The sequence below is a fragment of the Mycolicibacterium sp. XJ870 genome, from assembly GCF_053483975.1.
The window spans coordinates 1,588,363-1,644,228 of the sequence record NZ_JBEFTI010000001.1; the positions used below are offsets into that span (position 1 = coordinate 1,588,363).

The following is a 55,866-nucleotide window of genomic DNA, read 5'->3' on the forward strand; positions in this document are numbered from 1 at the left end:
CGCCGCTGGGGAGTGGGCTGGCGCCCGGCGTCGGGATCCGCGGGCGGTTGCGCGACACCGTGATGCGGGCGTTGACCGCGCGATCGTGGCGGGCCGGGCTGGCCCAGCGTTCGGCGGTGCGGGTGCAGATCGGCCTTCCCGCCGTCGACCCCGGCCCGCTGCGCCGGCTGATCGCGACACTGCCCGCCCTCGAGGTGGCGCGCCCGGACTGGCCGGCCGAGGCCATCGTGGTGGGTCCGCTGCATTTCGAGCCGACGACGGCGGTGCTCGAAGTACCGCCGGGGCCCGGTCCGGTGGTCGTGGTTGCGCCGTCCACAGCGGTCACCGGAGCTCAGGGAATGGCCGAGCTGGCCTTGGAGTCACTGCGGCCGGGGGACACGCTGCCCGAGGGTGCCCGCGTTGTGGTGTCGCGGCTTGCCGGTCCCGACGCGCAGGTGCCGCCGTGGGCGGTCGTCGGTCTGGGCCGCCAGGACGAACTGCTGTCCCACGCCGATCTGGTGATCTGCGGCGGCGGGCACGGCATGGTGTCCAAGACGCTGCTGGCCGGCGTGCCGATGGTCGTCGTGCCAGGTGGGGGTGACCAGTGGGAGATCGCCAATCGTGTTGTGCGCCAGGGCAGTGCGCAGCTCGTGCGGCCACTGACGGCTGAGGCGTTGACCGTGGCAGTCGGCATGGTGCTCGGCTCGCCGTCGTACCGCGAGGCCGCGGCGCGTGCCGGAGCCTCGGTGACCGAGGTGGTAGATCCGGTACGGGTGTGCCATGACGCGCTGTCGCGCGCTGGGTAAGTTGGGGCCGTGCGGTTGACGGAATTCCATGAACGTGTGGACGGCCAGTTCGGCTCCATGCGAGGGCACTCACTGCTCGTCGACCATGTGCTGGGCGGGTTGGGTGGACGTACGGCTGTGCGGGCCATCGAGGACGGCGTAGATCCGCGCGAGGTGTGGCGGGCCCTGTGCGCGGACTTCGACGTGCCACGCGATCAGTGGTGAGTCGACCGGCTTTTCCTGTTCGCATTTTCGGCGTATACCGGAGCTATGGGTCTCGGTGACCATCCGATGCGGACGCCGCTCTACGGCGTTCTGTTGGTGATTGGCGCTGTTCTGCTGGTGTGGCTGGTCGCGTCGGCTCTGACCGGATGGCAGGCGGCTGTCGGGTACTTCCTGGCTATAGCCGTTGGCGCATTCGGATTCGTCATGACGCTGCGGGATCTCGACGACTTCCCGCACTGGCGGCGCTGACCGTCGCGGACCGGCGGGATCCCGAGCGTCACACGGCGTGTCACCTTGAATCGAACAGGTGTTCGTCTACTCTGGGCGGTGTTGGACCGACTTGTCGGTGGCTTGCTTTAGCGTCACGGCCAACCGATCGGAACACCGGTCAACACGACTACTTGGAGAGGCACCCTCATGGCTCAGCAGGCCCCTGATCGCGAAAAGGCGCTCGAACTGGCGATGGCCCAGATCGACAAGAATTTCGGCAAAGGCTCGGTGATGCGCCTCGGCGAAGAGGTGCGCCAACCGATCTCTGTCATCCCCACCGGTTCGATCGCCCTGGATGTGGCACTCGGCATCGGCGGCCTCCCGCGCGGTCGGGTCGTCGAGATCTACGGTCCGGAATCGTCCGGTAAGACCACCGTCGCACTGCACGCGGTGGCCAATGCGCAAGCCGCCGGCGGTATCGCGGCGTTCATCGACGCCGAGCACGCGCTGGATCCCGACTACGCCCAGAAGCTCGGGGTGGATACCGACTCACTGCTGGTGTCCCAGCCCGACACCGGTGAACAGGCCCTCGAGATCGCCGACATGCTGGTGCGCTCCGGCGCACTGGACATCCTGGTGATCGACTCGGTGGCCGCCCTGGTGCCCCGCGCCGAGATCGAAGGCGAGATGGGCGACAGTCACGTCGGCCTGCAGGCCCGCCTGATGAGCCAGGCGCTGCGGAAGATGACCGGCGCGCTGAACAACTCCGGCACCACCGCGATTTTCATCAACCAGCTCCGCGAGAAGATCGGCGTCATGTTCGGCTCGCCCGAAACCACAACGGGCGGTAAGGCGTTGAAGTTCTACGCCTCGGTCCGCCTGGATGTCCGCCGTATCGAGACACTCAAGGACGGCACCGACGCGGTCGGTAACCGGACCCGCGTCAAGGTCGTCAAGAACAAGGTCTCCCCGCCGTTCAAGCAGGCCGAGTTCGACATCCTGTACGGCCACGGCATCAGCCGCGAGGGCTCACTCATCGACATGGGTGTCGAGCACGGCTTCATCCGCAAGTCCGGGTCCTGGTTCACCTATGAGGGTGAACAGCTGGGCCAGGGCAAGGAGAACGCCCGCAAGTTCCTGCTCGAGAACCTCGACGTCGCCAACGAGATCGAGAAGAAGATCAAAGAGAAGCTCGGTATCGGTGCCGTCGTGACCGCCGAGGTAACTGATGACGTCCTTCCCGCCCCGGTCGACTTCTGAGTCGTCCGGCAAGCCCGAGGATGAGCAGGCGCAGGACCCGCGGAAACGCGAGGAACAGGCGAAGAACGTGTGCCTGCGCCTGCTCACCGTGCGGGCGCGTACCCGCGCCGAACTCGAAGGGCAGCTGACCAAGCGCGGCTATCCCGATGAGGTCAGCGCGACGGTGCTTGACCGGCTCACCGACGTCGGGCTGATCGACGACGAGGACTTCGCCGAGCAATGGGTGCGCTCACGGCAGGCCAACGCCGGAAAAGGTAAGCGGGCGTTGGCGGTTGAACTTCGCAAGAAGGGTGTCGACAAAGAGGTGATCGACGCGGCGCTGGCGGATATCGACGCCGGAGCCGAGCGGGAGCGGGCCGAGCAGTTGGTGCGCGACAAGCTGCGCCGTGAGCGCCTCACCGATGACGACGAGTTGAGGGTGACGCGCCGGCTGGTCGGCATGCTGGCCCGCCGTGGTTACGGCCAGTCGATGGCACTCGACGTCGTCCGGGTCGAGCTGGCCAGTGAGCGGGAGCGGCGCCGCGTGTAGGCGCACCGTGGCCGGCGTTACGTTCGTGAGCATGAACGGCGAATTGATCATCCTGACCGGCCCGCCCGGTGCGGGGAAGACGACCATTGCCGAACTCGTCGCCAGTGCACCGGCCAAGCCGACCGTGCACCTGACGACCGACCAGTTCTACCGTGCCATCCGCGCCGGATACATCCCGCCGTATCTGCCTGAGGCACATGGTCAGAACGAAGTGGTCATCGATGCGATCGTGGGTGCGGTCGAGGCGTACACCCGCGGTGGGTTCGATGTGGTTGTCGACGGAATCGTCGGGCCGTGGTTCCTGGCGCCGTTCCAAAATCTTGCGGCGAAGGCCGGACTGGTGTTGTCGTACATCGTGTTGCGGCCGCCTGTAGAAACGGCGCTGCAACGCGCACAGGCTCGCAGTGGCGACGATCTGAAGGACCCCGACGCCATCACCGGCTTGCACCGTGCGTTCACCGAACTCGGTGAATTGGAGAGTCACGTCATCGACAACTGCAGCCTCGATGCGGCCGCGACTGCCGAGACGGTTCGGCGGGCGATCTCCTCGGGCCGCTACCGCCTGACCTGAGCGCGTTAAGCGTCTTGATCCCGCTGCGCGTGCAGCACTTGAGCGCCCGGCGCACCTTCCTGTTCGACGGCCTCGGCCTCCAGCGGTGCCGGCCCACGTTTGGATCGGCGCATCCTGCGTTCCAGCCAGGTGGCGAATGCGGACAGGGCGAAGTTGACGCTGATCATCAGGATCGCGATGACGATCAGGGCGGGCAGGAGGTTTCCGTACGCGGCGCCCAGCTGGACACCCTGTCGGACCATCTCGACGAACGTGATGATGTAGCCGATCGCGGAGTCTTTGAGGACCACCACCAGCTGCGATATCAGCACCGGCAACATCGATGTGATCGCCTGCGGCAGCAGGATCGACCGCATCGTCTGGCCCGAGCGCAAACCGAGCGCGGACGCCGCCTCCGACTGCCCGCGGGGCAGGGCATTGACTCCGGCCCGGACGATCTCGGCGATGACCGCACCGTTGTACAGCGTCAGACCAGTGATGACGCCGGCCAGCGCCAGATGTTTGGACGGGAAGACGTCGTAGATGGCGTACAGGGAGTACGCGAAGAGCATCATGATCAGCACTGGCACCGCACGGAAGAACTCGACGATGACCGAACAGACCCAGCGCACAATGGCATGCGTGGACATCCGTCCCACGCCGAGGACCAGGCCCAACGCCAGCGCCAGCACGATCGACACGGCGGCAGCGGTCAGCGTGCCCTGCACGCCGGGCAACACGTAGGTCGTCCACAGATTCGACGTCAGGAACGGTTCCCACTTCTCGGCGGTCAGCTGACCCTTTGCGTTCAGCCGGGAGTACACCACCCAGATCGCCAGCGCGATGAGCAGCGCGGCAACGAGATTGAAGACCCGGTTTCGGGCCCGCGCCCGCGGCCCCGGGGCGTCGTAGAGCACCGATGCAGAACTCACCTCGCCACCGCCAAACGCCTACCCAGCCACGCGAAGAACAACCCCGTTGGCAACGTCAGGACGACGAATCCGAGGGCGAATATCGTGCCGACCATCAGTATGGCCGCGGTGTTCTCGGTCATCTCCTTCATCAGCAGCGCCGCCTCGGCGACACCGATCGCCGAGGCGATCGTGGTGTTCTTCGTCAACGCGATGAGTACCGATCCGAGTGGAATGATCACTGAACGAAAAGCCTGCGGTAGCAGGATGATTCGTAGATTCTGCCCGAACGTCAGGCCCAGCGACCGCGCCGCTTCAGCCTGCCCTAGCGGCACCGTGTTCACCCCCGAGCGAACGGTCTCACACACGAATGCGGCGGTGTAGACGGTCAAACCCAGCACCGCCAACCGGAAGTTGCTGTCCTCGATCGACGTCACCGACTGTGGATCGACCAGCGTGATGCCCAGCGTCTGCGACAACCCGAACGAGCAGAACAGGATGATCAATGTGAGCGGGGTATTGCGCACCACGTTGACGTAGGTCGTCCCGATCCAGTTGAACATCGGTACCGGCGCCAGGCGCATTGCGCCCAGCGCCGTACCGAGGATGAGCGCTCCCACTGCGGAATACACCGTCAGTTGGACCGTCGTCCAGAATGCCGCGAAGATCTGGTCGCGGTACTCGTTGAAGATCTCCACGGCCGGAGCTATGCCTCCGACTCAGGAGCGGTCGATGGAGGGCGGCGTCGGTGCCTGGATTCCTGCCGGTCCGAGGTTCTTGTCGAACGCCTCTTTCCAGGCGCCGCTGGAGAACATTTTCTCAAGCGCATCGTTGACTTTGTTGAGCAGCTCGGTGTCGCCCTTCTTCAAGCCGATGCCGTACCTCTCTTCGGAGAAGGTTTCGCCAACGATCTTGAACGCGCCCGGGGTCTGCGCCGCGTAGCCGGCCAGAATCACCTCGTCGGTGGTCAGCGCGTCCACCGCGCCGTTCTTGAGTGCCTCAATGCACGCCGAGTACGTGTCGTACTGCTGCAGCTGCACACCGGGATACTCATCCTTGATGCGCTGCGCCGGTGTCGAACCGGACACCGAGCACAGTTTCTTGTTGTTCTGCAGCGAAGCCGCACCGGTGATGTCGGTGTTGTCCTGGCGGACCAGCAGGCTCTGACCGGTGACAAGGTACGGTCCGGCGAAGTCGACCTTCTCCTTGCGTGCATCGGTGATCGAGTACGTGGCGGCGATGAGCTCGACCTGATCGTTCTGAATCAATGTCTCGCGCTGGCCTGACGGAGCCTCTTTCCACTCGATGTTCTCGGGGGTGTAACCGAGCTCACCGGCGACGTAGGTCGCGACGTCGACATCGAAACCGGACATGGTGCCGTCGGGATTCTTCAACCCGAGCCCGGGCTGGTCGTACTTCGTACCGATGACGATCTTGTTGCCCTCGTCGCCACCACCACCCCCGCCGCCGCAGGCAATGGCAGTGAGCGGTAGTGCGATGGCGAGCGCGAGAGCGCCGACCACCCGCATCGGACGTAAAGGCTTGGACGCCATATTTTTGGTTCCTTTCACCGGAGCGTTAGTGATGGAGAATCTTGCCGAGAAAATCTTTGGCGCGATCGGATTTCGGGTTGTCGAAGAATTCGGCGGGTTCGGCATCCTCGACGATGGCGCCGTCGGACATGAAAACCACGCGGTCGGACGCCCGGCGGGCGAAGCCCATCTCGTGGGTGATCACGACCATCGTCATGCCTTCGCCGGCCAGCGAGGTCATCACTTCCAGTACCTCGTTGATCATCTCCGGGTCCAGTGCGCTGGTCGGCTCGTCGAACAGCATCACCTTGGGGTCCATGGCCAAGGACCGGGCGATCGCCACACGCTGCTGCTGACCACCCGAGAGCTGCGCCGGATACTTGTCGGCCTGGTTGGCGATGCCTACCCGCTCCAGCAGTTCCATGGCTCGTTTGCGGGCCTCGGCCCTGGATTTCCTGCGCACTTTCATCGGCGCGAGCGTGACGTTATCCAGGATCGTCTTGTGCGCGAACAGGTTGAAGGACTGGAACACCATCCCGACGTCGGAGCGCAACTGGGCCAGCTTGCGGCCCTCGGCCGGCAACACTTCGCCGTCAACCGAAATCGTGCCCGAGTCGATGGGTTCCAGCCGATTGATGGTGCGGCACAACGTCGATTTGCCCGAGCCCGACGGACCCAGCACCACGACCACCTGGCCACGACCTACGTCGAGATTGATGTCCTTGAGCACATGGAGGGATCCGAAGTGCTTGTCGACTCCCTTGAGTGAAATCATCGGCGCGTCCGTTGGCGCCGGATCCTCGACCTGCGGCTGCGCGCCGGGGCTTCCCATGGCTGCAGACCTTACCCAGGGAACGCTCAGCGTGCCCGCATCTTGTGAATCCGCCCGGTTAACGTCTGCCACGCGTCCGTACCATGGGTCCGTGACTTCGATGGTGACCCGGGACGTGGCGGCGCACGACGCCGCTGGTTTCGGCACACGCACCTATCAGGTCCGCACCTACGGCTGCCAGATGAACGTGCACGACTCCGAGCGCCTGTCCGGGCTGCTGGAGGCGGTCGGCTACCGGCGGGCCGCCGAGGGTGCGGACGCCGACATCGTGGTGTTCAACACCTGCGCCGTACGCGAGAACGCCGACAACAAGCTCTACGGCAACCTCAGCCACCTCGCGCCGCGCAAGCAGGCCGATCCGAACATGCAGATCGCCGTGGGCGGTTGCCTGGCGCAGAAGGATCGCGACGCGGTGTTGCGCCGCGCACCGTGGGTGGACGTGGTGTTCGGCACCCACAACATCGGCTCGCTGCCCACCCTGCTGGACCGTGCCCGCCACAACCGCGAAGCCCAGGTCGAGATCGTGGAGGCGCTTCAGGAGTTTCCCTCGACCCTGCCGGCATCGCGTGAATCATCCTATGCCGCATGGGTTTCCATCTCTGTGGGTTGCAACAACACCTGCACGTTCTGCATCGTCCCCGCGTTGCGCGGCAAGGAGGTCGACCGCAGGCCCGGCGACATCCTGGCGGAGGTGCAGACGCTGGTGGACCAGGGTGTGCTCGAGGTCACGCTGCTGGGGCAGAACGTCAACGCCTACGGCGTGTCCTTTTCGGACGAGCGCTTGCGCGAGGACCCGACAGCACCGCCCAACTTGCCCCGTGATCGCAGCGCCTTCGCCAAGCTTCTGCGCGCCTGCGGCGGCATCGACGGGCTCGAAAGGGTCCGGTTCACCTCACCGCACCCGGCCGAGTTCACCGACGATGTGATCGAGGCGATGGCCGCGACACCCAACGTGTGCCCGACACTGCACATGCCGCTGCAGTCAGGATCCGATCGCATCCTCAAGGCGATGCGGCGGTCCTACCGCGCCGACCGCTACCTCGGCATCATCGAGAAGGTCCGGGCCGCAATCCCGCACGCAGCCATCACCACCGACATCATCGTCGGATTCCCCGGTGAAACCGAGGAGGACTTCCAGGCAACCCTCGATGTCGTCGAGCAGTCGCGGTTCGCCAGCGCGTTCACCTTCCAGTACTCCAAGCGGCCCGGCACCCCCGCTGCCGACATGGCCGATCAATTGCCGAAAGCTGTTGTCTCCGAACGTTATCAGCGCCTCGTCGACCTGCAGGAACGCATCTCCCTAGAGGAGAACCAGGCTCAGGTGGGGCGTGTGGTCGAACTGCTCGTCGCCACCGGCGAGGGCCGCAAGGACGCGAGCACCGCCCGGATGTCCGGGCGGGCGCGGGACGGCCGGCTGGTGCACTTCAGCCCCGGCCCGGACGCGGAGCGCATCCGTCCAGGCGACATCGTCACGACGACCGTCACCGGTGCCGCACCGCACCATCTGATCGCCGACGCCGCAGTGGCACAGCATCGCCGCACCCGAGCCGGCGATGCACATGCGGCCGGACAGCGTCCGCGTACCGGCGTCGGCCTCGGGATGCCGCAGATCGGTGCGCCGATCCAGCCACCGTCGTCAGAAGGGTGTGGCTGTTGAGCACCGAAGGAGACTTCGACCAGTTCAAGGGTGATCTCGACGCCGTCGAGCGCAAAATGGCCCGAGAGTTCGACCCGGGGGCGCGCGCCATGGTGGTCGCGGCCCTGGTGTTCGTGATGCTGCTGACCTTCGTGTTGCCGCACACCGGCGCCAGCAAGGGTTTTGACGTGTTGGTCGGTGACGCCGCCGCGGTCCGTGACGGGGTGTCGCTGCCGTCACGGGTGTTCACCTGGCTGGCCCTGGTGTTCTCGGTCGGGTTCTCGACGCTCGCGCTGCTGACCCGCCGCTGGGCGGTTGCATGGGTGGCGCTGGCGGGGTCGGCGGTGGCCAGCGTGCTCGGCATGCTGGCGGTGTGGTCACGGCAGACCGCCCCGGCTCCGTATCCCGGCCCGGGGATCGGCCTGATCATCGCGTGGATCGCGGTGATCGTGCTGACCTTCCACTGGGCCCGGGTGGTGTGGTCGCGCACCGCGGTTCAGTTGGCAGCCGAGGAGCAACGCCGCCGGGCTGCCGCGCAGGATCAGCAGCGCGGCCTGCTCGACGACATCAACAAGAACACGACCGATAAGGATCCGGACCAACCGGATCAGCCTTAGCGGCGCTTACCCAACGACTCCGCGGCCGCGTCGGCCCACTGCCGCCACTGCTCAGCGCTGGCCTTGGCGGCCTCGGCATCCTTGGTCCGGCCCGCTGCGGCGGCCTTCTCGGCTTGGCGTTCGAACTGCTCGGCACGGGCCCGGAACTGATCGGCGCGGGCTTGGGCCTCGGGGTCGACGCCGGTCGTCGGGGCGTCGCGGATCTTCTTCTCCACGGTCCGCAGCCGGCGTTCCAGCTCGGCGGCGCGCTCGCGGGGCACCTTGCCGATCGCATCCCACTTGTCGCCGATGGCACGTAGTGCGGCGCGCGCCGTGTCGGGGTCGGACGGGTCGATCTTCTCGGCCTCGGCCAGCAGCGCTTCCTTGGCTTCGGCGTTCGCCTTGAACTCGGCGTCGCGTTCGGCGTGAGCGGCGTTGCGGGCCGAGAAGAACGTGTCCTGTGCAGCCTTGAACCGCTGCCACAGTGCGTCGTCGACGTCCTTGGCCGCCCGGCCCACTGCTTTCCACTCGGTCAGCAGGTCACGGAAGGCGGCGCCGGTGGCGCCCCAGTCGGTGGAACCGGCCAGTTCCTCGGCGCGCTCGCACAGCGTCTCCTTGGCCTGCCGGGCGCCGACCCGACTGCGGTCCAACTCGGCGAAATGGGAACCTCGGCGGCGGTTGAAGGTTTCGCGGGCCGCGGAGTAGCGCTTCCACAGCGCGTCGTCGACCTTGCGGTCCAGCCCGGTGATGGTGCGCCACTCGTCGAGAATCTCCCGCAGCCGGTCCCCGGCGGCTTTCCACTGGGTGGCGTTGGCGGCGAGATCTTCGGCCTCGGCGGCGAGCGCTTCCTTGCGCGCGGTCTGCGCGGCGCGGTGTTCCTCGCGCTGCGCACGTTCAGTCTTGGCTGCCTCGTCGGCGTGTTCCAGGATCGTCGACAGCCGCGCACCCAACGCATCGATATCACCGAGAACCGCTGCGGTGGGCAGGGTCTCAGCCAGCGCCGCGGCGGCTGCCTTGATCTTTCTGGCGTCGCCGGTGCCCGAGGTCAGCCGATGCTCCAGAAGCGCCACCTCGGTGTGCAGATCATCGAAACGGCGGCCGAAGTGTGCGTACGCGGATTCGGTGTCACCGGCCTGCCAGGAGCCGATGACGCGCTCGCCGGATCCGGTGATCAGCCATACCGTGCCGTCGGGGTCGACCCGGCCGAAGCGGTGCGGATCGCTGCTCGGCGCCACCGTAACCACCGGTGCGGCCGCCCGGCCGGGATGGGGAACGGGTCGGGGCGGCCCTGGCCTGGGGATTGGGCCGGGCGCGGGTCGGGGGGTTGGCTTGGGCGTGGTCGGGCCTGGCTCACTGGTTGTCATATCCGCTCCTCGTACTCCGCGCGGTTGACCCACGCATCTGCCGCGCGACGCGGCGCCCGATTGCTGTCAGCTTCGACCGCTATTCAAGCAGGTCGTGCTGAGCCGTGCGCATGGCTTTAGGCTCAATGGCTCCACAAACTCTGGAGGACACCGGTGGCCAAGGCCGATATCGCCGCCCTGCTCGCACTAGCCGCCGCATTGTTCATCGCGCTCGGTGACGTCATTCACCAGCGTTCCGCGCATGAGGTGACCGACGAGCCGGTCGGTCATCTGGGCCTCTTCGCGCGCCTGCTGCGGGACCGTCAGTGGTGGCTGGGCAGCCTGGTGGCAGCGGGTGGCTTCGCCCTGCAAGCCGCCGCCCTCGGCCTGGGATCGGTGTTGTTGGTCCAGGCCCTGATGGTCACCTCGCTGCTGTTCGCGCTCCCGATCAACGCCCGGCTGACGCATCGTCGGGTCACCCGCTGGGAGTGGCTCTGGGCGGCACTGCTGGCCGGGTCTGTCGCGGTCATCGTGACCGTCGGCAACCCGACCGAGGGCTATGCCCGGGCGCCGCTGGAGGCCTGGACGCTCGTGGTCGCGGTGCTGGGCCCGGCTCTGGTGCTCTGCCTCGTGGGCGCGCGCATCTTGTCCGGCCCGGTGAGCGCCGCGCTGCTCGCCGTGGTCTCGGGCGCTTTGTGGGGTGCGTTCGCGGTGTTGACGAAGGGTGTGGTGGACCGTCTGGACGCCGGGCTGTGGGCGCTGCTGGCCACTCCCGAGCTGTACGCGTGGGCTCTGGTTGGGATCGCAGGGACCGCTATGCAGCAGTCCTCGTTCCGGGCCGGTGCGCTGACCGCATCGCTGCCGACCATGACGGTCACCGAACCGATCGTCGCATCGGTGCTCGGCGTCGTGGTGCTCGGCGAAACCCTTCGGCCGGGCGCAGTCGGTGATGTGCTGCTGATCGTCGCCATCGCCGCGATGGTGGTGGCCGCCGTGGCTCTCGCGCGGGGCGAAGCCGTCAGCGAACAATCCGCATCGCCGGCCCACTAGTTTGGTGAAGTGCTCAGCGCCATCGCCATCGTCCCCGCGGCACCGCTCATCGTGCCCGAACTGATGGGCGCAGCCGCCGCGGAGATGTCCGAGCTGCGCGGTGCTGTGCTCGCGGCGGCAGATGTCATGCCGGCGCGCTGGCTTGCCGTCGGCGCCGGGAAAGCCGACGCGATGTTCGGCGCGGACCGGTCGGGCACGTTCGCCGGCTATGGCGTCGACGTTCCGGTCGCATTGGGCCCGCAGGCATCGGGCGCACGGACCGAACTGCCGTTGTGTGCGCTCATCGCGGGCTGGATCCGGGGACAGACCGATCCGGACGCCAGCGCCGAGGTTCGGATGTACGCCGACGCATGCCCAGTCGACACCGCAGTCGCCCACGGCCGGCAGTTGCGGGCCGAGATCGACGCATCGACCGAGGCCGTCGGCGTTCTCGTCGTCGCCGACGGCGCGAACACGCTCGCTCCAGCGGCCCCGGGTGGTTATGTCCCGGAGTCCGTCGCGGTACAGAAGGTCCTCGACGACGCCCTCGCCGCCGGCGACCCTGCGGCGCTGACCCGGCTGCCGGAGACGATCGTGGGGCGGGTGGCCTACCAGGTGCTGGCCGGGCTGGCCGAACCGGCTCCGCAGGCGGCCCGCGAGCTCTATCGGCATGCCCCGTACGGGGTCGGGTACTTCGTCGGGGTGTGGGTACCGGCGGGCAGGAGCGAAGCGACCGGGGGATCGACAGCGTGACACGGCCGTTGGCCGTGATCGGGCCCACCGGCACCGGCAAGTCCGCCTTGGCGCTGGCGTTCGCCGAACGCGTCGGTGGGGAGATCGTGAACGCCGACGCCATGCAGCTCTACCGCGGCATGGACATCGGCACCGCCAAGCTGACGGTGGCCGAGCGCCGTGGAATCCCGCATCACCAGCTCGACGTGCTCGAGGTCACCGAGACCGCCACGGTCGCGCGCTACCAGCACGCGGCAGCGGCCGACGTCGAGGCAATCGCCGCGCGCGGCGCAGTCCCCGTCATCGTCGGCGGCTCCATGCTCTACATCCAGTCGCTGCTCGACGAATGGTCGTTCCCCGCCACCGACGCGACGGTGCGGGCCCGATGGGAGGCGCGGCTGGCCGAGGTGGGGGTGGCCGCGCTGCACGCCGAGCTGACCCGGGTGGACCCGGCCGCCGGGGCATCGATCCTGCCCACCGACGGCAGGCGGGTGGTGCGGGCGCTCGAGGTGGTGGAGCTCACCGGGCAGCCGTTCGCGGCGTCGGCCCCCCGCATCGGAGCTCCCCGCTGGGATACCGCGATCATCGGATTAGATTGGGAGACACCAGTTCTCGATGTACGCCTGGCGCAACGGACGGACAAGATGTTCGATGACGGCTTGGTCGACGAGGTGCGGGGGCTGATCGGCCGCGGATTACGCGACGGCGTGACCGCCTCGCGCGCATTGGGTTATGCGCAGGTACTCGCCGACCTCGACGCCGGGGGAGCCCCGGATTTCCGGGAAGCTCGACACTCTACGTACGTCGGTACTCGCCGCTACGTGCGTAGGCAACGCTCGTGGTTTCGGCGCGATCACCGGGTGGTGTGGCTGGACGGATCGGCCGGCGGGCTGGTGGACGAAGCTCTGCGAGTATGGCGGGACGTATCCTGATCAGGTGATCTTCGCTAAAGGGCACGGCACGCAGAACGATTTCGTGGTGCTGCCCGATCTGGACGCGCGGTTGTCGCTGGGGCCGGCCGCAGTGGCCGCGCTGTGCGACCGCCGCCGCGGCCTTGGCGCTGACGGTGTACTGCGGGTGACGACGGCGGGCGCCGCGTTGTCCGCCGGTCTGTTCGACCGGCTGCCCGACGGCGTGGCGGCCGGCGACTGGTACATGGACTACCGCAACGCCGACGGGTCGATCGCCCAGATGTGCGGCAACGGGGTGCGCGTGTTCGCGCACTACCTGCGCACGTCCGGGCTGGAAACCGCCGACGAGTTCGTCGTCGGCTCACTGGCCGGGCCGCGCCCCGTCGTCCTCAATCGGGTCGATGCGACGACTGCCGACGTCACCGTCGACATGGGCAAGGCCAACCAGCTCGGCACGGGATCGGCGGTGGTCGGGGGCCACAGCTTCACCGGGATGGCCATCGACGTCGGCAACCCCCATTTGGCGTGTGTCGGAATCAGCGCCGCGGACCTCGCTGCCCTCGACGTCGCCGGGCCGGTGTCCTTCGACCCCGCCCAATTCCCGGAGGGCGTCAATATCGAGGTGTTGACTGTTCCTGTCAGCGGGGCGGTTTCAATGCGGGTACACGAACGCGGCGTCGGCGAAACCCGGTCGTGCGGGACCGGCACCGTCGCCGCCGCGCTGGCGGCCCTGGCACATGAGGGCGCTGACACCGGCACACTGCGGGTGCGAATCCCCGGTGGCGAGGTGGCGGTGACCGTCACCGAATCCACCAGCTACCTGCGCGGACCGTCGGTTCTCGTCGCTCGCGGCGAGCTGTCTGAGGAATGGTGGAACTCTGCCCAGAGCTAATTGGGGTGCGCGACGGGCCGACGACGTGCCAACCTGGAAGTACATATGACATATCCAGAACATCCTGTGGTCCCCAGCACCGGCGAGATGGCCCTCGAAGACCGCGCCTCGCTGCGCCGCGTCGCCGGGTTGTCCACCGAACTCGCCGATGTCTCCGAGGTCGAATACCGCCAGCTGCGACTGGAACGGGTCGTGCTCGTCGGGGTATGGACAGACGGCACCGCAGCCGACGCCGACGCCAGCCTCGCCGAGTTGGCAGCACTTGCCGAGACGGCCGGCTCCGAGGTGCTCGAAGGTCTCATCCAGCGCCGGGACAAGCCCGACCCGTCGACCTACATCGGCTCGGGCAAGGCCATCGAGCTGCGCGAGATTGTGCTGGCCACCGGCGCAGACACCGTGATCTGCGACGGTGAACTGTCACCGGCCCAGCTCAACTCACTGGAGAAAGTGGTCAAGGTCAAGGTCATCGACAGGACCGCACTGATCCTGGACATCTTCGCCCAGCACGCCACCAGCCGCGAGGGCAAGGCGCAGGTGTCGCTGGCCCAGATGGAGTACATGCTGCCCCGGCTGCGCGGCTGGGGTGAATCCATGTCGCGCCAGGCCGGCGGTCGCGCCGGTGGCGCCGGCGGCGGCGTGGGCACCCGTGGACCCGGCGAAACGAAGATCGAGACCGACCGTCGCCGCATCCGTGAGCGGATGGCCAAGCTGCGCCGCGAGATTCGCGACATGAAGAAGATTCGCGACACGCAGCGCGGCGGCAGGCGGCGCAGTGAGATCCCGTCGTTGGCGATCGTCGGCTACACCAACGCCGGCAAGTCCAGCCTGCTCAACGCCCTGACCGGAGCCGGTGTACTGGTCGAGAACGCATTGTTCGCGACGCTCGAACCGACAACGCGCCGTGGGGAATTCGATGACGGTCGGCCGTTCGTGCTGACCGACACCGTGGGGTTCGTCCGGCATCTGCCCACTCAGTTGGTGGAGGCATTCCGGTCCACCCTGGAAGAGGTGGTCGACGCCGATCTGCTGCTGCATGTGGTGGACGGCGCCGACGTCAACCCGCTGGCGCAGATCAACGCGGTTCGGACCGTCGTCAACGACGTCGTCGCCGAATACGACATCGCCCCGCCGCCGGAGTTGTTGGTGGTCAACAAGACTGACGCCGCAACCGGCATCGGTCTGGCTCAACTGCGGCGCGCGCTGCCCGACGCCGTGTTCGTCTCGGCGCGCACCGGAGACGGCCTGGACCGGCTGCGGTCCCGCATGGCTGAGTTGGTGGAGTCGACCGACACCACGGTCGACGTGACGATTCCCTACGACCGTGGAGATCTCGTGGCGCGTGTACACGCCGACGGCCGGGTGGACGCCACCGAGCACACTCCCGCCGGCACCCGGATCAAGGCAAAGGTGCCGGTCCCGCTGGCTGCGAGCCTGCGCGAGTACGCCACCTTCTAACCCCTCGCGCGTGAGACGGGCCGCCCGACCGAGTTAATTTCAGCGGCCGTCAATTTCCGGCGTTTTCCTTCGTGCGCCATTGTCCGGCGATACCCTCTGCCGAGAAACAAGGACGTCGCGAGGGGAAACCATGGGTGCCGCAAGGTATGTCGGTCGGATCGGGGGACTTGCGGTCGCCCTCGGAGTAGGCACGGCTGTCTTCATGGGACACGGCGTGGCGGCTGCTGACACCGGTTCCGGCGTGTCGTCCACCGCGCAGGACGGTTCACCGGCGGGCATGACCAACCCCGATTCGACGCAAGCCTCGCCCGGCGTTTCCACGGAGGCCAAGCCGCCTCGTCGGGCCAGAGTCCGGTCCCACCGCCGCGAGGTCGCCGAAGACCTGAAGTCGATGTTCGACAAAGCGTCAGGGCGAACGCCCGAACAACCGACCGCGCAGCGTGATACGCCCATGAAGGTCGATGCCACGACCGTGGTGAGACGGAAGGCGAAGAATCCCGAGGCTCCACCCGTCGCGACAAACGAGATCGTGGCGAAGGCGCGAGAACGGGCGGCCGCGTGGCTCTCGAGTCCGCGGGTGACGGCGGGACGCACCGCCAAGGAGACTTCGCCACCATCGCGATCACTGTGGACCCCACCGAAAGACGTCGTCACGCCTCGGCCGGACGAGCCGGTCACAGCGCCGGCGCCGAACCTCTTCGCGAACCTGGTCCACGCCACGCTGAATCCATTCGCGCGCACCGGACCGGAGGATGAGCCGGTCGACTCGCCTGCGTCGTGGGTGTTGTTGGCGGCGGCGCGTCGCGAACTCGGTGTTTCGAAAGCTCAGGTCCCCAGCTACACACCGGAACTCACGGTCGTTCAAGGCGTCATCACCGGAATGAACACGCCGGCCGTGTCGGAACGCGGGTATCCGCTGGTCTACACCGTGGTCAATGACCCGAGCGCGGGCGGCAAGATCCGTCTCGACGCTGCCACCGGAAACTTCACGTACCTGCCGTACGCCACAGTGGTCGACTCGGGATCTGAGACCTTCGACGTCATGGTTTCCGAGACCACACCGCTGATCGCGGCTTTGAAGCAGGTGCCGCTGCTGGGCACGTTCGTGCAGCCGGTCGTGATCGAGCTGCACCGGGTCCCGATCCTCGGTGATGTCCTGTCTCCGATCATCGGCTACGCGACCGTGGCGACGGTCACCGTCGACCCGTCGGCGGTCAACACCGAAGACGTTCCGATCGCCTACACGTACAAGGTGGAATCGTTCGACGGGACGCCCATCAGCGCCAATTTCTTCCCCGCGATCGACGGCGACTACCAGTCGGGGAAGCTGTACCCCACGATCCTGAGCGGTGCCGGTTTGTCCAGCGCGGGCGACACCGACCCGAATTCGGGGACGCTGCAACTGTTCCGGAGCAATGGGTACAACGTGGTCACCTGGGATTCCCGCGGCGAGCACGCATCCGGTGGCGTGTTGCAACTGAACAATCCGCAATTCGAGGGCCGGGACGTCTCGGCAATCATCGACTGGGTGGCCGATCAGGATGCGGTCCAGCTCGACGGCGCACTCGACCCGCGAGTCGGGATGGTGGGCCCGTCCTACGGTGGTGGAATCCAACTCGTCACTGCCGCAAACGATCACCGGATCGACGCGATCGCACCGTCGATCGCCTGGAACTCCCTCAACAGCTCGCTGTATCCCGACGGGGCATTCAAAACCGCCTACGCCGGGTTGCTCCTGCTGAGCCTGATCACCTCGGGCGCCGACATCAACCCGCAGCTCTACACCGGGATCCTGACCGGTGGCCTCCTGGGCTTTCTCACGCCTGACCAGCAGGCCCTGCTCGCCAGCAGCGGCCCGTCGATCACCGTCACCAACATCACCGCCCCCACCCTGCTGATCCAGGGCACGGTCGACGTGTTGTTCCCACTGCAGGAAGCCATCGCCAACGCGGCCATCCTGACAGCCGACACGCCGACGCATGAGCCGGTTCCCGTCAAGATGATCTGGTTCTGCGGTGGCCACGGCAATTGCTTGACTGACCCCGGGGATCCGTCTGTCGTGCCGACCGCGACCCTGGCGTGGATGGATCGCTGGGTCAAGGGCGAAGACGTCGATACCGGCCCGGCATTCGAGTGGGTCGACCAGAACGGCGTGATGCACTCCTCCGACACGCTGCCGTCCGATCCCGCGTTCTACGGGACCCCTGTTCATACGTCGCAGGCCACTGGCGGTGTCCTGCCGATCATTCCGTTCATCGGTGGCTCGGGACCGTCACCCGCAGTGGGCTTCCCGTTTTCGCTCGGCGACGGCGCCGAGGCCGACAATGCGATCAATGTTCCGTTGACCGCGCCTGATTCGACCACCGATGTGGTGGGGCGGCCCACGCTGACGATGACCTACTCGGGTATCGGCACCAGTCGCCACGTCTACGCCCAGATCGTCGACAACAAAACCGGGTTGGTGGTCGGAAACCTCGTCACGCCCGTCCCGGTGACGCTCGACGGTTCGGAACATACGGTGACGGTTCCACTGTCGGCCATCGCTTACCAGATGGACGAAGATTCCGACCTGTCGCTGCAGATCGTCGGCTCGGCAACACCGTTCCTGAACTTCACCCAGTTCGGCGTGATCAACGTGTCCGGGGTGGAGGTCGACCTACCGACGGCCGCACCCGCACCTGTCACCGCGTCGCCCTCGGAGTCTGCGGACGAGTTGGTCACCAACTAATCCGCTAGCAGACGCAAAAGTACCCAAAATCAACGGGTTGCGGGTACCCGCGCGTCTGCTCGCCGGTCATTCTGGTCCAGTGCTCTACGTACCGTGCGGTCGATCGACTCGGCGAAGTCGCGGCCCGGATGGACCTTGATACCCAAGGCTTTTCGTAACGATGGGCGCTCGGGATCTCCTGTGCTGTCATCAGGGGTGTCCAGGTCTTCACCAGGCCTGGCGATCACGCTGAGCCGGGTCAACGGCTTGCGGTCGGGCTTGGCGGCCACCTTCTTGGAGACCGCGACTTCCGTGGTGTCCGCACTTTCCGGGCCCTCCGACTGCAAGGCGGGCTCAGTGGGATCGGTCCAGCCGGGAAGTGGATCCAGGCCCGGGCGCAGTGCCGCGTTGATCCCCTCCGGGATGTCATTGGCCAGGTCCGAGACGAGCTTCACCGGGTCGATTCTCGGAATCAACCGGAACGGCGTCGGCGTGCCGTAATCCGTCCGGTCGTATCCGGTTTCGATGAGCGTCTGCGCCATCGGAGAGACCAGGTCGACGATCGGGATCACCAGCGCCGAGGTGCCCGTCGACGCGCCGAGGTCGAGGAACGGTTGCATGATCGGCAAGGTCTTGGCGGGCAGGGTGATGTAGCGGGTGTCGCCATGCTGCTGGCAATGGGTCGCCGCGGTGCAGTTCGCCTGGGCATTGGCGATCGCGGCCTGTACCTGTTGTGGTGTGTAGCCGTACGGAGTTTCGGTCGGAAGGTCGTCGCCGTCGGGCGCCAGATAGGTGGGATGGGTGTACTCGAAACCCGCGAGAGCGTTCGCCAATGCCAGCGGGTTGAGCAGCCAGCTGGGGGCGTCGGCGACGCCGTCGTACTGCAGTGCGATGTCGGTGGTGTTCACGACACCTTCGCCTGCCGTGTCAGTCCGCGTGGGTTCGCCGAACGTCGCATCGAGAATCGGGACGGTGCCCAGCGCCGCCAGTCGCTCGAACAGCCCGCCGTTCGGGCGGTTCGGGTTGCCGATCAGGACGAAGTTGATCCAATCCGGGATCACCCCGCCGTGCTCGTCTGCAAGCTGGCTCTTCACGATGCTGGTGACGGTGGCGCCCTGCGAGTAGCCGAGGATGGCGACAGGACTGCCAGGTTCCAACAGGTCTAGTTGTTCATTGAGGCTGGTGACGCCGCTGCCCACCGAGACATTCCATTTCGCGCCTTGGAGGCCGCCCCAACCCTCGAACGGGAACGGCCAGAACTCGGCGATGTAGGGGACCGGGACCGGGGAGCTACACTCCTCGCCACAACTACCGGTGGTCTCGACGTAATAAGCGACCGCGTTCTCCATGTAATTCTGTGACTCTGCCGGGTTTTTCGTCCCGGTTCCGGGCACGATCAGCGGGGTCGTCGCCACCACGAGCGCGACGGCCGCGGTCAGGGCCGTCGCCGCCCCGAGCGCAATCGTGGAGGCCAGCACAAGGATGGCGACGAATAGTGGTCGGACTGCCGCACGCATAGCTCGCACAGGAAGATCTCCCTTCGCCGACGCCGACGTCAGCACCCAACGGATCTTCGCACCGCGGTGCAGAGCTCAGGCGAAAACGCGGAGATCAGCGTTGGGTGTGGATCACCGGAGGCTCGTGGGCCCGCACCGGCGGCAGCGGGCCGTCGAACTTCTCGACCTGTACAAGCACGTGCGCACCGGTGCAGCCGCGGGCCAGTGACGAGGTTCCGACGTCGTCGGTGAGCACGTTGGGATTGCCGTGCACGCACATCGAATCGGGGTCGGTCGGATCGGCCGGGTCGAACCACGCTCCGGTCGCCAGCTGGACCACTTGCGGACGCAACCGGTCGTCGACGATCAGTCCGGCCAGGCAGGCCCCGCGGTCGTTGAACACCCGGACCACGTCGCCGTCGGCCAGCCCGCGTGCTGACGCGTCGTCCGGGTGCATCCGGATCGGCTCGCGCCCTTGCACTTTCGAGCTCTGGCTGACTGCGCCGCTGTCGAGTTGACTGTGCAGCCGGGAGGCGGGCTGGTTGGCCAGCAGGTGCAGCGGGTAGAGCCTGGCGCGGTCTCCGCCCAGCCATTCGGCCGGTTCGTACCACCGGGGGTGGCCGGCGCAGTCTTCATAGCCGAAGCTGTCGATGTCTTCGGAGAAGATTTCGATGAGGCCGCTCGGCGTGCCGAGGCGGTGGGTCTGTGGGTCGGCGCGGAAATCACCGAATAGTGTCAGGCCGGGTTCGGTCGGTAACCGTACGTGGCCGGTGGCCCAGAACTCGTCGAACCCGGGAACCTCGAAATCCAGCCCGGCAGCCCATTTCTCGTACATGTGGACCAGCCACTGCCGGGCCGTGCGACCCTCGGTGAACCGGTCGCCGAAGCCGAGCCGGTCGGCCAGGGCCGCGAACGTGGTGTAGTCGTCGCGGGACTGCGCGTACGGTTCGGCGAGCGCGCGCATGGCGATCAGCAGCGGGTCGTTGCGGGATCCGGAGAAATCCTCGCGTTCGTACGCGGTGGTCGACGGCACCACGATGTCGGCGTGCTTGGCCATCGCGGTCCAATACGGGTCGTGGACGACGATGGTGTCGACCCGCGCCAATGCGCGACGCAACCGGGGCAGGTTCTGGTGGTGATGGAACGGATTTCCGCCGGCCCAGTACACGCACTTGATGTCGGGGTAGGTCAGCCGCAGGCCGTTGTAGTCGAACTGCCCGCCGGGATGCAGCAGCATGTCCGAGATCGCCGCGACCGGGATGAACGTCTGCACCGGGTTGAGGCCCTGCGGGAGGGCGGGCAACCGGCAGCGCAGCGGCGGCAGGCCGGGTTCGTTCATCGACCCGTAGCCGTGACCGAAACCGCCTCCGGGCAAACCGATCTGGCCCAGCATCGCGGCCAATGTCAGTCCCATCCAGGGAGCCTGCTCGCCGTGCCGGATTCGCTGCAGCGACCAGCTGACGGTGACGATCGTGCGGGATGCCGCCATCCGGCGTGCCAGTGCCGTCAGGTCGTCGGCCGCCAGCCCGCTGATCTGTGCCGCCCACTGCGGCGTCTTCGCGACACCGTCGTCACGGCCCAGCAGATAGTGCTCGAACTGTTCGTAACCGGTGCAGTAGGCGTTCAGGAAGTCCAGATCGGCCAATCCCTCGGTGGCCAGCACGTAGGCCAGCGCGAGCATCACCGCGACGTCGGTGCCCGGAACCGGTGCCCGCCATTCACATTCGCCGTCGATGTCGTCGCGCAGCGGACTGAACGACACGATCTGCCCGCCGCGGTCACCGAACCGTCGCAGCGCATCGCGGGTCGGGTGTGCGGTGGTGCCGCCGTGGTTGATTCCGGTGTTCTTCAGCGCGATCCCGCCGAAACACACCAGCAGATCGGTGTGTTCGACGATGACGTCCCACTGGGTGGACCGCTTGAACAGGTCGTCATGGGTTCCGACCACGCGTGGCATGATCGCGCCGGTGGCGCCGAGACTGTACGAGTGGCGGGAAAAGGTATATCCGCCAAGCATTTTCAGGAAGCGATGCACCTGGCTCTGGGCGTGATGGAAGCGCCCTGCACTGGCCCAGCCATAGGACCCGCCGTAGATCGCCTCGTTGCCATAGGTGTCGACGACACGCCGCAGTTCGGTCGCCAGCAATTCGGTCAGCTCATCCCATGACACCGCGACGTACTCGTCGGCGCCGCGATCGGCACTGGGGCCGGGTCCGTCGCGCAGCCAACCGCGCCGAACCGCAGGACCTGTGATGCGTGAGCGGTGCCGGATCGAGCCCGGCAGATTACCCAACAGCGGCGACGGATCGGCATCGCCGGCGAGCGGGGTGACCGAGGCGATGTCGCCTGCGGCCACATCCGCGCTGAAGGCTCCCCAATGCGCGAGGCTAGTGGGGAACTGAGGCACATGGGCAGTTTACGGTCGCGGCGCTGGGCGCACCTTCGGTGTGACCAACCATCCGGTTGGTATAGGTTGGCCCCAATCCAGAAACCCAGTACCGGAGGTCACACCATGGGCGGTGCCGTGAAGTACCAACGCACCCTTTTCGACGCTGAGCACGAACTGTTCCGCGAGTCCTACCGTGCGTTCCTGGAACGCCATGTGGCGCCGGACCACGAGCAGTGGGAAAAGGACAAGATCGTCGATCGTGGCGTCTGGCTCGAGGCAGGCAAGCAGGGCTTCCTCGGCATGGCAGTCCCCGAGGAGTACGGCGGCGGCGGAAATCCCGACTTCCGCTACAACACCATCCTCGGCGAGGAGACGGCGGCAGGCCGCTACAGCGGCCTCGGCTTCAGCTTGCACAACGATGTCGTCGCGCCTTATCTGCTGCGCCTGGCCAACGAGGAGCAGAAGCAGCGCTGGCTGCCGAAGTTCTGTACCGGGGAATTGATCACGGCGATCGCCATGACCGAGCCGGGTACCGGTAGCGACCTGCAGGGCATCAAGACCCGCGCGGTCCAAGACGGCGATCACTACATCCTCAACGGTTCGAAGACATTCATTACCAACGGCATCCACGCCGACCTGGTGATCGTGGTAGCCCAGACCGACGTCGAGAAGGGTGCGCTGGGGTTCAGTCTCTTGGTCGTCGAGCGCGGGATGGAGGGCTTCGAACGCGGCCGCCACCTCGACAAGATCGGGCTGGAAGCCCAAGACACCGCGGAGCTGTCCTTCACCGATGTCAAGGTGCCGGTCGAGAATCTGCTCGGCGAGGAGGGGCAGGGTTTCGTCTACCTGATGCAGAATCTGCCGCAGGAACGGATCTCGATCGCCATCATGGCGGCCGCGGCGATGGAGGCTGTGCTGGAGCAGACGCTGCAGTACGCCAAGGAACGCAAGGCCTTCGGCAAGCCCATCGGCAGCTTCCAGAACAGCAGGTTCGTGCTGGCCGAATTGGCGACCGAGGCCACGGTGGTGCGGATGATGGTTGACGAGTTCATCCGGCTCCACCTGACCGAAGAACTGACCGTCGAGCAGGCAGCGATGGCTAAGTGGTACTCCACCGAAAAGCAGGTCGAACTGATCGATCGCTGCCTGCAACTCCATGGCGGATACGGCTATATGCGCGAGTATCCGGTCGCGCGGGCCTATCTGGACTCCCGCGTGCAGACCATTTACGGCGGAACCACCGAAATAATGAAGGAGATCATCGGCCGCAGCTTGGGCGTTTAGCGGCCAGAATCGGTCGGGATCACCGATCCAGGGGCCTCAGGACGCCTTATTTGCGGGTTTTTTCGCGATGATCGGCGTGTTCCTTGGTTATCGTCGCCTACTGACGCAAAGTTGTCGGGCGAGATGTTTTCAGGGGAACTTTGCCGAAAAAGCGGGAGGGCGCATGACGAGGCCGGGAGCGAGGCTGTACGCGGCCGTTCGGCGAATGACGGTCGGCCTGCTTGCGGTCGCGGTGGCCTGTCTGTTGGCGCCCCTGGCGTCGGCGAGTCCGGAATCCGACGCCGACGGTGCCATCACGTCGGCCTGGAACAGCACCGGCGGCGACGGCGGTCCGCTCGGCCCACGCCAGGGCGGCGTTTACGCCGTAGGCCCTGGCTTCGGGCAGAACTTCGCCGGCGGCAAGATGTTCTTCACTCCCGCCACCGGTGCCCACTATGCCCAGGGCGCGATCCTGGAAAAATATGAGTCCCTGGGCGGACCGGCCGACGGCGACCTCGGATTCCCGACCATCGACGAGGGCCCGGGGCGTGCGCCGAACAGCCGGAACTCAACGTTCAGTGCCCCCGACAAGCCGGTGATCTTCTGGACGCCGGATACCGGCGCGAGGGTGGTGCGAGGTGCCATCAACGCGGCGTGGGACAAAGTCGGTGGATCCGCGGGTGTGCTCGGCGTGCCGTCCGAGGATGAGTCATACGACGGCGACGTGATCTCGCAGAAGTTCACCGGCGGTGAACTGTCCTGGAACCGCAAGACGAAGGCGTTCACCACAGTTCCGCCGGAACTCGTCGATCAGCTGGCCGGACTGCAACTCCCGGAGGATCCGGCGTCGGCCATCGACGCGGCGCGCCGTTCCGCCGGGGGACCGTTGGGTCCGCTCGGGGCCAAGGAGGGCGATCAGTACCCGATCGGTAACGCGGGTGGCCTCGGCCAGAACTTCGCCGGCGGCAAGATCTTCTACAGTCCGGAAACCGGGGCGAACGTCGTGACGGGCCAGGTGCTCGAAAAGTACGAGAGCGTTGGCGGTCCAGAGGGCGACTTGGGCTTCCCGACCACCAGCGAAACCGAGGGTGGGCTGGGGCCGAACAGCCGGATCAGCACCTTCGCCGCTCCGGACAAGCCGGTGATCTTCTGGACGCCCGACTATGGCGCGGTGATCGTCCGCGGCGCCATGAACGCCGCCTGGGACAAGCTCGGCGGAGCCAATGGCACGCTCGGCGCACCGATGGCGGATCAGACCGAGGACGGAAGCGTCGTCACCCAGCGGTTCAGTGGGGGAGCGATCTCGTGGGACCGCTCGGACAACACGTTCACCACCGAGCCACCGAGCCTTGCCACCGAGCTGTCGGGGCTGCAGATTCCGGGGTTGGAGCAGACACCGGCACCCGCTGGTCCGCCGGCTTCCCAGAGCGACGAGGCAAAGCCGTTCTCGTGGCACTGGAACTGGTGGTGGCTACTGGCGCTGGTCCCCGTGCTGTTGATCGCGGCGCTGATAATCGGTGCGGCGCTGTGGCATCGGCGTCGCGGCCGCGATGGATTCGACCACGATCCATTTGACGAGCGCTATGACGACGAAACGCCCGACGATCGGTTGGAGGGCGATCGGTATCCCGAACGCGAATACGGCGAGGGCCGCTATGAGCAGGGCCGGTACGAGGCGGGCCGCTACCAGGACGACGCGTACGCCGAGGAAGCCACGACGCGTTTCACCGAGCCGTACTCCGAACCCGCCGCCACCGGCGGATCACCGTTCGACGGGCCCACGGATGCCGCCATGCCGGTGAGTCGCTGGGCCGCGCCGGGTGGTTTCGACAGGCCGACCGACGATGAGGACGAACCCTCCGAAGAGGCTTCCGAGCTCGCCGTCAGGGATGACGAGGACTTCGACAGCTACGACGAGGCGGACGACCTCGACGATGCAGACGTCGAAGACATCGGTGAGCTCGACGATGACGGCGTTCGCGACGACCAGGATCGACTCGACGACGAGGCAGATCTCGATGAAGACGACCTCGAGGAGGGCCAGGAGCAGGAGCTACTGACCGCTCCCACCACAGCGGTCGGCTTCGGTGGGCAGTACAACCCTGACAACGTCGACACCGCGCCAACTCGCGTGGTGACCGAAGCGGACCTTCGCAACAGTGAAGCCCACAGCGGTCGGCACGCGGCGATCGAGATGGATGAGGTGCCCAGCACCACCGCGATCCACCTACCTCTGGACGACCCGCAACGTGCTCCGCAGGGGTACCCGATCAAAGCCGATACGAAGTCCGGTCTGTACTGGTCGCCGGACAGCAGCCAGTACGACGACGCAATCGCCGAGATCTGGTTTGCCAGTGAAGAATTCGCCCGGACGAACGGATTTGTGCGCGCGGACTGAGTTCTCAGATCTTGCGTATGACGGTCACGACCTTGCCGAGCACTGCGGCGTCATTGCCAGGAATGGGGTCGTACACGGGATTGTGCGGCATGAGCCACACTTGACCGCGCGTGCGCTTGAACGTTTTGACGGTCGCTTCACCGTCGATCATCGCCGCGACGATGTCGCCGTTGTCGGCCACATTCTGCTGACGCACCACGACCCAGTCGCCATCGCAGATGGCTGCGTCGACCATCGAGTCGCCGACGACCTTGAGCAGGAACAGCGAACCCTCTCCGACGAGTTCGCGGGGCAACGGAAAGACGTCCTCGACAGCCTCCTCGGCCAGGATCGGCCCGCCGGCGGCGATGCGGCCCAGGACCGGGACGAACGTGGGCTCGGGCAGCGCGTCGGACCCCGCCACGTCGGTGGACACCAGTGGCGCGACTGCCGGATCGTCGGCGGTCCGCACATCGACGGCACGCGGTCGGTTCGGATCCCGGCGCAGGTAGCCCTTGCGCTCGAGCGTGCGCAACTGATGGGCCACCGATGACGTCGAGGTCAGCCCGACAGCATCACCGATCTCCCGGATGCTCGGCGGGTAGCCGCGACTGGAAACTGACGCGCGGATGACGTCGAGAATCGTGCGCTGACGCTCGGTGAGGCCGCTGTCGGGTGCGCGGCTCCGACCAGCGCCCGCCGTCTCGGCCGGGCTGTCGGTACCGCCGTCCGTGATGTCGCTGCTGTCGTCGCTCATGTCGCCGAATCTAGTCGCCGAATCGGCAATAATCAAACATGTGTTCGACATGCGTGTCGCGCGTGTCGGTGGGGCGGCAGTGCGTCGGAGCGCGGAATGAAGCGGGGCCGGAGTTTGTCGGTACCCCGTTCTATCGTTTGCAACAGTTCGATCACACGTTCTATTAATCGAACATGTGAGCGACTATATTCGAACACAGGAGCGAACACGTCGGACTGAAAGGCAGTCACATGGCCACCCTCGACATCCCCACCGAACGCCGTTACCGCAGCGTCAGGACCACCCCGCAACGGGAAAGCCTGCCGGCTCGCCGAGCGCGGCCGATCCACCGGCCGGGCGGTCCGGTGCGGCCGGCCGGAGGCGCCGTCCGCCATCACGGAACCGGGGTGCTGATGTCTCGTGCGTCGCATCGCCGCCGTCCCATCACGCCCGCCACCACGGTGATGTTGGCCCTGGTTGCCGCCGCGATCACGGTGTGGCTCGGGCTCGTTGCGCAGTTCGGCGGCGTGATGGGTTCCGCGGAGCAGATGCCGACCGAGCTCGCCGTGGTGCAGGTCCAGTCGGGGGAAACTTTGCAGCAGGTGGCCCGGCGGGTAGCGCCTGATGCTCCCGTCGCCCAGGTGGTGCAGCAGATCCGTGACCTCAACCAGCTCGAGTCCGCGGCCGTGGACGCCGGCCAGACGCTGGTCGCTCCGGTCGGCTGACGGGCGACATGGCCGATGAAACACCCTCGCGGGCAGCGCGACTCGATGGAGGCGTGGTGACGTATGCGTCACCGGACCCGGCGGTGAGTCGGCCGGGGGCCGCGCGGGTACGCTCAAGGGCGCTCGAACTAGTTGTCTGGCGGCGTGACGAAGGAGCGGTGATGCACTGTCCGTTCTGCCGCCATCCCGACTCCCGGGTGGTCGATTCCAGGGAGACCGACGAGGGCCAGGCGATCCGCCGGCGGCGCTCGTGCCCGGAATGCGGCAGGCGATTCACCACTGTGGAAACGGCGGTGCTGGCAGTCGTCAAGCGCAGCGGGGTCACCGAGCCGTTCAGCCGGGAGAAGGTGATTCGCGGCGTGCGGCGTGCCTGTCAGGGCCGGCAGGTCGACGACGATGCCTTGAACATGCTGGCGCAGAAGGTCGAAGACGCCGTGCGCGGGCTTGGGACGCCAGAGATTCCGAGCCATGAGGTCGGCCTGGCGATTCTGGGGCCCCTACGCGAACTGGACGAGGTCGCTTACCTGCGCTTCGCGTCGGTCTATCGGTCGTTTTCGTCGGCAGAGGACTTCGAACGCGAGATCGAGGCGCTCCGGGCGCACCGCGGCTAGCGCCCTCCTGGCGTCCGAGCCCGGGACTCACTCGATCTGCGTGGTGCCGTCGCTGACCACGCGGCCTGCGACTCGAACCCAGCCTTCCGCGCTCCATTGCGTGTGGATCACCGACCCCTCGCCCTGGATGACCGTCAGGTCACGACTCAGGTAGTCGGTCATCCGGACAGCAGCGGAGCCTGTGGCCTCGTCCTCAGCGATGCCCAGGTTCGCGGCGAACACCCGGGACCGCAGCACTCCCTTGTCCTGATCGATCCACGCCCATAGGTAGGTCTCGACGTCTTCGTCATAGTCATTGAGCTCGGCTGCCAGCACATCCTCGGCAGAGTCCAGTCGGTGGATCTGCAGTTCCGGCGCCCACTCCGATCGGGCGCTGATCGTGGTGAGATCACCGTCGTAGGAGACCTGCACGATTCCGGCGGGCACCTGCAGCGTCTTGACCGGCAGGCCGGTCTCGCGCAGCCACCACGATGCGCCGACCGTGGGATGCCCGGCGAACGGAAGTTCGGTTGCCGGGGTGAAGATGTGGGCGTGCGCGGTGGTGCCACCCGGCTGTGGCAGATCGATGAATATGGTTTCGCTGTAACCTAATTCAGCGGCGATCCGCTGCCGATCGGTGGGCGCCACCGTGCCGGCGTCGACTACGCCGAGTGGATTGCCGAACTTGCCGTCGGAATCGGTGAAAACACGCAACACGGTCACATCGATGGCCATAGACCGATGCTACGTCGTGGTGGCGTGGCGCCACGGTCAAGCGTGCAGGTTTGGTGCGCCGTCAGGTGGCGCTGCGCTCGTCGCCGCCCATCGCTTCGAGTACGGCAACCTGGGTGTCGAGTGGGCCTGTCATCGTGGAATCCCTGATCCCGCTGCGCAGCAGGTCGCGGAGGAGGTCCTGATCGTAGACCGCGGGCTCGGTGGAGTCGATGAACCGCTCCACCACCTCGACGAAGCGGTCCGGGTCGTCATGGAACGGGAAATGCCCGGATCCCTCGAAGATCTCCAACTGGGAACCGGGCATTGCCGAGTGTGCCATCCTGGCGTGGCCGACTGGGATCACTGAATCTGATGCGCCCCAGATCAATTGCACGGGAACGGATTCGGTCAGGTAACAGCGGTCCAGCATGGTCACCACCTGGCCGCGCCAGTCGACCACAGCCCGCAGGGTGCGGGCGAACGCCGACGACGCGGTCGGCTCCGGCAAGTCGGCCAGGATGCGCAGCATGTCGGGAATGTCGCGACCGACGCCGGTCGACCCGAACAAGGTGCCCGCGGCGCGGCCGAGCACTTGCATCGCGGGCAACAGCAGAGGCAATCGCAGCAGGGCGAGCGCCTCACTGCCCATGGGCAGTGAGGCAATGCGCAGTGCGACGTTGACGTCTTTGGTGACACCGCCCGCGCCGACGAGAATCAGCCGGTCGACGAGTTGGGGGAACTGGTAGGCGAATTGCATCGCCACTCCGCCGCCGAGCGAATGACCGATCACGGTCACCCGGTCGATGTCGAGAACGCTGAGCAGATCACGCATACCGTTTGCGTAGGCGGCGACGGAATAGTCCGCCCGCGGCTTGTCCGAGCGGCCATGACCGAGCAGGTCGGGGGCGATCACGGTGAACCGCTGCGCCAGCGCGGACTGCACGGTGTGCCAGGTGGTCGAGTTGTCGCCGATACCGTGGATCAGCAGAATCGCCGGACCCGATCCCGCCATGCGAAAGGCGCGGCGGTACCCGTGGATCGTGCGGAACTGGAGTACCGGGGCGAGTTCCCGCACGGATCGCAGATTCGGTTTCCGCTCGGTCATGCTCGTCAACCTCGCCCTCAGCCCAGCTTCGGGCTCCTATGAATGGTTGTCGCCATTGGGGAATCCATCCCCAAACCCATCCCCGTGTCCGTCCTTGTACCTGTCGTCCTTGAATTTCTCACCAGTCTGCTGGGCGAGGAACCGTTCGAACTCCGCACCCAGTTCGTCGCCGCTGGGCAGGTCCTCGTCCCGCGCGAGCAGAGACCGATTCTCCTGTGCGGCAACGAAAGCATCGTACTGTCGCTCGAGCGCGGTCACCACTTGTGCGACTTCGGCGCTCGCCTCCACCTGCTCGTTGATCTTGGCGTACACCTCGGCTCCGGCCTCGGACAGTGCGGCCAGGGGCAGTTGCAGCGAACCGGTCCTTGCCACCTCGCCCAGCAGCGCCTCTGCGGCCGGCGGATACGCCGTCTGCGCCAGGTAATGCGGCACGTGAACGGTGAAGCCGACCACCTCGTGACCGTGTTGCGCCATCCGGAATTCGAGCAGGTTGGACACGCTGGCCGGAACCTGAACCTCGCCGACCCACGGTGTGTGCTCGGTGATGAGTTCCTTGTTGTTCGCGTGCGCGGTCAACGTGATCGGTCGAGTGTGCGGCACCGCCATCGGGATGGTGCCGAGACCGATCACCTGGCGTACCGCGAGTTGCTCGGCAAGCAGCCGTACCGCGGTGATGAACCGTTCCCACCGCAGATCCGGTTCCAGTCCGGCGAGTAGCAAAAACGGCGTGCCGACGCTGTCATGCAACGCGTACAAGTTGAGCTCGGGTTCGTCGTAGCCGGTGAAGTGATCGGTCTTGAAGGTCATCAATGGCCGGCGCGAGCGGTAGTCGAGCAGTTCGTCGATCGCGAACGACGCCACCAGTTCCGTGTCGAGGGTGTCCTTGAGGTGCTCGGCGGCGAGCCGGATCGCGTGGCCGGCGTCGGAGAAACCCTCCAACGCGTGGATGAGCACCGGACCGCGGCCATCCGTCGACGTCAACTGCGGTGCGGGGAACTCAAGCTCGTACATGCCGCTCTGGTCGGGTTGGTAGCGCTGTTCCGGGTTTTCGTTGCTGTCGGCCATTCACTCCGTCTCCTCGTCACGGCGGCCGGGTCCGTGCACCGCTGGAACCTCGTACCGTCCGTACCACCTAGTGTCGCGCATTCGCGTTGCGCGGGCTCGCGCCGCCCCGCATGTCGTTCGAACGCGGTAGCCGGCATGCGGCATTCCGGCGGACCGTGTCCGCGCTCGCGTGCTGTTCCTGCTGACCGGATCGCACACGACCAGTTATCCCCAATCCGCAATTCGTCCACAGGCGCCCGAGTTCGGGTGGTCCGGCCGGCCGGCGGCGACGGAGCCGGCTGCCACGGTCAGGCCATGACACCTTCACCGCACATACCCGATTACCCCGTCGGTCATCCAGGTTCGTTGATCGCCGCGCTGCCCGCGGTCCTGGGCTTCGTCCCCGAGGAATCCCTGGTCTTGGTGACCTTCGATGCCGGGCATCTGGGGTGCGTTATGCGCGTTGACCTTTCATTGGCGATGGTCGAGGGGGTTGATCACCTTGCCGAGGTTGCCGCCGCCGCGGCGCCACACTCGGCGGTCGCGGTCATCGTCGACGAGAATGGCGCAGACTGCCTGCAGTGCCAGGACGACTACGCGGACCTGGCCGCCGCCGTGGCCGATGCGCTGGCGGCTCACGGCATCGAACTGTCGGCTGCACACGTGGTGGACAGGGTGGCCGCCGGTGGGCGCTGGCACTGCGCTGACGGGTGTGGCAACCACGGCACGGTCGAGGATCCCACCGCCTCACCGTTGGCTGTGGCGGCGGTGCTCGACGGCCGTCGGCTCTACCGGCGGCGCGCCGAACTGCAGCAGATCGTCGAGGCCGACGAGATCCGCGGTGAGCAGATCGCGGCGGTGATCGCCGGCCTGCCGTCGTCGTCCGGACCGCGTCGGAAGGCGCAGGCCCGTGCGGATGTCGAGATGGCGATCACGGCGGCTGCGCAGCTGGCCGCCGGCGAGGTGCCGACAGATATCCAGTTGGCGAAACTGGCGGTCGCCCTGACCGATCCACGGGTTCGCGACACGCTGTACGCACTGGCCGTCGGGGACGGGGCCGGCCCGGCCGAGTCCCTGTGGGTCGCAGTCGCGCGCGCCTTGCCGCCACCCTGGCGGGCAGAGGCGCTCGCACTGTTGGCATTCTCGGCGTACGTCCGCGGTGACGGGCCGCTGGCCGGGATATCGCTGGACGCGGCGCTGCGCTGCGATCCGGAACATCGGATGGCAGGCATGCTCGATCAGGCCCTGCAGTCGGGGATGCGGCCGGATCAGATCCGCGAACTCGCCCTCAGCGGGTACCGGCAGGCTGAACGGCTCGGGGTGCGGTTACCACCGAGACAGACGTTCGGGGGCGGCGCGCGCAAGGCCGGCGCGTAGCGCCGGCCCCCCGTCTCAGACCTTCTCGACCTTGACGGCGTGGGCCATGTGGTGCGGCAGCTCGACCTGCTCGTGACCGGGGATCAGGATCATGACGCCACCGTGGTCGTTGGCCTCCACGGTGACCCTCGCATTGGGGACCACACCGGCATCCTTGAGCCGACCGATGAGTTCGGTGTCGCCCTGGACATGCTCGGTGAGCTGGCGAACCACCACGGCGACAGGCATGCCGACCGGCAATTCGGTGAGCCGGACCAGACTGACTTGATCAGATCCGAAGCCCGCGGCACCGAAGCCGAGCTCGGATAGGCCGGGGATGGGGTTTCCGAACGGGGAGGTGGTGGGGTTGTTGAGCACCTGCACCAGGCGGCGCTCGACATCCTCGCTCATCACGTGTTCCCAACGGCACGCCTCGGCGTGGACGTCCTCCCAGGGCAGGCCGATCACGTCGACCAACAGCCGCTCGGCCAGCCGGTGCTTGCGCATCACTGCGACGGCCAGTGTGCGGCCCTTGTCGGTCAGTTCGAGGTGGCGGTCACCGGCGACGTGCAGCAGGCCGTCACGTTCCATTCGGGATACCGTCTGGCTGACCGTGGGCCCGCTCTGGTCGAGCCGCTCGGCAATGCGGGCACGCAGCGGCACCACGCCCTCTTCCTCGAGGTCGTAGATGGTCCGCAGGTACATCTCAGTGGTGTCGACCAGATCGTTCATTCGCGCCTTCCCAGCCCAAACGTCACCCCACAGTCTACCGTTCCCACGGCTCGAACCGCGGTCCTACATCGCCGGGCCTGTCCCGCCCGCCGAACGTCGATTCACGCTGCTCGTCGCACGAAAATCCGGTACAGACACGAATGTGCCCGCCGGTGACCGGCGGGCACATTCGTGGGATTCGCTCAGCTGGCGTAGGACCGCAGCCGATCGGCACGATCGCCGTTGCGCAGCTTGGCCATCACTTCGCGTTCGATCTGGCGGACCCGCTCACGGGACAGGCCGAACAGCTTGCCGATCTGATCGAGCGTGCGCGGCTGACCGTCGTCGAGGCCGAACCGAAGCCGGATCACCTGCTGCTCGCGCTCGTCGAGGGTGGCCAGGACGTGGCGGATATCAGTGTGCAGCAGCTCGGAGATCACCGCATTCTCCGCCGACATCGCCTCGGAATCCTCGATGAAGTCGCCCAGCGGGGCTTCCTCGTCGGTTCCGACCGGCATGTCGAGGCTCACGGGATCCCGGCTGTGCTCGAGGAGGTCGTTGATCTTTTCCACCGGGATGCCGGACTCGGCAGCCAACTCTTCGTCGGTGGCCTCGCGCCCGAGATTCTGGTGCATCTCGCGCTTGATCCGGGCGAGCTTGTTGACCTGCTCGACCAGATGGACCGGCAGCCTGATCGTGCGGCTCTGGTCGGCCATTCCGCGGGTGATGGCCTGGCGGATCCACCAGGTGGCGTACGTCGAGAACTTGAAGCCCTTGGAATAGTCGAACTTCTCCATCGCCCGGATCAGCCCCAGGTTCCCCTCCTGGATGAGGTCCAACAGCGGCATTCCGCGGCCGGTGTAGCGCTTCGCCAGCGACACCACCAGCCGCAGGTTCGCCTCCAGCAGGTGCCGCCGGGCCGCCTCGCCGTCGCGGACAACGATCGCCAGATCGCGTTTGCGGTTCTCGCCAAGACGCTTCTTGGTTTCCAGCAGGTGTCGTGCGTAAAGACCCGCCTCGATGCGCTTTGCGAGCTCAACTTCATCGGCGGCATTGAGCAGGGCTGTTTTGCCGATGCCGTTCAGATATACGCGCACGAGGTCGGCTGCCGGGCTCTGGCTGTCCAGATCGCTATCAACGCGGCTTGTGGTGGCATTTGCCATGACGGCCTCCTGATCGGCTCGAACTGTCATGACTTACAACGTGTCATGCCCCAGAAGAGTTCCCACTCTCGCTGGGTTTCATGCCCGTTGACCTGCAGTTTTTTGCCGACGACCTGAGATTCTCCTGAGAAACGCTAGAGAAGGCCCTCAGTCGGCGACGTCATCGCGGGAATCCGCAGTGCCGGGTTGCGGTGGCACCGAGGGACCACCCTCCAGCGCGGGCCGCTCAGCAGTCGGGAACAGCGGGATGCGATGGCCGTTGCCCGCATATCGCCGTGGTTCCTCGGCGCGCCGGGGCGGGCGGTCATTGGCGATGAGCACCGCCATCCACGGCAGCGGCACGGACACCAGAATGATGGCCAGCGAGATGAGCCCGTTCTCCCAGATGTTGTAGGCCAGGGCGGCCAGCAGCAGTGCGGGAATCCGGAATGCCATCAACGTCAGATACTTGCGGACGCGCTGGCGGTGCTGCTCCTCGTATGCGGGTGCGGCACGGGTGATGAGGACCGGGCGGGCTTCACGATCGAAATCGTCGTCGAAACTCAGCTCGTGGCTTTGTTTCATGACCTCTACTGTTCCACACCTCGGCGGGGCTGGGACAGCTGGATTTCCCCCGGCCCGGTGGCCGGGCACAATATATAAACATGGAGACCCAGACGATCGAGCGCACCGACGCCGATGAACAAGTCGATGACGGGACTGATGGCGATCGACCGAAGTTCTTCCATTACGTCAAGAAGGACAAGATCGCCGAAAGTGCTGTCATGGGTACGCACGTGGTCGCACTGTGCGGCGAGGTGTTCCCCGTGACCAAGTCGGCCAAGCCCGGTTCTCCGGTGTGCCCGGACTGCAAGCGGATCTACGAATCCCTCAAGAAGTAGACGGTTGGTCGGCGGCGTCAGGCATCGGTCGCTCCGGTGCCTGCGCGCGGTTGTTGAGGGCGCGGTTGTTGAGTGCCTTGTCCCCGAGCCATTCCCGCAGCCGCCTGGCATGGGTGTCTGATGCCGGCCATTCCTCTTGGATGGCGGCGTTCAGCTCGGCGCCCAGCATCACGGCGAATCCCAGGAAGAACGCGAACAGCAGGAACGCGATCGGTGTCGCGAGTGCACCGTACGTGTAGCCGGTGCTCGTGATCCAACCCAGATAGCCGCGCAAGCCGACGGTCGCGACCAGGAACACCACCGTCGCCAGCACCGAGCCCAGTAGCAGCCGATGCGAGGGCAGCGGTCTCGGCAACGAGACCCGGTACAGCAGCGTCACTCCGAAGATGACCGCGAAGAACAATGCCGGGAAGTAGCCGTAGCGCAGGACGTTGTCCCAACTGTCCGGCAGGTGCTCGGCGATCGTGCGGGGGCCAAGCGCGACCAACGGCGCCATGGCGATCGCCGACACGAGCATGATCACGTACAGGCCCAACGCATAGAACCGCTGGCGCACCGGATGCCGTAGCGGCGTCTGGTCGTGGGCTTCCACAATCGAGTCAACGAATGCCGAGACTGCCGAGGATCCTGCCCACAGCGAGATCACGAAGCCGACCGAGACCACCTCGCCGCGGGCGCCCTTCACGATGTCGAGAATCGTCGGTTCGATGATCTCGTCGACGACATTGGGGGAGAAGAAGCTGTTCGCAGCATTGATCAGCTGGTGCTGAATAGTCGGCAGAGTGTCCGGCCCGAACAGCGGTGCGATGTAGGCCAGGCTGCCGAGCATCCCGAGCAGGAGCGGCGGTAACGACAGCGCACACCAAAACGCCGCCTGCGCCGATTCCGAGAAAATCGAATCGTCCCAGCTCTTCGCCAACGTACGTCGCGCGATATGCCGGATGTGGTGGCGTGATGGTGGTCTTGGAAGAGGCTGGCCCGTCATGACCAGACCAGCATTACTGACGAAACGTGCTCCTGCCCAGGCGGGTGGTGCTCAGCTGGCGTTATGCCTCGACCGGGCTGATTTCCAGCACAGCGGCGAGTTCGACAAGCTTGGCTTCGTGCTCGTTCGCATGGTGACGGCAGAAGAGCAGCTCGGCGCCCGAGGGCAGCTTCGCGCGTACTTGCGCGGCCGCTCCGCATCGATCGCAGCGGTCAGCTCTGGTTAGCTCGGGGCTTGTCAGAGTTGCGTTCATGGCTCCTCCGTCTTCTGCTCTGCGCAACGTCGGCAAAGTGCCGCGTGTGCGTATCTCTACTCTGTCAGACGTTTTCGGTTCCGGCCTTGTTCCCTAGGGGTTTACCGGTGTGTCGTGTCTCACTTCCGCGCCGTGTTGCTCACGGGCAAGCTGGCCCTATGAATCCGTCGCCGGAAGTCTTGGTCCACTTGTGCAGCGCCGACGACTGGCGGCGCGCCCAAGAGGCCGGTGAGCACCGGCCCGACTCGCTGCGGGCGCAAGGCTTCGTCCACCTTTCCACACCCGAGCAGGTGCACCTGCCGGCCAACCGGCTCTATGCGGGCCGCAGCGATCTGCTGCTGCTCCACATCGATCCGGCAAAGCTGTCCGACCCGGTGCGTTGGGAACCTGGAGTACCAACGGATCCGCGGTCGATGAGGTTCCCGCATCTGTACGGATCGTTGCCCGTTGCGGCTGTGATAAGCACCACTGCCTATGTGCCGGGCACTGACGGCCGGTTCGCGCCGGCATCCGCGCAGGGTTGCGACACGCCGTAGCGGCAATGACTGGACTATCGCGTCGGGCGTGGCGTGACATGCTCAGCGGGTGTCCGAGGCAGCCCAGAATCGGCAGGGCGCGGCCACCCGCCAACGCCTGGTGAAGGCCGCTGAGCGACTGTTCGCCGCGCATGGCGTCGACGCGGTGTCGGTACGCGCGGTGAATGTCGCCGCTGGTCTGGGCGCCGCCTCGGTGCATTACCACTTCGGGTCCAAGGACGCTCTGCTGCGTGCGGTTCTGACGGATGTCGGCGCACCCGTGCGCGACGAGATCGCCGCGAACGTCGCGACGCTGGCTGACGGCGCGACGGCACCGACAGCGGAAGCGCTTGTCCGAGCCGTCACTGAGCCGTACCTCAAACTTCTTCTGCGGCAGCGTGTCAGGGGGATGCGCTGGATCAAGATCATCGCGCAGATCTCCCAGGAGAATCACCCTGCCCTGCTGGCGACGGAGCAGCGGCTGCCCGATGAGTTGTTCGCTCAGGTTCAGCGCGCTTTTCCCGATTCTGATCCGGATCGACTCGAACTGCGGTGGGCCATCTCGATCATGAACTTCATCCAGGCGCTGAGTCGGGCTGACGAATGGAAGCGTGACGGCGCCCGGTTGGCCGAGCCCGAGTTGACGGCGTTCTACGAGGATTTGGTGACGTTCGTCGTCGGCGGGGTCCAGCGGCTGCTCGGCGGCTGATCACCAGTGCCTCATCCGGGACATTCGACAATCTCATTTTCTGGATCAGTTGATCCAATCAGATGTTCCAAGTAGCGTCCCTGTCATGTGGACAACCGCCTCGATCAAGTTCGGGGCCTTCCTGGCTCCCTACCATCCGCTGAACGCCGATCCCGCGCTGCAGTTGCGGCGCGACATCGACCTGATGCAGCATCTCGACCATCTCGGCTTCGACGAGGCCTGGATGGGCGAGCATCACTCAACAGGGTCTGAAATCGTTCCTGCCCCAGACGTGTTCATCGCTGCGGCGGCTGAGCGCACCGAGCGAATCCGTTTCGGAACCGGCGTGACGTCGCTGCCGTACCACCACCCGCTGGTCACCGCCGACCGCATCACCCAGCTCGATCTGCAGACCCGCGGACGGCTGATCGTCGGAACCGGGCCGGGCAAGATCCCGCTCGACGCACACATGATGGGGATCAACCCGATCGACCAGCGGCGCATGCAGGGCGAGGCGCTCGAGGCGGTTCTGCGCCTGCTGCGCGGTGAGGTCGTCAACATGGAGACCGACTGGTTCACCCTGCGCGATGCGCGGGCCCAGCTGCCCACCTACGATCCGGCAGGCATCGAGGTCGCGACTGCCTCGACCATCTCGCCCAACGGCTCGGTGCTCGCCGGAACACATGGGCTCTCGCTGCTGTCGCTGGCCGCCAGCTCGCCGAGCGGATTCGAGGTACTCGACCGGAACTGGGGCGTGTACGAAAAAGTTTCGGCCGAGAACGGGTATCGGGCCGACCACTCGACCTGGCGACTGGTCAATCCGATTTTCATCGCGGAGACCCGGGCCGACGCCGAGCGGGCTGTCAGCCGCCGAATTCACGCAATCGCTGAGTACGTCAACCGCCAGCAGCGCATCAACCCGGACTGGGCGCAGACACCCGAGGGCATCATCAAACAGTGGCGTACCGACAACCTGGGCGAGTTCGGCCAGGTCATCATCGGTACCCCCGAGGACGCGATCGCCCAGATCGATCGCCTCATCGAGAAGACCGGTGGATTCGGCACGCTGTTGATCATGCACGTGGACATGGCCGGCTGGGAGGACACCAAACGCAGCTACGAGCTGTTCGCCTCGGAGGTCATCCCGCACTTCAAGAACCGCAACGCGGGCAGGCAGGCCAGCCTGCAGTTCGCCGAGGACAACGGTGAATACCTCCTCGGCGGCCTCATCGGGGCAATCACCAAGGCACACACCGACTATTACGGCCAGCTCGAATCCAAGGGGGCATGATGCGCGCTACCGAGTACTTCGAGGGTCAGTTCACCGTGACCGAGGTCGACGAACCACCGGCTACCGGCCCCTGCCAACTGCGTATCAAGGTCGCGGCCTGTGGCATCTGCGGCAGCGATCTGAGCATGTCGAAGGATCCATGCCGATTCGTCGAGGTGGCGGCGGCCGCCGGCTACCCATTCGCGGTGTTCGACCACAGCAAGCCGGTCGTGCTCGGACACGAGTACGCCGGAACGGTCATCGAATGCGGTTCGGATGTAACCGGTTTCGCGTTGGGTGACCGGGTCGCCGGTATCGGGGTGGCCACCGAGGCCAACGGCATGCCGACCATCATCGGTTACTCCAACGACTACCACGGAGCCTTCGGGGAAACGATCGTGGTCGACGCGTTCTGGGTCCGCAAGGTACCCGACGGGTTGTCCCTCGAGCACGCAACGCTCGCCGAACCGCTCCACGTGGGCGAGATGCACGTCCAGCAGTCGGGCCTGACCGAGGCCGATGCTGCCCTCGTCATCGGTTGTGGCTCGATCGGTCTCGGCACGATTCTGGCCGCCAAGGCGCACGGCGCGCACACGGTGATCGCGTCCGAGCCGTCGCCCAAGCGTCGGGAACTGGCGCTCAAGATGGGCGCCGACATCGTGGTCGACCCCAGCGAGCAGGATCCGATCGAGCTGTGGAACTCGATGCTCATGGAAGGGCGTGGGGGGAGCGGAATTCTCATCGCCTATGAGTGCAGCGGGCGGGTCGGCACCCTCAACAACTTGACCCACACCCTGCCCTTCGGCTCCCGGATACAGGTCGTCGCTTCACCTTTCGGCGAGGAAACGATTATCCCGGTGGTTGCGCAGTTCCGGCAGATCGCCATCAACTTCGGTAACGGTCCCTACCACGAGGCCTACGAGACGGTGCTGAAGCGACTCGCCGACGGCGACATCGACGCCGAGGCGATCATCACCGGCCGGGTCGGCCTGGACGGGTTGGGTGACGCCTTCCAGGCGCTGCGCGATCCAGAAGCCCACGTCAAGATTCTGGTGCTGCCGCAGGGTTGAGCCGGCGCCGTCAGCCGGCGTGGATGTCGAATCCCTTGTACCCGGCTGCGGCGACGTCGGCGATGATCTGCCCGTAGACTCCGAACCCGCCGACGAACGGCATGAACACTCGCGGCTTGCCCGCGATGTTGGCCCCGAGGTACCACGAGTTGGCTTGTGGCATAAGGGTGCCCGCGGCCCGGCGGGCGCATTCGTCTACCCAGTCGACGGCGGCCTCGGCGCGTGCCTCCAGCGCGACGCTGCCATGGGCATCCAGATGTGCGATGGCATCGGCCACCCAGTTCACGTGAAGTTCGGAGTGCAGCACCATGTTGGCCAGCACCGAGGGGCTGCCCGGCCCGGTCAGGTTGAACAGGTTCGGGAACCCGGGTATGCCCAGGCCGAGATAGGTCACCGGGCCTGCGGCCCACGCCTGGTTCAGGGTTGTTCCGCCGCGGCCCGTGATGTTGAGCTTGTCGACCGACCCGGTCATCGCATCGAATCCGGTGGCGAAAACCAGGATGTCGAGCTCATAGTGTGCATCGGTGGTGTGCACGCCTGTCGCGTCGATCCGTTCGATCGGGGTGGCCCGCAGGTTCACCAGATGCACGCTGTCGCGGTTGAACGTCTGAAAGTAGTTGTCGTCGGTGCAGATTCGTTTCGCCCCGATGGGGTAGTCGCCGGGAATGAGGAGATCGGCAGTCGCCGGATCGTCGATCACGGCGCGGACCTTCTCCTCCCAGAACTCGCGCGCGGTGCTGTTGGCGTCGAGGTTGAGCAGCTGGTCCGGAAAGGTCTTGCTGAACAGCACACCGCCCAGTTCCCAACGCTTCTCGTAAGCGGCGCGGCGTTCCTCATCGGAGACCTCGAGCGCAGACTGCGGATGCGGTTGGTGCGGTGAGCCGCCGCCGCTGGCCATCGACAGTGCTCGGCGCTGCGAATAGTTCGCCTTCTGCTCGCGCCGGGCCGCGTCGTCGAGCGGGATATTGCCCGCAGGCACACTGAAGTTCGGGGTGCGCTGGAAGACATGCAGTTGCGCGGCCGCCTCGGCGATCCGCGGAATCGCCTGGATCCCTGAGGATCCGGTGCCGATCACTCCGACCCGCGTGCCGGTGAAATCCACGCCGTCATGCGGCCACCGGGCCGTGTGGTACACCTCGCCGGCGAACGACTCGAGGCCGTCGATATGGGGCAGGTTGGCGTTCGACAGCGGACCGACGGCCAGCACCACGAACCGGGATGAGACGACCTCTCCACGGTCGGTGCGAACCTCCCATCGAAGTGTCTCCTCGTCCAGCACGACGTCGGTGACACGGGTGCCGAAGGTGATATCGCGACGCAGATCGAACCGGTCGGCGACATGGTTGAGGTAACGCAGGATCTCGGGTTGGGTGGCGTACTTCTCCGACCAGTCCCACTCCTGCTCCAGGTCGGGGTCGAAGGAGTACGAATAGTCCACGCTTTCGACGTCGCATCGAGCACCCGGATAGCGATTCCAGTACCAGACGCCGCCCACCCCGTCGGCCGCCTCGAACACCCGCACCGACAGCCCGTCAGAGCGGAATCGGTGCAGCGCATACAGGCCGGCGAAACCGGCGCCGACTACCACTACATCGACGGTTTGGCTCATGGACACCGACGCTACGGGTGGGGCCGCCCGGCTCCCAGCGGCTGTCCCGTTGTGCGGGACTGTGCGCCGGCGGCACGCGCAGCCCTGTTTTTCTGCCGGTATGACAGCAGATTCGAACGGATTGTCCGGTGTCGTCGCAGTGGTGACCGGAGGGGCGCGGGGCCTGGGCGAAGCCTTCGCCCGTCACATCGTCGAGCGCGGTGGCAAGGTCGTGGTGGCCGACGTGCTCGACGACGAAGGCACCCGCCTGGCCGCCGCGCTCGGCACCTCGGCACGGTACGCGCATCTCGACGTCACCGACCCTGCGCAATGGGCGGCCGCCGTGCGATACACGCTCGACGAGTTCGGTGTGCTCAACGGGCTGGTCAACAACGCGGGGGTATCCACGGGCCAGTTCATCGAACACGAACCGGTCGAGCACTTCCGCGCCGTGCTCGAGGTCAATCTGGTCGGAGTGTTCAACGGGATGCAGGCGGTGATCGCCCCGATGCGCGCCGCAGGCGGCGGCTCCATCGTCAACATCTCCTCGGCGGCAGGTCTTTTCGGCCTCGCCCTGACGGCCGGCTACGGGGCTTCCAAGTGGGGAGTGCGGGGTCTGTCGAAGATCGCCGCGGTGGAACTCGGCGGCGAGCGAATCAGGGTCAACTCGGTTCATCCCGGCATGACGTACACCCCGATGACCGCGCAGGTGGGAATCGAACTCGGCGAGGGTAATTACCCGAATACGCCGATGGGGCGGGTTGGCGTGCCGGACGAGATCGCCGGTGCGGTCGGCTACCTGCTGTCGGATGCGGCGGCGTATGTCACCGGTTCGGAGATCGCGGTCGACGGCGGTTGGACCGCGGGACCGACCGTGAAATACGTGATGGGTCAGTGAACCGCGATCGCTGCCGTGACGGTGTCGAGCACCGCAGGCAGCAGGGCGTCCTCCGGCATGGAGGTGGCCAGCGCCAAGCCCATGTGCGCATCGCGCCAGAACCGTTGCAGAGGATGATGCCGACGGAGGGCGTCACCGGTTGCGCGGCAGACGATCTCGTCCACAGTGCGAACCGCACGCCGGACCGCCTGGAGCTGATCGCGCCGGCTGCGGGCCCGCATGGCAAGCCCGACCGGCCCGTCCAGCGCGCGGTGGTAGAGCTCCGAGACGCTGTCGAGCACTGCGAGCCGTGACGCGCGCAGGTCGGCGGCCGATTCAGCTGTGCACGCCTCCTGCTCGCCGAGATGATCGAGCGCGCCTTCGGCCATGCCGAGCACCGCGGCGGTGATACCCAGCGGAAGCATGGTGCTGAATGGGATGTGGTACATCGGGTTTCGTAACCCCGCGAGCTCGGCGGCCGTTCCGTCGACCACCTGGGCGCAGTCCAGCACCCGGTGACCCGGTACCTCGGCGTCGATGACGACGATGTCCTTGCCGCCGATGCCGCTGAGCCCGACCACATCCCATGAGCCGTCGACGATCGAGACGTCCGTTCGGGGCACCACCGCATGCAGAACGTGGCCGCCGTCAGCCGACCGGGTCGCCAGCAGCGCCCAATCGCAGTGGTCGATCGCCGCGACGAACTGCCAGCGCCCGCTGAGGAGATAACCGTCGTCGACGGGCGTCAGCGTTCCGCTCGGCACATAGGCCGACGCCACCCACGCGCCCGGATCAGCCTCCCAGACCTCGTCACGGACCCGGCGGTCGGCCATCGCCAGCTCCCACGGCGGTAGCCCCAGCGCGCCCGCCACCCAGCCTGCCGACCCGTCCCGCCGCGCGATGTCGACCACGGTTTCGGCGAAGTCCCGCGGATGCGTTGCGAGGCCGCCGTGCTCGGTCGGCTGGAGCATCCGGGTCACCCCGCTGTCCCGCAGTATTGTCGCCACGCGAGCATCCAGCCTGCCCAATGCCTCGCTCGTCGGGCCGAGGGCCGCGATCTGTGCCGCCTGCTCACGCACGTTGTCCGTAACATCCCAGGTCATGGTGGCAATGGTCAGGTACGGACACCCGGGGTTGCGGCGAAGTCTCGCCCAGTGGGATCGTTTGTGAGCGTGACCGCCGACCGTGCCGCCCAGCCCGACGCCGCGGTGTCGATGGTGGCCCGCGTGGCGCTGATCATGAACGCATTCGACCAGCCTGGCACGAGTCTTCGCCCCGATCAGGTCGTCACCCGCACCGGGCTCCCACGGTCCTCCGTACACCGGATCCTCAAACAGCTCCACGACGCCGGTCTGCTGCAACACCGCGCGGACGGATACCGCGTTGCCGCGTCGCCGTTGCCGGTGACCGGAATGGTCGACCATTCCCAGCTGCGCGGAGTGGCCTCGCGCATCCTGGAGCGACTACACGCCGACACGGGGCTGGTGGTGCACCTCGGCGTGCTGCTCGGCGGCGACGTGGTTTACCTGGACAAACTGGCCGGGCGTGCCGCGGTTGCCGTGCCGACCAGGGTGGCCGGTCACACTCCGGCACACGCCAGCGCACTGGGCAAGGCCATGCTCGCCCAGCTGCCCGCCGAAGAGGTGGACGCGATCGTCGGGCAACGGCTGCGCACACGCACGCAGGCCACCATCGCCGATCTGCCGACCCTGCACCAGGAACTGACCCGCATCCGGTCCCGGCACGGGTTGGCCTATGACAACGGCGAACTCGCGGTCGGGTTGGCCAGCGTGGCCGCGCCGATCCGCACCGCCGACGGTGAACTCGCGGGCCTGTCGCTGACCGGGGCGGTGCCGATGCACCGGTTGCAGCGCACAGCCCCATTCGTCATGCGAGCCGCCGGCGTGGTCACCGAGCAGTTGGGCAGCCCGGCCACGCGCACCGAGGATGCCGTTGCGACCGACGGCATGCTGTCGCGGGTGCTGCGCACGCTGTCCTCGGACGCCTGGGCGTGATCACCACATCACATCGTCGACGTTGAGGCCGTAGGCGAAGCGGCCGACAACGGACAGCACCTGCTCGACATTGCTGGCCACGTGGATCCTGGCGGTCTGCGCGTCGCGCCAGAGGCGATCCAACAACGTCATGTCGATGCCGGGCGGAGAATTGCGGACGACGGCCCGGATGGCATCGGCGGCCCGCTCGGAGGCAACCACCTGATCACGGCGGGAACGCAGGATCAGCTCGGCGTCCGGGCCGGCCGCGGATCTGGCACTGTCCATCAGGTCGTTGAGATTGCGCCGGATCTGCAGAACCGAGAGCTCCACGCCGGACCTGGCCATCTCGATCGGATCCAATGGTGAGCCCGCCGGCACGTCGGCGAGCAGGCGCAGCGCGGCGCCTTGCAGCGGCACACTGCCGGTATGGGTGTACATGGTCGGTTGGGGCAGCCGGTACAACCGGGGCATGGTGGCCAGCTGCCCGGTGCTGGCGAAGCCGAACGTGCGGTAGGCCGGCACCACCGCTCCGGACACCACCGCGTCGTCGGCGCCTATTCCCCGCAGTCCCAGACTGTTCCAGCTCGGTACCACCTCGTAGTCGCTGCGCGGGACGAGAGCTACCAGGAAATCCTGCGCTGATCCGTCCGGACCGACCACGAGGGCCGCGGCCATCAGCCAGGACGCGTGGCCGATGCCGGTGCAGTGGTTCCACCGACCCGACAACCGAAAACCGCCCGCCACCCGCTCCAGTCGCCCGGTCGGCGCATAGGAGGTGGCCACCAGCGCTCGTGGATCGTCACCCCAGACTTCCTGCTGCGCCTGCTCGTCGAACAGGGCCAGGTGCCAGCCGTTGGTGCCGAGCCACCCCGCCAGCCACCCGGTCGACGTGCATGCCGCCGACAATTCCCGGGTGACCGTCAAGAAGCTGTCGGGCTCGGCTTCCAGGCCACCGAACCGGCCGGGCTGCAACATCGCCAAGTAGCCGGCATCGTGCAGCGCGCCCAGGACAGCGGCATCCACCGCGGCGTCACGGTCGACATCGGCGGCCGCGTCGGCGATCGCCGGCAACGATGCGCGGACCGAATCGAGTACACGGTCCGCGGCGGTCACTCCGATGGACATCGGCCCATTGTGCGCGCTCGGTGTGCGAGCATCGTGGAATATCACGTTCTCGCCGACGAAGGAGCCTCCGATGGCAGAGCGGCCAGTTGCCCCCGGCGCGGTGGACCCGGCGGCTACTTCTACTGAAACTATTGCGGCGCTGCTGGATTCACCTTCCATGCGGATACTGCAGCCGGCCATGCACGGCGGCCGGTCCGGAACCGTCGAGGACTTCCTCGCGGCGGTCGGCGCGCTGGCCAAACGGGACGGCCCCGCCGGTTGGCTGGCCGCGGCGGTCAATGTCGCCGCGCACGAGGTGGGCGGTGCACCGGCCGGGACCGCCGGGCGGATCTGGGGTCGCACGCCGGACGCGCTGGTTGTCGGCTCGCATACGGGCGGGGGACTGCTGACCGGCTCAGGCAGCACACGGAAACTGACCGGGCACTGGCCGTCAGTGCTGGCGGCCCGCCACGCCGACTGGCTGGTGTTGCCCGCCGACGACAGTGCGGGCGGCGGATACCGCGTGCTCGTGCCGCGCAGCGCTGCAGACATCACGCCGGTGAGCGGTCCCGCCGCACTACAGCGAACCGGTGCCGCCGACGTCGAGGTCATCGGCGTCGCGGTGGAATCGCCGTGCATCCTGGAAAGTCACAGCGCCGCAAGCATATCCGCGCAGGTGCTGCTGAGTGCGGGCCTCGCGGCGGCGGTTGCGGGCTCTGCCGATGGTGCCTGGCATGCCCATATCGCCGAGATGAAGGAGCGGTTGGCCACCTCCTACGGCGGCGAGGAGGTGGCCGACCAGACGCCGTCCACCGTGCGGGTGGCACGCACGGCGAGTGAAATCGACGCAGCGGTACTGCAGATCACCGAGGCGGCACACCATGCCGAGGACCTGGCCGCCGCGGTGCGCGCACACCGGCAGGCAGTCGCGCGGGCCCGCGACGCCGCCGATACGCTGCTGGCCAGTAGCCGCCGCCACGCCCTGAATGCGGCAGACCCGGTCACCCGGCTATGGGGTGACGTCCACTCCGGCGCCCGGTTGGCGGTCGCGTTGTTCGACCGCCTCGACGGCCGATGACGGTGCCCGAGAGGACAATTCATCGAGCATCGCCGGTAGGGCCTCGGCGATCTGGAACGGGTCTGGAACCTGCTCGCCGCACGTGAGCACGCTGATCGCCATCTCGTCGAGGTAGCTCCACCCGGTGAAGTTCAGTCCCATCGGAAACACGAGTGGACCGCTGGAGATCAGCTTCTCGATCGGCGCTCCGTCCCAATGCAACCTGCGTTGAGGGCCACGCATGTTCGAAGCGATCAGGCTGAACATCGGCCGACGTTTGATCCGTGCGCCCAGGATCGGCAGCACCCGCGAGTACACCCAGAACAGCGGCCAATACTCCATCCAGTCGTGCTGCAGCCAGGCGTCGCGTTCGGCCTGTACTTCTCGCGCGGTCCGGGTCGCCGCGGCGATCGTCGTCAGCCGTTGCACCGGATCGGCGATGTCGGTGGCGAAGCCGACGTTCCACCGAGCCACCTGATTTCCCCAATCGGCCTCGGACCCAGGCGGTCTCATCGACACCGGCACCACCGCCGTCAGCGGCTCGCCCGGCAGCACGCCTTCGTCCTCGAGGTAATTACGCAGGGCCCCGCTGCACATCGAAAGAAACACATCGTTGACCGTGACGCCGAACGCCTTGGCCACCGCCCTCATCTGGGTCACGTCACAGGTGCGGTATGCGAACCGGCGCTGGGCGCTCAGCTGTTCGTTGAACGGCGCCGGGGGAGCGGCGAAGGCCTCCGCGTAGCCGGGCTTGCCGGCTTTCTGCCGTCGGCGGATCGTCCCCGTCACGTGGGCGGTGCGGGCGACGATGCCGGGGAACCGTCCCAACGCGGTCAACTGGTGGCGCAGCACGAGGCGGTACCACTGCCAAGGCGGCGGGCGGTGTTCGTCGGGCAGGGGGATGCGCCGTGGCGCAGGCAGCGTCGCTGCGGGGTCGGTGCTGTAGATGAGCTCGAGCAGGCGCAGTGACGCCGTACCGTCGGCGACAGCGTGATGGACCTTGAGTACCAGTGCAATCCGGCCGTCGGCCAGCCCGTCGACGTAGTACAACTGCCAAGCCGGGCGGTTCCGGTCCAGGCCGGTCCGGAAAATCTCGGCGATGGCGGCACCGAGTTCCCGGTCACCGCCGGGCGCAGCGGCCGTGGCGCGCTGGACGTGGTAGTCCATGTCGGGCCGCGACCGTGCGACCCACCACGGGCGGCCGAATCCGACTCGAGGCAGAAGCAACTGCCACTGCAGCGGTTCGACGCGGTCGACCAGCCCCGGTAATGAAGCCTTGACCGATTCGAAGCTGATCGGCTGATGTCCTTGTTGCGGGTCCAGCACGACGGCCTTGATCGTGTGTTGCGGTTGGGTGTCGCTCTCCCATGCGAGAAAGCTGTTGTCCTCGCCTTTCAGACGCCGCATCTGTCACTCCTCACGTGTGGCTTGCATCACTTGTACGTGGCGCTGTGTCTGGGCAGACCCGTTGTCTCGGACAGTGAGACCTCGACCTTGCCGGGCCGGGCAGCGCCCTAGCGTTCGGCGCGTGAACCGATTGCATCGACTGACCCACCGCCTCGGCGTGACCGCGCGAAGTCTGCAGGTGATGCGCGAGGCCGGGCTCAACGGCGGTGTCGGCGACGGCGTCCGGACCGCGAAACTGGTCCGAAGCTATGGGCCCTTCGCCGGGATCGTCGAGGCCGCCGCGGCGCGGGCACCGCACGACATCGCCATCACCGACGAACTCGGTGACCTGACGTACGGCGAGCTCAACGGCCGGGTCAACGCACTGAGCCGGGCCTGGGCCGGCCAAGGCATCGGCACCGGCGACGTGGTCGCGGTGCTGTGCCGCGACCACCGCGGGCTGATCACCGTGCTGGCCGCCGCAGGCAAAACGGGTGCTCAGGTGCTCCTGATGAACACCGGATTCGCCAAACCGCAGCTGGCCGACGTCGCTCGCCGCGAGCGGGTTTCGGTACTGGTCCACGACGACGAGTTCACGGGTCTGCTCGACGAGATCGACCCGGCCGTGCACCGGCTGGTGGCATGGTCGGACGACGGGGAGGGCTCACTGGACGCGTTGATCCGGGTGACCTCGGCCGCTCCGGTCGCCGCTCCTGCTCGACCGGGTGGCATGACGTTGCTGACCAGCGGCACGACCGGCACACCGAAGGGGGCACCGCGCGGCAAGACCTCGCCGTTGTTCTCCGCACAGCTGCTTGACCGGGTGCCGCGGCGGCGCAACGAAACCTGCATGCTGGCCGCGCCGATGTTCCACGGCACCGGGCTGGGCCAGGCGGTGCTGTCGCTCGCCCTCGGAAACCGGTTGGTCCTGCGACGTCGGTTCGATCCCGAGGCCACCCTGCGCGCCATCGCGCAGCACCGATGCCAGGTACTCGTGGTGGTGCCGACCATGCTGCAGCGAATCCTGGCGCTTCCCAAGGAGATTCGGTCCAGCCATGACACGTCGTCGCTGCGCATCATTTTCGTGTCCGGCTCGGCAATGCCGCCGGACCTGGTCACCCGCACCCTCGCCGAGTTCGGCCCGGTGCTCTACAACCTGTACGGCTCCACCGAACTCGCCGTGATGACGGTCGCGATGCCCGAGGATCTGCGTCACGACCCGCGCACCGCGGGCCGCGCCCCGGTGGGTTGCGCGGTGCGGCTCTACGGCGAGGACGGCCGGGCGATCACCGCTCCCCACGTGATCGGCCGGATCTTCGCCGGCAGCGATGTCAGTTTCGCGGGCTATACGGACGGTCGCCGAAAAGAAGTCATCGACGGTCTGCTCAGCAGCGGCGATGTCGGCCATTTCGACGAGACCGGCCGGCTCTACGTCGATGGGCGAGACGACGACATGGTCATCTGCGGCGGCGAAAACGTCTACCCGTTGGAAGTGGAGAACCTCATCAGCGGGCATCCCGCCGTTGACGAGGTCGCGGTGATCGGCGTGAGTGACGAGGACTTCGGACAGCGGCTGCGGGCATACGTGGTGCCCGTCGCGGATTCAACCGTTGTCGCCGAAGACATCAGGGACTACGTCCGGGGGAATCTGGCGCGCTACAAGGTGCCCCGCGATGTGGAGTTCCTCGACGCGCTTCCCCGCAATGCCACCGGCAAGGTGCTGCGCAACCAGTTGACTTCGGAGGTGAACAAGTGACGGCCATGCAGAACGAGCTCGCCACCCGGATGGGCGACGCCTTCGCGTCCGTGCTGTCCGGAAACGGCAGTGCCGCCGATGTGCGGGCTCGGCTCAGTGCCACTCGCCGCCCGGCGAAACCCGTCGCGGTCGCCCGCGTCGAGGACCGCGACATTCCGGGCCCCGACGGCGACATCACGGCCCGGATCTATCACCCGGCGGGCGTCGCGGCGGGGCAGTTGCCGGTGCTGGTGTACTTCCACGGCGGCGGCTTCGTGCTGTGTGATCTCGATTCGCACGACTCATGCTGCCGGCGTCTTGCCAATGGTGTTGGCGCTGTGGTGGTTTCAGTCGACTATCGGCTTGCGCCGGAATCGCCGTTCCCGGCTGCTGTTCACGACGCCTGGGCAGCCACCCGTTGGGTGGCCGACCATGCCGCCGAACTCGGCGCCGATCCGGACCGGCTGGTGGTGGCCGGCGACAGCGCGGGCGGGAACCTGGCCGCGGTGGTGGCCATGCTCGCCCGCGACGAGGGTGGGCCCTCGATCGCCTTCCAGCTCCTGATCTACCCGGTCCTCGATCAGCGTCGTAAATCGTCGGTCACCAGTGAGCACACGGCCAGCGGTGTACTCACCGGCCAGCACATGCAGTGGTTCACCGAGCAGTATCTCGGCCGCGCCGGTGACCGCACCGACGTGCTGGCATCGCCGATTCTGGGCGATCTGGAGGGACTGCCGCCGGCCCACATCGTCACCGGGCAGCTCGATCCGCTGCGGGCCGAGGACGAGGAGTACGCCGGCCTGCTGCGGGCGGCCGGAGTGCCGGTGACGGTGACGGAGTACGAGCGGATGTTCCACGGTTTCTTCAACCTCGGCGATCACCTCCCGATCGCCCGGCAAGCGAACGACGACGTGTGCGCGGTGCTGCGCAAAGCATTGAAAGGCGAAGAACGATGAGCGCGATGTCACTGAGAAGCGCCCGGGTACTGGTCACCGGCGCCAGCCGGGGTCTGGGCCGCAGCATTGCCGAGGTGGTGGCCGGCCGCGGCGCCGACGTGGCCCTGGTGGCCCGCACCGGCGACGCCCTGGAAATCCTGGCCAAGGAACTCGACGGCGTGGCGTATCCCACTGACCTGGGCGACCCGGCCGCTGTCGAGGCGCTCATCGACCGCGTCGAAGCGGACGGGCCGATCGACGTGCTGATCAACAACGCCGGCATCGACAGGGTGGGGCGGTTCCCCGAAGCCAGCGCCGCAGAAGTGCGGAATCTGTTGCAGGTCAACCTGAATGCGCCGATGGAGCTGTGCCGGCAGGTGATGCCGCGGATGTTGTCCCGGGGCCGCGGGCACATCGTCAACGTGTCATCGATGGGTGCGATCTCCACCGGCCCTGGTGTGACGCTCTACGGCGCCTCCAAAGCCGGGCTGAGTCACTTCACCGCAGGCATCCGATCGGAGTTGCGGGGCAAACCGGTGGGCACCACGCTGGTACAGATCGGTGAGGTCAAGACCGACATGATCGACCACATCAGGGAATTCGGTCCGGCCCGCCGCACCATCGAGCGGTCGCTGAAATGGGGAATGCTGCCGGCGGAGGCGCTCGAGCCCGACGTGGTGGCCGAAGCGATCGCGGACGCGGTGGAGCGCAACCGGCGCCACGTCATCTTGCCGCGCCGCATCGCGGTGATGGCCAACATCACCGAGTTTCCGCGCCGGGTGTCCGAACTTATGCTCACTGGCATCGATCAGGATTCTGACTGACATGGACCTGTCCGGGAAGGTCGCGATCATCACCGGCGCGGCGCGTGGTCAGGGCGAGGCAGAGGCGCGCCGGTTCGCCGAGTTGGGCGCCCGGGTGGTGCTGACCGACGTGCTTGCCGAACAAGGCGAAGCGGTGGCGGCATCGATCGGCGGCACGGCCCGGTTCGTGCACCACGACGTCGGAAGCGCCGAGGCGTGGCAGGCGACCGTGCAGTCCGCGCTCGCCGAGTTCGGTCGCGTCGACGTGTTGGTGAACAACGCGGCCATCTGCGTCAACCAACCCCTCATGGAGCAGTCCGCCGACGGCTTCGAGCGCATGCTGCGGGTGAACCTGCTCGGTGCGTTCCTGGGAATGCAGGCCGTGGTCGAGCCGATGAAGGCTGCCGGCGGTGGGTCGATCGTCAACATCTCGTCGCAGGCCGGGCTGCAGGGGCTCGCCGGCTACAGCGCGTACGGCGCATCCAAGTGGGGTGTGCGCGGCATGTCCCGAGTGGCGGCAATCGAATTGGGCGCGTGGGGTATCCGCGTGAACACGGTGTACCCCGGAATGATCGACACCCCGATGATCGCGCACCTGCACGTCGAGCGAGGGCTGGGCGGGCATCCCGGCGCTCCGCTGACAAGGGTCGGCACCCCGCAGGAGGTCGCCGACGTGGTCGCGTTCCTGGCTTCGGATGCGTCGTCGTACATCACCGGTGCCGAACTCGCGGTCGACGGCGGTGCCAGCGCCGGGCGGATGCCGGTCGTCTAACGCAGAAACTACGGCTTCTGACGCTGATCAGTCCGGTCAGCGTCAGAAGCCGCAGTCTCGGCGGAAATTCTCAGTCGAGGTAGTCGCGCAGGACCTGCGACCGGCTCGGGTGGCGCAGCTTGCTCATCGTCTTGGACTCGATCTGGCGGATGCGCTCACGCGTCACGCCGTAGACCTGACCGATCTCGTCGAGCGTGCGGGGCTGGCCGTCGGTCAGGCCGAACCGCAACCGCACCACACCCGCCTCACGCTCCGACAGCGTCTCCAGCACTGACTGCAGCTGATCCTGCAGCAGGGTGAACGACACCGCGTCGACGGCCACCACGGCCTCGGAATCCTCGATGAAATCGCCGAGCTGGCTGTCACCTTCGTCGCCGATGGTCTGGTCCAGGGAGATCGGTTCACGCGCGTACTGCTGGATCTCCAGCACCTTCTCCGGCGTGATGTCCATTTCCTTGGCGAGCTCTTCGGGCGTGGGCTCACGGCCCAGGTCCTGCAGCAACTCGCGCTGAATCCGGCCCAGCTTGTTGATCACTTCGACCATGTGCACCGGGATACGGATGGTGCGGGCCTGGTCGGCCATGGCGCGGGTGATGGCCTGGCGGATCCACCAGGTGGCGTACGTGGAGAACTTGTAACCCTTGGTGTAGTCGAACTTCTCGACTGCACGGATCAGACCCAGGTTGCCTTCCTGGATGAGGTCCAGGAACGCCATGCCACGGCCGGTGTAGCGCTTGGCCAGCGACACCACCAGACGCAGGTTCGCCTCCAACAGATGGTTTTTCGCGCGATCGCCGTCGCGGCAGATCCACTGCATGTCGCGGCGCTGCTGCACCGGCAGCTTCTCGCCCTTCTCGGCCAGCTCTGCCAGTTTCTGCGTGGCGAACAGGCCGGCCTCGATGCGCTTGGCGAGCTCGACCTCTTCCTCTGCGTTGAGGAGGGCCACCTTGCCGATCTGCTTGAGGTAGGCGCGCACCGAGTCCGCGGAGGCGGTGAGTTCGGCATCCTTGCGCGCCTGCCGCAGCGCCTCGGACTCCTCCTCGTCCCACACGAAGTCGCCGGACGCCTTGTCCTTCTCGGACGGTTCGGCGATCTCGTCGTCCGCCGCAGGCTTGGCCGCCGCAGGCTTGGCCGCCGCGTCGCCGGCCTCATCGTCCTCGGCCACCGCAGGGGTCTCGTCGTCGGTTTCGATGTCGTCGAGCTCCAGATCGGTGTCTTCGACGTCGAGATCCTCGCCGGGCTCGGCCTCGAGGTCGTCAGACACCGCAATGTCGTCGGTGGTGACGTCCTCGGGCTTGGTCGCCGTACCTTTGGCCGCGCGCTTGGCCGGGGCCTTCTTCGCGGGCTTCGCGCCCGGGGCTTTGGCCGCGGTCGCCTTGGCTGCCCGCTTGGCTGGGGCCTTCTTCGCGGGCGTCTTGGTAGCGGTGTGCTTCACCGGCTCGTCGGTTGCCGGGCTTGCCTTTGTCGCTGCCACGTACACCCTTTCGGTCTTGCGTATTTCCGGTGGGCATGGGCATACACCACCGAAAGCGTCGGCTGTCGAATGTTGGCGTTCTGATCGGCTGGGATACTCGCCGCTATTCGGTAGGCGGCCGCCGACAACCATTGTAACGACAGTGTGTGCTTTCACCGTGCCGAGCGGCAAATTTCGGGTGCGGCGGACGGTATCGGCCTGCTATGGCGCAGTGGCTTTGACGTCGACGACCGATGCCATGGCGGCCCCCACGATGCCTGCGCTGTTCTGCAGCGCGGCGGCGACCACCGGGGTTCGGTTCTTGAGCAGCGGCACCCACTTGTCGGACTTTCGGCTGATGCCGCCCCCGGCGATGAACAGATCCGGCCAGATGGCGTTCTCGATCACCACCAACACTTTGGTCACCTCTTCGCTCCAGCGCTCGTAACTCCAGTCCTTGCGCTCCTTGACCGAGGAGGCGGCCCGGTGCTCGGCTTCCTTACCGTCGACCTGCAAATGTCCAAACTCGGTGTTGGGCAACAGAACACCGTTATGGATCACCGCGGAGCCGATGCCGGTCCCGAAGGTCAGGAGCACGATCACGCCGGTGTTGTCCTTGCCCGCGCCGAATCGTTCCTCGGCCAGTCCGGCCGCGTCGGCGTCGTTGAGGACGGTGACTGTCTGCCCGTCGAGCGCCGAGCTGATGACCTCGACCGCGTTGACGCCGATCCAGCTCTTGTCGACATTGGCCGCGGTGCGGACCGTGCCTCCGGTCACCACGCCGGGGTAAGTGACGCCCACTTTGTCGGTCCAGCCGAATTCCCGCACCACGGCGGCCACCGTTTTCGCGACCGCGTCGGGGGTGGACGGCTGCGGCGTGTCGAGCTTGAACCGCTCACCGATCAGCTGGCCGGTGTCGAGGTCGACGATGCCACCCTTGACGCCGCTGCCGCCTACGTCGACGCCAAATCCGCGGCGCTGGGTGGCAAGCTCGGGATCGTCGGGTGCGGTCATGGATGCTCCTTTGCAGGACAGGCGAAGGCCGAGTCTCGGACAGGCTGAGGGCCAAACCAGGGCGACGCGCCTCACCCTAGTTGTTCGAAAACGCTTATGCGTGTGGTCTTGCGTCCCACCGAGCGACTTTTCTGCGTGGGCATGCTGCGATGGACAGATGATCGAAAACAGCACGGATCCGGCCGGGCTGCGTGCCGTGGCCGAGCAATTGGCGACAGAAGCCGCAGAATTCGTCCGACGCCGTCGCGCCGAGGTGTTCGGAGCCGGCTCGGGTTCAGGTGACGTCCGTCCCGTTCGATCCAAGAGCACGCCAACCGACCCTGTGACGATCGTCGACACCGAGACCGAGCGGTGGCTGCGCGAGCGCCTGGCGGTGTTACGGCCGGGGGAACACGTGCTCGGCGAGGAGGAGGGTGGCCGACAGGACGGGCGGACGGGCCTGAGCTGGGTGATCGACCCGATCGACGGGACGGTCAACTTCGTCTACGGGATTGCCGCATACGCGGTGTCGATCGCCGTCCAAGAGGACGGGAAGTCGGTGGCCGGCGCGGTGGCGAACGTGCCTGCCGGTGCGGTGTACTCCGCGGCGCTGGGTCAGGGCGCCCACGTGCGACAGGACGGCCTCAGCGCACCACTGCGGTGCAGTGCCGCCCAAGACCTGAGCATGGCGTTACTCGGAACCGGCTTCTCCTATTCGCCCGAGCACCGGCTGCGTCAGGCCCAGGTGCTGGCACATGTGCTGCCCAGGGTGCGCGACATGCGGAGGTTCGGCTCGTGCGCACTCGACTTGTGCATGGTCGCCGCTGGTCAGTTGGATGCCTACTACGAGGACGGGGTGCACGTGTGGGACTGGGCGGCGGCGGCGTTGATCGCCGCCGAGGCCGGGGCCACGATGTGGCTGCCGACGAATTCGGGTGCAGGCCGGGTGATTGCCGCGGCGCCGGGCATCGCGGAGGCCTTGCGCGAGGCGCTAGCAGGCGCCGGTATGGATCTTTGACAGCAGCTCGGGGTCCGCGGGGGCGGTGGCGTCCGGGCGCAGGCCCGCCAGCGCGGCGTTGATGTCGTCGCTGCTGGCGAGCTCGGAGAACTCGGTGCCCAGGGCGAGATCGACGGTGGCGTCCGGCCTTTCGTCCTGGAACAGCTCGGTGCACGGCGCCACCAGCCACACGGCTGCCGCCGCCGCACGGCCGGTGGGGCCGAACCGGATCTGACCCTGACATTCCAGACGCGCGCTGGAGTAGATCGGGTCGTTGGAGGCTTCGGGTTGGGCGAAGCCCAGGTCGCGCAGCTCGCCGGCGATCTCACCGGCCTGACCGCCCTGCCCGCTGGCGTTGAGCACTCGGATCTTGGCCTCGGCAAGCGGGGCGGGGGAGACCTCCGTCATGGCCGAGCGGGCCACCTGCTCGCCCAGTTTGGGGGTTGCCGGGTCGGCCGCCGGCGGCGGGGCGTTGCACACCGTCGCCTCGTGTACGTCGGCGGGCTGGTTGAGCGCGATGATCCACACCATCAACGTCACCACGGCAAGTGCGATGAACAACACGATGCCGGGGACAAAGTTACGCCGACGGAACGGGCGACCATGTCGGTCGAAAGCGGTGCCTTCGGTGATTTGCGCGACCACCCCTGCACTCTAAGGCCACGGCGGCAATCTGCTGCGTCAGAGCTCAGACACCAGTGTGATGTAAATCACACTGAAACGT

55 protein-coding genes (1 of these 55 only partly in view) are annotated in these 55,866 nt (G+C 66.7%); 32 read left to right on the forward strand and 23 right to left on the reverse strand.

The genetic code is table 11. The features are described 5' to 3' along the window. The 6 genes from ABQF30_RS07945 to ABQF30_RS07970 all read left to right on the forward strand — a co-directional run. Positions 1-785, forward strand: the 3' portion of a protein-coding gene (locus ABQF30_RS07945; RefSeq protein WP_448462237.1) for a glycosyltransferase. It extends 388 nt beyond the left edge of the window; the window shows 785 of its 1,173 coding nt (coding positions 389-1,173); its start codon lies off the left edge, out of view; it ends in the stop codon at positions 783-785. A 9-nt stretch (positions 786-794) separates the two neighbouring features. Then, entirely contained in the window at positions 795-989 is a 195-nt protein-coding gene (locus tag ABQF30_RS07950) for a DUF3046 domain-containing protein (RefSeq protein WP_448462238.1), read from the forward strand. A gap of 45 nt (positions 990-1,034) precedes the next feature. Continuing rightward, complete coding sequence (locus ABQF30_RS07955; RefSeq protein WP_448462239.1) at positions 1,035-1,238, forward strand: hypothetical protein; 204 nt, start codon at positions 1,035-1,037, stop codon at positions 1,236-1,238. A gap of 168 nt (positions 1,239-1,406) precedes the next feature. Beyond that, positions 1,407-2,459: a recombinase RecA gene (gene recA / locus ABQF30_RS07960; protein ID WP_448462240.1), complete on the forward strand. Its 1,053-nt coding sequence runs from the start codon at positions 1,407-1,409 to the stop codon at positions 2,457-2,459. Then, positions 2,428-2,988: a recombination regulator RecX gene (gene recX, locus ABQF30_RS07965; protein ID WP_448462241.1), complete on the forward strand. Its 561-nt coding sequence runs from the start codon at positions 2,428-2,430 to the stop codon at positions 2,986-2,988. Before recA ends, recX begins: the two co-directional genes overlap by 32 nt. A 31-nt stretch (positions 2,989-3,019) precedes the next feature. After that, positions 3,020-3,559, forward strand: coding sequence for an AAA family ATPase (locus tag ABQF30_RS07970; RefSeq protein WP_448462242.1), 540 nt, complete (start codon positions 3,020-3,022; stop codon positions 3,557-3,559). 5 nt (positions 3,560-3,564) lie between these two features. Here the strand turns inward: ABQF30_RS07970 and ABQF30_RS07975 are convergent, their stop codons facing one another. From ABQF30_RS07975 to ABQF30_RS07990, 4 genes are read right to left on the reverse strand one after another with little or no spacing between them, the layout of a single operon-like run. Next, positions 3,565-4,470 carry an amino acid ABC transporter permease gene (locus ABQF30_RS07975; protein ID WP_448462243.1) on the reverse strand — a complete coding sequence of 302 codons (906 nt, stop codon included), beginning with the start codon at positions 4,468-4,470 and terminating at the stop codon, positions 3,565-3,567. After that, on the reverse strand, positions 4,467-5,147 hold the full coding sequence (locus ABQF30_RS07980) for an amino acid ABC transporter permease (protein ID WP_448462244.1): 681 nt from the start codon (positions 5,145-5,147) through the stop codon (positions 4,467-4,469). The genes ABQF30_RS07975 and ABQF30_RS07980 overlap by 4 nt, the downstream gene beginning before the upstream one ends. 21 nt (positions 5,148-5,168) lie before the next feature. Next, on the reverse strand, positions 5,169-6,002 hold the full coding sequence (locus tag ABQF30_RS07985; RefSeq protein ID WP_448462245.1) for a glutamate ABC transporter substrate-binding protein: 834 nt from the start codon (positions 6,000-6,002) through the stop codon (positions 5,169-5,171). A 25-nt stretch (positions 6,003-6,027) separates the two neighbouring features. Beyond that, positions 6,028-6,756, reverse strand: coding sequence for an amino acid ABC transporter ATP-binding protein (locus tag ABQF30_RS07990; RefSeq protein ID WP_448463528.1), 729 nt, complete (start codon positions 6,754-6,756; stop codon positions 6,028-6,030). Positions 6,757-6,913: 157 nt separating this feature from the next. Between ABQF30_RS07990 and miaB the strand changes: the two genes are divergently transcribed. Next, entirely contained in the window at positions 6,914-8,470 is a 1,557-nt protein-coding gene (gene miaB, locus ABQF30_RS07995) for a tRNA (N6-isopentenyl adenosine(37)-C2)-methylthiotransferase MiaB (RefSeq protein WP_448463530.1), read from the forward strand. Next, complete coding sequence (locus ABQF30_RS08000) at positions 8,458-9,066, forward strand: Rv2732c family membrane protein (RefSeq protein ID WP_448462246.1); 609 nt, start codon at positions 8,458-8,460, stop codon at positions 9,064-9,066. The genes miaB and ABQF30_RS08000 overlap by 13 nt, the downstream gene beginning before the upstream one ends. On the opposite strand, the gene ABQF30_RS08005 is transcribed toward ABQF30_RS08000, so the two are convergent. Further along, positions 9,063-10,409 carry a DUF349 domain-containing protein gene (locus ABQF30_RS08005; RefSeq protein WP_448462247.1) on the reverse strand — a complete coding sequence of 449 codons (1,347 nt, stop codon included), beginning with the start codon at positions 10,407-10,409 and terminating at the stop codon, positions 9,063-9,065. The two genes, ABQF30_RS08000 and ABQF30_RS08005, sit on opposite strands and share 4 nt — an antisense overlap. Positions 10,410-10,562: 153 nt before the next feature. On the opposite strand from ABQF30_RS08005, the gene ABQF30_RS08010 reads away from it, so the two are divergent. The 6 genes from ABQF30_RS08010 (at position 10,563) to ABQF30_RS08035 (ending at position 18,135) form a co-directional block, all read left to right on the forward strand. Further along, a complete protein-coding gene (locus ABQF30_RS08010; protein WP_448462248.1) occupies positions 10,563-11,438 on the forward strand; it encodes a DMT family transporter in 876 nt (291 codons plus the stop codon). Positions 11,439-11,447: 9 nt separating this feature from the next. Further along, positions 11,448-12,170, forward strand: coding sequence for a class III extradiol ring-cleavage dioxygenase family protein (locus ABQF30_RS08015; RefSeq protein WP_448462249.1), 723 nt, complete (start codon positions 11,448-11,450; stop codon positions 12,168-12,170). Further along, on the forward strand, positions 12,167-13,081 hold the full coding sequence (gene miaA, locus ABQF30_RS08020; protein WP_448462250.1) for a tRNA (adenosine(37)-N6)-dimethylallyltransferase MiaA: 915 nt from the start codon (positions 12,167-12,169) through the stop codon (positions 13,079-13,081). The genes ABQF30_RS08015 and miaA overlap by 4 nt, the downstream gene beginning before the upstream one ends. 4 nt (positions 13,082-13,085) lie before the next feature. Continuing rightward, the gene (dapF, locus tag ABQF30_RS08025) at positions 13,086-13,952 is read left to right on the forward strand and encodes a diaminopimelate epimerase (RefSeq protein ID WP_448462251.1); all 867 of its coding nucleotides are present in this window, start codon (positions 13,086-13,088) and stop codon (positions 13,950-13,952) included. Between the two features lie 45 nt (positions 13,953-13,997). After that, entirely contained in the window at positions 13,998-15,407 is a 1,410-nt protein-coding gene (gene hflX / locus ABQF30_RS08030; RefSeq protein ID WP_448462252.1) for a GTPase HflX, read from the forward strand. Between the two features lie 130 nt (positions 15,408-15,537). Then, positions 15,538-18,135 carry a CocE/NonD family hydrolase gene (locus tag ABQF30_RS08035; protein WP_448462253.1) on the forward strand — a complete coding sequence of 866 codons (2,598 nt, stop codon included), beginning with the start codon at positions 15,538-15,540 and terminating at the stop codon, positions 18,133-18,135. Positions 18,136-18,164: 29 nt separating this feature from the next. On the opposite strand, the gene ABQF30_RS08040 is transcribed toward ABQF30_RS08035, so the two are convergent. Further along, positions 18,165-19,631 carry a PE-PPE domain-containing protein gene (locus tag ABQF30_RS08040; RefSeq protein ID WP_448462254.1) on the reverse strand — a complete coding sequence of 489 codons (1,467 nt, stop codon included), beginning with the start codon at positions 19,629-19,631 and terminating at the stop codon, positions 18,165-18,167. A 94-nt stretch (positions 19,632-19,725) separates the two neighbouring features. Beyond that, positions 19,726-22,017, reverse strand: a complete 2,292-nt coding sequence (locus tag ABQF30_RS08045; RefSeq protein WP_448462255.1) for a molybdopterin guanine dinucleotide-containing S/N-oxide reductase — start codon at positions 22,015-22,017, stop codon at positions 19,726-19,728. 105 nt (positions 22,018-22,122) lie between these two features. Here ABQF30_RS08045 and ABQF30_RS08050 point away from each other — a divergent pair, with 105 nt between their 5' ends. Together ABQF30_RS08050 and ABQF30_RS08055 are read left to right on the forward strand one after the other, a co-directional pair. Next, the gene (locus ABQF30_RS08050; protein WP_448462256.1) at positions 22,123-23,283 is read left to right on the forward strand and encodes an acyl-CoA dehydrogenase family protein; all 1,161 of its coding nucleotides are present in this window, start codon (positions 22,123-22,125) and stop codon (positions 23,281-23,283) included. Positions 23,284-23,446: 163 nt separating this feature from the next. After that, positions 23,447-25,660, forward strand: a complete 2,214-nt coding sequence (locus ABQF30_RS08055; protein ID WP_448462257.1) for an LGFP repeat-containing protein — start codon at positions 23,447-23,449, stop codon at positions 25,658-25,660. Between the two features lie 4 nt (positions 25,661-25,664). Here the strand turns inward: ABQF30_RS08055 and lexA are convergent, their stop codons facing one another. After that, on the reverse strand, positions 25,665-26,396 hold the full coding sequence (gene lexA / locus ABQF30_RS08060; protein WP_448462258.1) for a transcriptional repressor LexA: 732 nt from the start codon (positions 26,394-26,396) through the stop codon (positions 25,665-25,667). Positions 26,397-26,626: 230 nt separating this feature from the next. On the opposite strand from lexA, the gene ABQF30_RS08065 reads away from it, so the two are divergent. Together ABQF30_RS08065 and nrdR are read left to right on the forward strand one after the other, a co-directional pair. Then, the gene (locus tag ABQF30_RS08065; RefSeq protein ID WP_448462259.1) at positions 26,627-27,100 is read left to right on the forward strand and encodes a LysM peptidoglycan-binding domain-containing protein; all 474 of its coding nucleotides are present in this window, start codon (positions 26,627-26,629) and stop codon (positions 27,098-27,100) included. A gap of 161 nt (positions 27,101-27,261) precedes the next feature. Next, the gene (nrdR, locus tag ABQF30_RS08070; protein WP_448462260.1) at positions 27,262-27,711 is read left to right on the forward strand and encodes a transcriptional regulator NrdR; all 450 of its coding nucleotides are present in this window, start codon (positions 27,262-27,264) and stop codon (positions 27,709-27,711) included. Positions 27,712-27,738: 27 nt separating this feature from the next. On the opposite strand, the gene ABQF30_RS08075 is transcribed toward nrdR, so the two are convergent. The 3 genes from ABQF30_RS08075 to ABQF30_RS08085 form a co-directional block, all read right to left on the reverse strand. After that, entirely contained in the window at positions 27,739-28,425 is a 687-nt protein-coding gene (locus tag ABQF30_RS08075; RefSeq protein WP_448462261.1) for a PhzF family protein, read from the reverse strand. A gap of 61 nt (positions 28,426-28,486) precedes the next feature. Continuing rightward, positions 28,487-29,509: an alpha/beta fold hydrolase gene (locus ABQF30_RS08080; RefSeq protein ID WP_448462262.1), complete on the reverse strand. Its 1,023-nt coding sequence runs from the start codon at positions 29,507-29,509 to the stop codon at positions 28,487-28,489. Positions 29,510-29,545: 36 nt separating this feature from the next. After that, the gene (locus tag ABQF30_RS08085; protein WP_448462263.1) at positions 29,546-30,574 is read right to left on the reverse strand and encodes a proteasome assembly chaperone family protein; all 1,029 of its coding nucleotides are present in this window, start codon (positions 30,572-30,574) and stop codon (positions 29,546-29,548) included. Positions 30,575-30,868: 294 nt separating this feature from the next. On the opposite strand from ABQF30_RS08085, the gene ABQF30_RS08090 reads away from it, so the two are divergent. Further along, on the forward strand, positions 30,869-31,930 hold the full coding sequence (locus ABQF30_RS08090; RefSeq protein ID WP_448462264.1) for a DUF4192 domain-containing protein: 1,062 nt from the start codon (positions 30,869-30,871) through the stop codon (positions 31,928-31,930). A 15-nt stretch (positions 31,931-31,945) separates the two neighbouring features. Here ABQF30_RS08090 and ABQF30_RS08095 read toward each other — a convergent pair whose 3' ends face one another. The 3 genes from ABQF30_RS08095 to ABQF30_RS08105 all read right to left on the reverse strand — a co-directional run bounded on the left by ABQF30_RS08095 (position 31,946) and on the right by ABQF30_RS08105 (position 34,347). Next, positions 31,946-32,641 (reverse strand): iron-dependent transcriptional repressor DtxR, encoded by a 696-nt coding sequence (locus tag ABQF30_RS08095; RefSeq protein WP_448462265.1) that lies wholly within the window; start codon positions 32,639-32,641, stop codon positions 31,946-31,948. A 182-nt stretch (positions 32,642-32,823) separates the two neighbouring features. Next, complete coding sequence (locus ABQF30_RS08100) at positions 32,824-33,813, reverse strand: sigma-70 family RNA polymerase sigma factor (protein WP_448462266.1); 990 nt, start codon at positions 33,811-33,813, stop codon at positions 32,824-32,826. A gap of 117 nt (positions 33,814-33,930) precedes the next feature. Continuing rightward, positions 33,931-34,347 carry a DUF3099 domain-containing protein gene (locus tag ABQF30_RS08105; protein ID WP_448462267.1) on the reverse strand — a complete coding sequence of 139 codons (417 nt, stop codon included), beginning with the start codon at positions 34,345-34,347 and terminating at the stop codon, positions 33,931-33,933. 80 nt (positions 34,348-34,427) lie between these two features. Here ABQF30_RS08105 and ABQF30_RS08110 point away from each other — a divergent pair, with 80 nt between their 5' ends. Then, entirely contained in the window at positions 34,428-34,664 is a 237-nt protein-coding gene (locus ABQF30_RS08110; protein WP_448462268.1) for a DUF3039 domain-containing protein, read from the forward strand. Here ABQF30_RS08110 and ABQF30_RS08115 read toward each other — a convergent pair. Both ABQF30_RS08115 and ABQF30_RS08120 read right to left on the reverse strand, forming a co-directional pair. Continuing rightward, complete coding sequence (locus ABQF30_RS08115; protein WP_448462269.1) at positions 34,654-35,649, reverse strand: YihY/virulence factor BrkB family protein; 996 nt, start codon at positions 35,647-35,649, stop codon at positions 34,654-34,656. The two genes, ABQF30_RS08110 and ABQF30_RS08115, sit on opposite strands and share 11 nt — an antisense overlap. A 61-nt stretch (positions 35,650-35,710) precedes the next feature. Next, complete coding sequence (locus ABQF30_RS08120; RefSeq protein ID WP_448462270.1) at positions 35,711-35,902, reverse strand: DUF7455 domain-containing protein; 192 nt, start codon at positions 35,900-35,902, stop codon at positions 35,711-35,713. A 158-nt stretch (positions 35,903-36,060) separates the two neighbouring features. Here ABQF30_RS08120 and ABQF30_RS08125 point away from each other — a divergent pair, with 158 nt between their 5' ends. The 4 genes from ABQF30_RS08125 to ABQF30_RS08140 all read left to right on the forward strand — a co-directional run bounded on the left by ABQF30_RS08125 (position 36,061) and on the right by ABQF30_RS08140 (position 39,445). Then, positions 36,061-36,438 carry a DUF952 domain-containing protein gene (locus ABQF30_RS08125; RefSeq protein WP_448462271.1) on the forward strand — a complete coding sequence of 126 codons (378 nt, stop codon included), beginning with the start codon at positions 36,061-36,063 and terminating at the stop codon, positions 36,436-36,438. Between the two features lie 49 nt (positions 36,439-36,487). Next, a complete protein-coding gene (locus tag ABQF30_RS08130; protein ID WP_448462272.1) occupies positions 36,488-37,126 on the forward strand; it encodes a TetR/AcrR family transcriptional regulator in 639 nt (212 codons plus the stop codon). An 85-nt stretch (positions 37,127-37,211) separates the two neighbouring features. Then, complete coding sequence (locus ABQF30_RS08135; RefSeq protein ID WP_448462273.1) at positions 37,212-38,396, forward strand: LLM class flavin-dependent oxidoreductase; 1,185 nt, start codon at positions 37,212-37,214, stop codon at positions 38,394-38,396. After that, complete coding sequence (locus ABQF30_RS08140) at positions 38,396-39,445, forward strand: alcohol dehydrogenase catalytic domain-containing protein (protein ID WP_448462274.1); 1,050 nt, start codon at positions 38,396-38,398, stop codon at positions 39,443-39,445. The genes ABQF30_RS08135 and ABQF30_RS08140 overlap by 1 nt, the downstream gene beginning before the upstream one ends. A 10-nt stretch (positions 39,446-39,455) precedes the next feature. On the opposite strand, the gene ABQF30_RS08145 is transcribed toward ABQF30_RS08140, so the two are convergent. Further along, positions 39,456-41,054, reverse strand: coding sequence for a flavin-containing monooxygenase (locus ABQF30_RS08145; RefSeq protein ID WP_448462275.1), 1,599 nt, complete (start codon positions 41,052-41,054; stop codon positions 39,456-39,458). Positions 41,055-41,154: 100 nt separating this feature from the next. Between ABQF30_RS08145 and ABQF30_RS08150 the strand changes: the two genes are divergently transcribed. Next, on the forward strand, positions 41,155-41,931 hold the full coding sequence (locus ABQF30_RS08150; RefSeq protein WP_448462276.1) for an SDR family oxidoreductase: 777 nt from the start codon (positions 41,155-41,157) through the stop codon (positions 41,929-41,931). Here ABQF30_RS08150 and ABQF30_RS08155 read toward each other — a convergent pair. Continuing rightward, positions 41,925-43,013 (reverse strand): acyl-CoA dehydrogenase family protein, encoded by a 1,089-nt coding sequence (locus tag ABQF30_RS08155; RefSeq protein WP_448462277.1) that lies wholly within the window; start codon positions 43,011-43,013, stop codon positions 41,925-41,927. The two genes, ABQF30_RS08150 and ABQF30_RS08155, sit on opposite strands and share 7 nt — an antisense overlap. A gap of 63 nt (positions 43,014-43,076) precedes the next feature. Here ABQF30_RS08155 and ABQF30_RS08160 point away from each other — a divergent pair, with 63 nt between their 5' ends. Next, positions 43,077-43,925: an IclR family transcriptional regulator gene (locus ABQF30_RS08160; RefSeq protein ID WP_448462278.1), complete on the forward strand. Its 849-nt coding sequence runs from the start codon at positions 43,077-43,079 to the stop codon at positions 43,923-43,925. Here ABQF30_RS08160 and ABQF30_RS08165 read toward each other — a convergent pair whose 3' ends face one another. Beyond that, a complete protein-coding gene (locus tag ABQF30_RS08165) occupies positions 43,926-45,032 on the reverse strand; it encodes an acyl-CoA dehydrogenase family protein (RefSeq protein ID WP_448462279.1) in 1,107 nt (368 codons plus the stop codon). It lies immediately after the preceding gene. Between the two features lie 70 nt (positions 45,033-45,102). On the opposite strand from ABQF30_RS08165, the gene ABQF30_RS08170 reads away from it, so the two are divergent. Beyond that, positions 45,103-46,089, forward strand: coding sequence for an acyl-CoA dehydrogenase family protein (locus ABQF30_RS08170; RefSeq protein ID WP_448462280.1), 987 nt, complete (start codon positions 45,103-45,105; stop codon positions 46,087-46,089). Here ABQF30_RS08170 and ABQF30_RS08175 read toward each other — a convergent pair. Beyond that, entirely contained in the window at positions 46,021-47,475 is a 1,455-nt protein-coding gene (locus ABQF30_RS08175) for a wax ester/triacylglycerol synthase family O-acyltransferase (protein ID WP_448462281.1), read from the reverse strand. The two genes, ABQF30_RS08170 and ABQF30_RS08175, sit on opposite strands and share 69 nt — an antisense overlap. 181 nt (positions 47,476-47,656) lie before the next feature. Between ABQF30_RS08175 and ABQF30_RS08180 the strand changes: the two genes are divergently transcribed. From ABQF30_RS08180 to ABQF30_RS08195, 4 genes are read left to right on the forward strand one after another with little or no spacing between them, the layout of a single operon-like run. Then, the gene (locus tag ABQF30_RS08180) at positions 47,657-49,210 is read left to right on the forward strand and encodes an AMP-binding protein (protein WP_448463532.1); all 1,554 of its coding nucleotides are present in this window, start codon (positions 47,657-47,659) and stop codon (positions 49,208-49,210) included. A 5-nt stretch (positions 49,211-49,215) separates the two neighbouring features. After that, complete coding sequence (locus tag ABQF30_RS08185) at positions 49,216-50,145, forward strand: LipP1 family hormone-sensitive lipase (protein WP_448463534.1); 930 nt, start codon at positions 49,216-49,218, stop codon at positions 50,143-50,145. A gap of 5 nt (positions 50,146-50,150) precedes the next feature. Then, positions 50,151-50,948: an SDR family NAD(P)-dependent oxidoreductase gene (locus ABQF30_RS08190; RefSeq protein WP_448462282.1), complete on the forward strand. Its 798-nt coding sequence runs from the start codon at positions 50,151-50,153 to the stop codon at positions 50,946-50,948. A 1-nt stretch (position 50,949) separates the two neighbouring features. Next, on the forward strand, positions 50,950-51,699 hold the full coding sequence (locus ABQF30_RS08195; protein WP_448462283.1) for a glucose 1-dehydrogenase: 750 nt from the start codon (positions 50,950-50,952) through the stop codon (positions 51,697-51,699). Positions 51,700-51,769: 70 nt separating this feature from the next. On the opposite strand, the gene ABQF30_RS08200 is transcribed toward ABQF30_RS08195, so the two are convergent. Next, positions 51,770-53,173 (reverse strand): RNA polymerase sigma factor, encoded by a 1,404-nt coding sequence (locus ABQF30_RS08200; protein WP_448462284.1) that lies wholly within the window; start codon positions 53,171-53,173, stop codon positions 51,770-51,772. 201 nt (positions 53,174-53,374) lie between these two features. Continuing rightward, positions 53,375-54,166: a polyphosphate--glucose phosphotransferase gene (gene ppgK / locus ABQF30_RS08205; protein ID WP_448462285.1), complete on the reverse strand. Its 792-nt coding sequence runs from the start codon at positions 54,164-54,166 to the stop codon at positions 53,375-53,377. Between the two features lie 157 nt (positions 54,167-54,323). On the opposite strand from ppgK, the gene ABQF30_RS08210 reads away from it, so the two are divergent. After that, positions 54,324-55,163, forward strand: a complete 840-nt coding sequence (locus ABQF30_RS08210) for an inositol monophosphatase family protein (RefSeq protein WP_448462286.1) — start codon at positions 54,324-54,326, stop codon at positions 55,161-55,163. Here ABQF30_RS08210 and cei read toward each other — a convergent pair. After that, positions 55,137-55,787, reverse strand: coding sequence for an envelope integrity protein Cei (gene cei, locus ABQF30_RS08215; RefSeq protein ID WP_448462287.1), 651 nt, complete (start codon positions 55,785-55,787; stop codon positions 55,137-55,139). The genes ABQF30_RS08210 and cei overlap by 27 nt on opposite strands. Between the last annotated feature and the right edge of the window lie 79 nt (positions 55,788-55,866).

Excerpts from the sequence above, each read along its gene's own strand:
- ABQF30_RS07955 (WP_448462239.1), top strand. The coding sequence starts at position 1,035 with ATGGGTCTCGGTGACCATCCGATGCGGACGCCGCTCTACGGCGTTCTG.
- recA (WP_448462240.1), top strand. The coding sequence starts at position 1,407 with ATGGCTCAGCAGGCCCCTGATCGCGAAAAGGCGCTCGAACTGGCGATG.
- recX (WP_448462241.1), top strand. The coding sequence starts at position 2,428 with ATGACGTCCTTCCCGCCCCGGTCGACTTCTGAGTCGTCCGGCAAGCCC.
- ABQF30_RS07970 (WP_448462242.1), top strand. The coding sequence starts at position 3,020 with ATGAACGGCGAATTGATCATCCTGACCGGCCCGCCCGGTGCGGGGAAG.
- ABQF30_RS07985 (WP_448462245.1), bottom strand. The coding sequence starts at position 6,002 with ATGGCGTCCAAGCCTTTACGTCCGATGCGGGTGGTCGGCGCTCTCGCG.
- ABQF30_RS07990 (WP_448463528.1), bottom strand. The coding sequence starts at position 6,756 with ATGATTTCACTCAAGGGAGTCGACAAGCACTTCGGATCCCTCCATGTG.
- miaB (WP_448463530.1), top strand. The coding sequence starts at position 6,914 with ATGGTGACCCGGGACGTGGCGGCGCACGACGCCGCTGGTTTCGGCACA.
- ABQF30_RS08005 (WP_448462247.1), bottom strand. The coding sequence starts at position 10,409 with ATGACAACCAGTGAGCCAGGCCCGACCACGCCCAAGCCAACCCCCCGA.
- hflX (WP_448462252.1), top strand. The coding sequence starts at position 13,998 with ATGACATATCCAGAACATCCTGTGGTCCCCAGCACCGGCGAGATGGCC.
- ABQF30_RS08035 (WP_448462253.1), top strand. The coding sequence starts at position 15,538 with ATGGGTGCCGCAAGGTATGTCGGTCGGATCGGGGGACTTGCGGTCGCC.
- ABQF30_RS08040 (WP_448462254.1), bottom strand. The coding sequence starts at position 19,631 with ATGCGTGCGGCAGTCCGACCACTATTCGTCGCCATCCTTGTGCTGGCC.
- ABQF30_RS08050 (WP_448462256.1), top strand. The coding sequence starts at position 22,123 with ATGGGCGGTGCCGTGAAGTACCAACGCACCCTTTTCGACGCTGAGCAC.
- ABQF30_RS08055 (WP_448462257.1), top strand. The coding sequence starts at position 23,447 with ATGACGAGGCCGGGAGCGAGGCTGTACGCGGCCGTTCGGCGAATGACG.
- lexA (WP_448462258.1), bottom strand. The coding sequence starts at position 26,396 with ATGAGCGACGACAGCAGCGACATCACGGACGGCGGTACCGACAGCCCG.
- ABQF30_RS08065 (WP_448462259.1), top strand. The coding sequence starts at position 26,627 with ATGGCCACCCTCGACATCCCCACCGAACGCCGTTACCGCAGCGTCAGG.
- nrdR (WP_448462260.1), top strand. The coding sequence starts at position 27,262 with ATGCACTGTCCGTTCTGCCGCCATCCCGACTCCCGGGTGGTCGATTCC.
- ABQF30_RS08075 (WP_448462261.1), bottom strand. The coding sequence starts at position 28,425 with ATGGCCATCGATGTGACCGTGTTGCGTGTTTTCACCGATTCCGACGGC.
- ABQF30_RS08080 (WP_448462262.1), bottom strand. The coding sequence starts at position 29,509 with ATGACCGAGCGGAAACCGAATCTGCGATCCGTGCGGGAACTCGCCCCG.
- ABQF30_RS08085 (WP_448462263.1), bottom strand. The coding sequence starts at position 30,574 with ATGGCCGACAGCAACGAAAACCCGGAACAGCGCTACCAACCCGACCAG.
- ABQF30_RS08090 (WP_448462264.1), top strand. The coding sequence starts at position 30,869 with ATGACACCTTCACCGCACATACCCGATTACCCCGTCGGTCATCCAGGT.
- ABQF30_RS08095 (WP_448462265.1), bottom strand. The coding sequence starts at position 32,641 with ATGAACGATCTGGTCGACACCACTGAGATGTACCTGCGGACCATCTAC.
- ABQF30_RS08100 (WP_448462266.1), bottom strand. The coding sequence starts at position 33,813 with ATGACAGTTCGAGCCGATCAGGAGGCCGTCATGGCAAATGCCACCACA.
- ABQF30_RS08105 (WP_448462267.1), bottom strand. The coding sequence starts at position 34,347 with ATGAAACAAAGCCACGAGCTGAGTTTCGACGACGATTTCGATCGTGAA.
- ABQF30_RS08110 (WP_448462268.1), top strand. The coding sequence starts at position 34,428 with ATGGAGACCCAGACGATCGAGCGCACCGACGCCGATGAACAAGTCGAT.
- ABQF30_RS08115 (WP_448462269.1), bottom strand. The coding sequence starts at position 35,649 with ATGACGGGCCAGCCTCTTCCAAGACCACCATCACGCCACCACATCCGG.
- ABQF30_RS08120 (WP_448462270.1), bottom strand. The coding sequence starts at position 35,902 with ATGAACGCAACTCTGACAAGCCCCGAGCTAACCAGAGCTGACCGCTGC.
- ABQF30_RS08125 (WP_448462271.1), top strand. The coding sequence starts at position 36,061 with ATGAATCCGTCGCCGGAAGTCTTGGTCCACTTGTGCAGCGCCGACGAC.
- ABQF30_RS08135 (WP_448462273.1), top strand. The coding sequence starts at position 37,212 with ATGTGGACAACCGCCTCGATCAAGTTCGGGGCCTTCCTGGCTCCCTAC.
- ABQF30_RS08140 (WP_448462274.1), top strand. The coding sequence starts at position 38,396 with ATGCGCGCTACCGAGTACTTCGAGGGTCAGTTCACCGTGACCGAGGTC.
- ABQF30_RS08145 (WP_448462275.1), bottom strand. The coding sequence starts at position 41,054 with ATGAGCCAAACCGTCGATGTAGTGGTAGTCGGCGCCGGTTTCGCCGGC.
- ABQF30_RS08150 (WP_448462276.1), top strand. The coding sequence starts at position 41,155 with ATGACAGCAGATTCGAACGGATTGTCCGGTGTCGTCGCAGTGGTGACC.
- ABQF30_RS08155 (WP_448462277.1), bottom strand. The coding sequence starts at position 43,013 with ATGACCTGGGATGTTACGGACAACGTGCGTGAGCAGGCGGCACAGATC.
- ABQF30_RS08165 (WP_448462279.1), bottom strand. The coding sequence starts at position 45,032 with ATGTCCATCGGAGTGACCGCCGCGGACCGTGTACTCGATTCGGTCCGC.
- ABQF30_RS08170 (WP_448462280.1), top strand. The coding sequence starts at position 45,103 with ATGGCAGAGCGGCCAGTTGCCCCCGGCGCGGTGGACCCGGCGGCTACT.
- ABQF30_RS08175 (WP_448462281.1), bottom strand. The coding sequence starts at position 47,475 with ATGCGGCGTCTGAAAGGCGAGGACAACAGCTTTCTCGCATGGGAGAGC.
- ABQF30_RS08180 (WP_448463532.1), top strand. The coding sequence starts at position 47,657 with ATGCGCGAGGCCGGGCTCAACGGCGGTGTCGGCGACGGCGTCCGGACC.
- ABQF30_RS08185 (WP_448463534.1), top strand. The coding sequence starts at position 49,216 with ATGCAGAACGAGCTCGCCACCCGGATGGGCGACGCCTTCGCGTCCGTG.
- ABQF30_RS08190 (WP_448462282.1), top strand. The coding sequence starts at position 50,151 with ATGTCACTGAGAAGCGCCCGGGTACTGGTCACCGGCGCCAGCCGGGGT.
- ABQF30_RS08195 (WP_448462283.1), top strand. The coding sequence starts at position 50,950 with ATGGACCTGTCCGGGAAGGTCGCGATCATCACCGGCGCGGCGCGTGGT.
- ppgK (WP_448462285.1), bottom strand. The coding sequence starts at position 54,166 with ATGACCGCACCCGACGATCCCGAGCTTGCCACCCAGCGCCGCGGATTT.
- ABQF30_RS08210 (WP_448462286.1), top strand. The coding sequence starts at position 54,324 with ATGATCGAAAACAGCACGGATCCGGCCGGGCTGCGTGCCGTGGCCGAG.